This window comes from Methanomicrobium antiquum (assembly GCF_029633915.1).
Lineage (GTDB): Archaea > Halobacteriota > Methanomicrobia > Methanomicrobiales > Methanomicrobiaceae > Methanomicrobium > Methanomicrobium antiquum.
Genome location: NZ_CP091092.1, coordinates 1,209,101 through 1,266,771, shown reverse-complemented (window position 1 = coordinate 1,266,771; position 57,671 = coordinate 1,209,101). Strand labels below are relative to the sequence as shown.

The window sequence follows — 57,671 nt, the reverse complement described above, 5'->3', positions numbered from 1 at the left end:
ATGACTAATTATTCACTATCAAATGTCATTAATTGATGAGCATATAATTGAGGCTGCCGGAAAGACTCAGGTTGTAATAAGAAATGGAAAAGTGATATCGGTTGGAAAGCCGGTTATTACAAATTGTCCTCTTGCAAGACGATTTAATTATCCTGTAAATAATATGGAGCCTGAAGAAATTAAAAAAAACATAGAGGAGCGGATTTCATCATTTGGAATGTGCACAAAAGAGCGTGAGGTTCTCTCTGATGATGATTTTGTTTTATTTGGCGCATCTGAGCTTTTATCTTCGGCAATCTCCGGTGGAATTATTGATTGTGCAGTAATTGCCTGTGATGGTGCGGGAACGGTTATTGCACAAAATCCACGTCTTGTTCAGGGAATTGGTGGAAAAATGTCCGGTCTTGTACAAACGTGCCCTTACCCTGAGGTCATATGTAGAATAAATAATAATCTGGGATATACTGTTTTTCCAAACGATGCTTCAATAGATTCATACAAAGGATATTTAAAAGCAGTTGAGCTTGGATTTTTAAATATTGCAGTTACTGTAACCTCAGGAGAAGAGGCCCTCCGGCTTAGAAAAACAGATGAAAATGCATTTATTGTCGCTGTTCATACAACGAACGCTGATATACATGAATCAGAGCTTCTTGCTGAAAACTGTGATATAATATCTGCATGCGCTTCAAAGCATCTTCGTGAAATCGCCGGTAAAAGAGCACTCCTGCAGGGAGGAGTTTCAGTGCCTGTTTACGCAATGACAAAGAAGGGAAAAGAAGTAATTCTTGAAAAAATTAAAAATACAAAGAATCAGGTTTTAATTAAAGGTGGAAAACTGCCCTTTTCAGCAGGAAAAGATCCATCTCCTCTTGTCTGAAAAAAATTCATGAATTGCAAGACAAGAAAACTGATGAGATATGCCTTTTTGCGGCTTTAATCAATTTTTTATATCCTTATTTTATGTTATTTGCGCAAATCATAATAGTTTATAAAACAAATATACTAAATTATGGAAGCGTCCCGTGAGATTGAACTTGAAGGTCATATTATTGATTCAGGGATTATGACCCGTGTTTTTGACAAAGTTCTGGATATGGGCGGCAATTTTGAGATTACCACCTTCGATGTAGGAAAGAAAAAACAGGACACAAGTTATGCAAGGCTGATTATCACAGCAGTGGATGAAGAGGAACTTGACAATATCCTAAGTGAGCTTCATCGACTTGGTGCAAGGATGCCTGAAGTTGAAAATGCAAAACTAAAAGAGGCCTTTGGCGACAGAATTTTACCAAAAGGATTTTACTCAACAACAAATCACCCGACATTTGTAAAATATGATGACAAATGGATTCCTGTTGAAAATATTGAGATGGACTGCCACATCGTATTGGAAAAAGACACACTTTCTGCAACCTGTGTGCCGCTTGCAAAAATAAAAAAGGGAGACAATATTGTAATCGGTGAGAGAGGGGTAAGGGTTGTGCCACCTGAGAGGTCAAGAAAAGTTAATCAGTTTGAATTTATGCAAAACACTGTCTCTTCAGAAAGGCCGAGTGAAACAATTATTAAAAAAATAGCCTCTGAGATGAAAGAGATTAAGGAAAACGGAGGAAAAATTGGGATTGTTGGCGGCCCTGCAATCATTCATACCCGGGCTGCACCGGCACTGGCAGAGATAATCCGTGAAGGATATATTGATGTATTATTTGCCGGAAATGCCCTCGCAACCCATGATATTGAATACAACCTGTTTGGAACATCTCTTGGAATGAATCTTGATACAGGAACACTTGCAGTTGGCGGACATAAAAATCACATAACAGCAATAAGCGAGGTTATCCGTGCAGGTTCGATTAAACAAGCAGTTGAAGAAGGCATAATAAAGACGGGAATTATGTATGAATGCGTGAAGAACAATATTCCGTTTGTTCTTGCAGGCTCAATAAGAGATGACGGCCCGCTTCCTGATGTTATTACCGATGTTATGATTGCACAGGAGGAGATGAGGAAAAATTTGCGCGGTCTTGATATGGTAATAATGATTGGAACACTTCTTCATTCTGTAGCTGTTGGAAACTGCCTGCCGTCATATGTAAAGACTATATGCGTTGATATAAATCCTGCATCAGTTACCAAATTAAATGACAGGGGTTCATCACAGGCAATCGGGGTTGTAAGCGATGCAGGAGCATTTTTGCCTCTCCTTGCAAAGTATCTGAAAACCGATGCTATAAAATCTGAACAGTAAATATCTAAACTGTAATAATCCGGGCAATAAATATTTGAATAAAAAAATATTTTTATTCTGTCAGGGGCATGCAAAAGGGTTTTTCTTCTTTTAAGATAAATTCCCACTCATTTTTGCATTTACATCCTCTTTCAAAATAAACTCTTAAAAGTTCTTTATCTACATTGAGTGAAAATTCTCTTATCGCGTCAACAATTTCCATATCACATTTCCCACAGTTGTGAGGACCTCTTCTTTTCCCTCCGCCGACAGGATCGCACATTACATGAACATCTGCCTCAATTAAAACCTTCAGAGCACTCCAGAGATATGGTGGTCTGTAAGCCCTTTGTTTCCAGAGTCTTTCAACATCTGTTCTGTTTTGGACAGTGCAGAGATTCATAGAAATCATATCAGAGTACGGCGCACACTCTTTGAGAGATTTTTGCATATCCAAAAGTGCCTCTGATTCAGTCAGGAATGGCGGTTTCATCATGAGATATGTTTTAATGCCTGCGCCGGCCTTTCTTCCCTGACTTACAGCATTTTTGAAATCCTCAAATGTGTGGCCTTTGTCAATGCATTTTTCCCGGATATAGTCGTTTGTTGTCTCAAGGCCCATTGCAACATACAATGGATTTTTGTGTGAATTGTCATCAACAATCGCTAAAAAGTCCGAAATAATATCTTCCTTTACATATTCGGTCCTTGATTCTGCGATAACAATTTTGCCTTTGAATGCCTCTCCAATTGAATCCCTGGCACCGGGCGGGACTTCGTCAGTGTCAAAAAAACTTCCTGAAGTAAATATTTTTACCATCTGGTAGCTGTCAGGCTTAAATTCAGAAAGAACCCATGAAACCTGCTGTTTAATTCTGGTTGAGAGTTCCTCTGCAGGCATTTTGTGATACCTTTCATTCTTATATCCGCACATTGTGCACCTGTTCCATGAACAGCCGCCTGATTTAAAGATCACAGTGAGGCAGTCGAGAACTTCTCCTGAATATGTCTCTTTACTTTTCCAGCATGCCAGAGGTTTTTCAATTTTTTGAGATATCATTAATGCTATAGTAGTTGATCGTGTAAATATGAAAAAGATAGCATGCCTGATTATATTATTGGCGGCATTGGTCTCTTGTGCTAATGCATACATTATCAATTTTGATGTCCCGCCACAGGTAAACCTTGGTGACACAGTTGTAATCGAAGGAACAAGCACAATCAACCCCGGAGTTACAATGACAATTGTTCTCTACAACCAGAAGGTCTCGATTCAGGAGATTGAGAGAAAGTCTTTTGTTATCCAGTCTGACGGGTCATGGAAGGTTTCTTTTGAGACTGATTCTCTTTCAAAAGGAAACTACAAACTTGAAATTCCGGATAACAGCGAGGTAAGTCTTGGCGGAAGTTCGACAAGATACAGAACATTTGAACTTATTGACAGAACAGATCAGATAGTAATAGCCTCTTCAATAAATCAGGAATATAACGGTTTTTTGTCTGTTGAAGGAAGGAGCACCACACGCGGTAATCTTGGAATAGAAATAATGGTTGATGACGGAGAATATATTATATTCCCTGAAGAGTGGGTTTCAACTGATTCAAATGGACAGTTTAAAGTTGAAGTTCCAATCTCCGGCCCTGGTAACTATTATGTTTCGTTTTCAGATAATAAGGGGCTTATAAGACACCAGAAGTTTACATCTGTAAAAACAACTACATCTCCTACACAATCTTTGACACAATCTATAACGCCGGTTCCTACTTCCAATACAGGAAAGTCAATGTCTGCACAGTCATTTGCATCATTAAACAGTCCGACATATTTTTCAATAGAGACATTTCCGGGGATTTTGACAGTTGAAACATCAGAAGGGCATAACTGGGCTGTTGAATACTGTGATGAGAAAAAGACTGTAAAAACGGTGAATCGTTATTCCGGCTCCGAATCAGAATCTTTTGGAATCAATGTTGAAGGAGGAACTGTATATGTAAAAGTCTATCCTGTTGATTCATCTGACAGCGGGTATGTGACAGTGTTTACAACCGGCGCTTCTTCTATCACAGTAAGTGAAGATTCAGCATCTTTCTTTGAGAGTGCTCCTGCTGGTGAGGCGACCCAATCCGGCGGTCAATTTCCAATTGGGTTAATATCTGCCGTCATCGGACTGTTTGTTATTGTCATTTTAACACGAAGACAATAACACCATATTTTTAAGGAAAAAAGTAGACATATTAGAAGACGGGCCGAGATAGTCTAGTCCGGGAAGGCGGTGGCCTTGAAAGCCACTGGTGTCCGCACCTCAGGAGTTCAAATCTCCTTCTCGGCGTTATTATTTTTATTATAACCTGACTGGGCTTTTAGGTCCGGTTAATTTAAGGGGTTTTTAAACAATGTGTATTGCAATACCGGCAGAAGTGTTGGAAATAAAAGATGGCAATATCGCTGTTGTTGATTATGGAGATCTTCAGCAGGAGGTCCGAATAGACCTTGTGGATGTTGTTGTAGGCGAATTTGTTTTAGTCCATGTAGGTTTTGCTATTCAGAAATTATCACGTGAAGAGGCACTCCAGACGCGTCAGGTATTTGAGGAAGTCTACGCGGCTATGGAGGAGTAATGCACGAATACTCTATAGCATACGATATTTTTGCAACCTCCAAACGGGCGGCTGTTGAAAATTCCGCAACACACATAAAAAAAGTATGTATCAGTGTCGGCGAAATGACAATGGTAAACCCTGAGCAGGTTATTTTTCTTTTTGAAACTATGTGTGAGGACGAAGATGAACCTCTTTTCAAAGACTGTAGCATTGAAGCAAAGACTGTTCCTGTAAAGACAAAATGCTCATGCGGTTATGAAGGTTCTGAAAGGTTTGTTTGTCCGGATTGTGGTTCTCTTCCTGAAGTAATCGAAGGAAGGGAAATAGTAGTCACAAATATTGAAATTGAGGTAGAAGACGAATGAAAGTCAATCTTATGCATGGCGCCGGCGGGGCCGTTTTTTCAGATCTTCTTGGAAAGACACTCACAAAATACAAAAATAATAATGCCGGCGGTATTGGTCTTGAATCACTCGATGACGGCGCGGTAATACCGTTTGGTGACAAAAATATTGTATTTACAACAGATTCGCATGTTGTGCGCCCTCTCTTTTTCCCCGGCGGGGATATTGGAAGAATATCAGTATGCGGCACAGCAAATGATCTTTCCATGATGGGGGGAAAGCCTATTGCACTCTCCTGTGGTATGATAATTGAAGAGGGATTTGACATTGATATCCTTGAAAAAATTGTTGCATCAATGGATGAGGCACTTTTGGAATGTGGAGCATCTCTTGTAACCGGCGATACAAAAGTTCTTGAAAAGGGGGCAATTGACGGCATTGCCATTAACACCGCGGGAATTGGAATTGTTGAGAAACCTGTCCGTGACAACGGACTAAAGCCCGGCGACGTAATAATAGTTAGCGGCACAATTGGTGATCACGGCCTTTGTATCATGACAACCCGCGAAGGCTTTGATTTGGGTGAGCAGATTAGATCCGATGTTGCGCCAGTATGGGAGCTTGTAAAATCTGCAATGGATGCAGGGGAGATTCATGCAATGAAAGATCCTACACGTGGAGGATTTTCAAACGCCATTAATGAGATGGCCGAGAAATCAGGCGTCCAGGTCAGAATCAATGAGGAAACGCTTCCAATAAGAAATAGTGTAAGGAGTGCTTCAGAACTTTTAGGCATTAATCCTCTTGATGTCGCAAACGAAGGAAAGGTTGTTATGGGTGTCTCCGCTGATGATGCGGAAGCTATCTTAAAAGCGATTAAGAAGAACAAATATGGGAAAGATGCGGCAATAATCGGCAGAGTAACAGAAGGAAAATCTGTTATTATGGAGACTTCAATTGGCGGCGAACGGTTTATAGAGGCGCCTGTCGGAGATCCTGTTCCAAGGGTCTGCTGAAAAATTTTAAAATTATTGAAATTAAATTTATTTTATAATTCTATGATAATATATTCCATATTTTTTTAACACTATATTTTTTATTTTTTGATGATATATTTTATATTTTTTTACACTGTAATTTTTATTTTTTAATAATTATTTAATAATATATTTTTTCAGTTCGTTAAAATTTGATAAAACGGAAAATAATATGGTTAAAATAATCTTTTTTAAGGCAACCGGCACAATCCAGTTTACCTCAAAATATTATCCTTATAAAAAAGGAATAACCTAAAAAAGGAATAACCTAAAAAAGGAATAACCTAAAAAAACACCTGATAAAAAAATAACACCTGTTAAAAATTAACAATCCCATAAATAGTGTAATAAGATACATAACAATATACATAACAGGATTTTTTAAATGTCTCTTAAATGTAGTCTGGTTTTAAAAAATGTCTCACTGTCAAACGGCACTATAAAAGACATATCTGTAAAAGACGGGCGGGTTGTCCATTCAGGAATGGCAGTTGATTCAGAAATATCAATTGACTGCAAAGATTTAATCTGTATTCCGGCGGCAACCGATATGCATGTCCATATGCGGGGCGGTGACATCCAAAAGCATAAGGAAACCTGGGAGACCGGTTCTAAAAGCGCACTTGCAGGCGGAGTTGCAACAGTAATTGATCAGCCAAACACAATTCCTCCAGTTGTCGACAAGGAATCTTTCCTTTTGAGATTTAGTGAAGCAGAAAAAAATTCCTACTGTAATTTTGGCATTAATGGAAGTGTAATGCCCGGCTGGGATATAAATGCACTATATCGTTGTGGTGTCTGTGCATTTGGAGAGACTTTTTTTGCTGAATCAAGCTATGGTTCAGCAGTTGACAGCAATTTTTTAAAATCTGCCTTTGAAAAGATTCAAAAAAAAGATGCCCTGATAACCGTTCATGCAGAGGTTATTGATTCAGGGGAGGATGATTCACTCACTTCCCATGAGAAGCTTAGAAACTGCCAAAATGAGCTTTTGGCAGTAAAAACAATTATTGATATTTCAAAAACAGGTTTAAAACTTCATTTCTGTCATATTTCATCACCTGATTCGGTTGACCTCATTAAACAACGGAAAAATATTACATTTGAAGTAATGCCGCATCATCTCTTTTTATCATATGAAATGTTTGATAAAAATGATGGATTTGGAAAGGTCAACCCTCCATTAAGGTCTGAGTCTGTCAGAAAAAAGCTTCTTTTAAGGTGGAATGAAATTGATGTTGTTGCATCCGATCATGCCCCGCATACAATTACTGAAAAGACAAAAGAGATTTTTTCCGATATTCCTTCAGGAATTCCCGGAGTTGAAACAATGCTTCCGCTTCTGATAAATCAGGTGCTTGAAAAAAATATAACCCTCCAGTCTGTAATTGAAAAAACAGTAATTAATCCTTCAAAAATTATTGGGATTGAGCCACCCGGATTTACAAAAGGCTCTCCTGCTGACTTTGCATTATATCCAAAAGAGCCTGTTAAAATAACGGCTGATAGTCTTCAAAGCAAAGCCGGCTGGACACCTTATGAAGGAATGAATGCTGTATTTCCTGATATTACAATTATCAGCGGTAATATTGCCTATAAAAATGGTGAGTTTTACAAAGACTGTGCCAGACCTGTCAGAGGGAATGGATATATAGCCTTATGAAACGAATATATGTTTGCCGATAATTATTGCGCATCGTATATTAGGTCCCCGGGTGATCTATTGGCATAGGTCTGGAAGTGATCTTCGGGACAACCCGGATGCGCAACAGGCATTTTAAAGCCCGGCCATTTGGGTATAACAGGTGAAGACAGGCCAAAGCGCCTCTTATGATCCATGTTTGTTAATGCCGGGCTACATTAGTCTTAATCCGGTTATTTTTGACTTGAAATTTTTCAGGTTTTTCAGGTGTTTGCAATGAATATTGGAATGGCTCTTGCAGAAAATCAGTCGGGAGTTGTAATCACTCTGGATGTATCTGCGGGAAGCAAAAAAACTGTCTTTCCTTCAGGGTTTAATGAATGGCGAAAAGCCCTTCTTTGCAGAATCAATGCTCCTCCTGTCGAAGGAAAAGCAAATAAAGAGATAATATGTGCAATATCTGATTTTTTTTCTGTCCCACAGTCTGATGTTTCAATAATTAAAGGTGCTACATCATCACAAAAACGCGTTTTGGTAAAAAATATTTCTTTGAAGGATGCATCAGAACTTTTAACAAAAATCCTTTCTTAACTACTATTATATAATTATGAAATTAATTTAAATAATTTCAGTTACTATTAGTCAAATTGCCTTATGAAATTTAATAAGAGCATATTAATATATTTCACAAATTTATCACATTACAGGAGGAATTATCATTGTATTCACCGGAAACTACAAAATATCAGATCATTATTGAATTTGAAACTGAGGGGGTGGTCGAAAAGTCCGATGTTGTTGGAGCGGTTTTTGGCCAGACCGAAGGTCTTTTGGGAGAAGACCTTGATCTTAGAGATCTTCAAAGAACAGGAAGAATAGGGAGAATTGATGTAAAAACAGTCAGCAAAAAAGGCGATACCAAAGGAGAAATTCTGATATATTCATCAATCGACAGGGCAGAAACAGCTCTTCTTGCCGCATCTCTTGAGACAATTGAAAGAGTAGGTCCGTGCTCTTCGATATTTAAGGTTAAAAAGATAGAAGATATCAGAATCTCAAAACGAAAGCTGATAATTGAAAGAGCAAAAGAAATCCTGATGGATGCATTTGAGGAGAGCACAATTGATACAAATGACATAATAGATGAGGTTCGTGAATATTCAAGAATTGAAAAATTAATAGAGATTGGTCCTGAAAAGCTTCCTGCAGGCCCTAATGTTTGTGACTCAGATGCAATTATTGTCGTTGAAGGAAGAGCTGATGTTATAAATCTCTTAAAGTACGGGATAAAAAATGCCGTTGCAGTCGAAGGTACTAATGTTCCGGAAACTATAATTGAGCTGTGCAGGACAAAAACGGCGACAGCATTCCTTGACGGAGACCGGGGTGGTGATTTAATCCTAAGCGAACTTTTGCAGGTTGCAGACATTGATTTCATTGCTATTGGTCCACGTGGACGCAGTGTCGAGGATATGTCCAGAAAGGAGATCATCAAGCCCTTAAGAAATAAAGTGCCTGTTGAGGTAATTGCAGGGTATGACGGAGGTGTTGATATAAGCACCTATACATCAAATGTTTTTGAGGACTCAAAAGAATCTTTAAAGAATAATCCGGAAGATTCACGAAATGTCAGTCCTGCCTGCGATAAAGAACTTTCTAAGCAGATGAACGAGGTTAAGAGTTCAGATATTACCCGTTTTTTATCAAATGAGTATATAATTCTAAATGAATACCCTTCAGATGAGATGGAGGCGGCACTAAATAAGATATCCGGAGATGTTTCAGGTGTGATTACAAACAGGAGTGTTAACCAGAAAATTATAGATATGGCCGCCATGCACGGTCTTAATTTTATTGTTGCACCTGATTTCAAGGAAATTATTCGAAAACCTGTCTCAGTTAAGCTTTTGAAGATACCTTAAATTGGTTTGAGGATAAACATTTTAATCACATTTTGAATTATTCCGGGATGATATCTAATGCACAAAGAAGAACTAATAGCCCTCCATCAGTTTATGTATTCAATAAAGGAAAGCTTTGAGAACGAAAATTCAAATGTGGTTTTTTCTGAGTATGAAGCACTTAAGATAAAGCCAACTCAGGTTCATAAAAGTAAAATGGAACATAAACATGCAATTTTTGTCCTTGGACAGGAGATTGCACAGGCGATGAAGGATGTTGAACCTTCAGCCTCCAAGAGAATTGCAGACAGGATGCATGAACTTGCATTAAAAACAGAAAAAGAAATTGAAGAAGATCCTGATAATAAATATCTTTAATTTATCAGATTATCTTTAATTTTTAATTTATCAGATTTATTTCAGTTTTTTCTTTTAATTTTTAATTTATCAGATAATTATATGCTTTTTTCAGTTTCTATTAAATAATCTGCAAGAAGTTTTGGAACAGGTGCACTCATACAGTGCCAGTTTGGTGTTCCGTTAACTTCCAAAACAGTATATGAGTCATTTTTGAAAAGTAAGTCAACACCACAGTAGTCTATTCCAATAGCTTTTGCCGCCGCAGATGCAGTCTCTGCCATTTCAGGAGGAATTTTTGATAAAGCCCTTCCAAGCCCTCCCTGGTGGATGTTGTGTGCGAATGAATCAGAAACTCTTTCAATTGCACCAACAGCTTTTTTGTCTATAACAAAAACCCTGAAATCGCGATCATTTTTAACATATTCCTGGATGTAATAGGGAGGATTTTCTTTTAATTCGGAAATGTTTTCGAAAGGATATATTCCGTTACCGTCAAATCCGTAAACAGGTTTGTATACAACAGTTCCGTGCTTTTCTAAAAAGTCTGAAACAAGACGCTTTGATGCTGTAAATATAGTTTCAGGAGTTTTCACTCCGTTTTTTATCAGTTTTGCAGTAGTCTGCACCTTGCTTGCACAAATGGCTATTGCATCCGGTGAATTTACAACCTTGTTGTTTATGCTAAGGGAGTTTATTATTTCAAATTGAAGTTCGTCCTGCTTTATTCCGCAGATCCAGATGAGATTTCCCTCTAAATCTTTGGAGAAAGGGTTTATTGTTTCCAAATCAAGATATGAAAAATCCACATTTCGTCTTTTAAGTTCATCTGCAACCATTCCTGTTGAATTGTCTGAAGGAGTGTCGGTAGGCTTTTTTACAATATAAATCATAAAACACCAAAAAATAGGTAAATTTAGTCAAGCTCTTCTAGCGGGTCTTGTTTATCAATTGGTTTAGAATATTTCTTCCATACCTGTTCTCTAAAGACAGGACCTGAATTATATGTGCAGAAAGGAATCAGCCTTCCGTCCGGTGTTGCATAGTGAATACAACAGCGCTGGACTCTTTCAACATCATAATTATAGTTGTCCATGAAATGCATTGTTCCGATAAATAAAGCATTCCAGTGGAAATCTTTTAATGCCTCAAAATCCTGCTTGACAAGAGCCTGATACAGCATCTTCCAGAACAATCCTGATTTGCCGCTTTCGCTCTTTTTCAAAGAGGAATGCATCCCTTTAAGTCCTTCGACAAGAGTTATGTATTTATTGAGTGTTTTCTTGTCATTTAGCCTGCCAGCCATTTCTTCTATTACGTTGAAGAATTCATCGACATTGATCATTTTGTTGACAGGAACAAGACCGTCATCATTTACAAATGCGTAAGTCGCTGCACCACAATGTTGGTGTGTTGTAAATTCAATCTGTGGTTTTCCTGTGTATGCTTCTACAAGATGAGATATTGGGATAATACATGGAACCGGATAGAAGTAGTCTTTTTTAAGTATGCCGCCTGTTTGCTTTTCAATTCTGTCAGCAAGGTCTGGTATTGTAACACGTTCTTTTGTGACATCATCTTCTGATGCGGCGCCTGTGAATGCAACCGGCTGGAAATTGACACCCCTTACAACCTTGATATTATCAGCCGCGAATTTGATGATGTCTCCTACTTCATGATCATTTTTGCCGTTAATGACAGTTGGTACAAGGACTACTCCCTGACCGTATTCAGCGCAGTTTGTTATGACTTTTTTACTGATATTGATTAGTGGATTTGTCTGTTTTGTAACCCCGTCAAAGTGAAGATAAATTGTGCTGAGCCCTGCTTCTTTTAAATCCTTAACCAGTTGTTTATCTCTTGCAAGTTTAATCCCGTTTGATGCCATCTGTATCTGTTTGAAGCCAAGTTTTTTTGCAGTCTTAACAATCTCTACGAGATCATCTCTCATTGTTGGTTCTCCGCCGGCAAACTGCACTGCAGGCGCAGGAAATGGCTTTTCCTCCCTGAGCATTTTTAACATTGAAACTATTTCTTCAAAGGATGGTTCATAGATGTAACCGCACGCACGCGCATTGGCAAAGCAGAAATCACAGTTTAGATTACATCTGTTTGTTAAGTCAATGTTTGCAAGGAGTGTAGTAGATTTATGATTGTTACAGATACCGCAGGCAAACGGACATTCTTCTTTTAATGCAGATTTTTGAGGATTTTCTATTCCTGTTCCTTCGGAACTGTATTTGTCAAAACGCCTGTACATTTCCGAATCTGACCAGTACAGATTCTTAAAAAAACCATGTTTTGGGCATGTTCTGACAATCCATATCTGGCCATCTTCCTCAATGATTTCTGCAGGGAGGACTGCACCACATTCAGGACAAAGGCCTTTTGTTGTTTTAATTACCATATTTGCTCTCACACAATTGCTTGCTTAATTCTATTCTCAATTTAATAAAATAAAAGGATTGTTTTGGTACAGGTTTTAGTTTCTATTCAGTTGGTTTGTAACTTTGGTGAATTAAACTTTGATGAACTATATCTTTAATGTTTGATTTTGTTTTTAATATCATTTTTTCTTTTAAATATCAAAAATATTAAAAAAACATGTTTTCTATTGGAATCATGTTGTTATTTACATAATACAACTGGATGATACAACTGGATGATACATTTGTAGATGAAACATTTTTCTCATAAATGTTTTTTATGACAACTGTTGCATCAAAAACGTCCATGAAATTATATTTCATGAAGTTTTTTTGAAACATTATTTATTTCATTAAACCTTTATAATAGTCATATTGTCGGCGTTTGAGATTGATTTTATTGGAATACTATCTTCGCTTTTTGTAGCATTATGGATAATGCTTCCAGCATATGTCCCAAACTCAGCAGCAGCAGTATTCGGAGGCGGCTCTCCAATAGATTCTGGAAAAAAGTGGAGTGACGAAAGAAGAATATTCGGGGACGGAAAGACCTGGAGAGGGTTGTTCGGCGGAGTTTTTTCAGGAATTTTTGTTGGAATAATTCTGATTTTAATTGGGAATTATGCAGGAATTTACATCCATACCCTGCTATCCGTAGTGCTTTTGGCAACAGGAGCGCTTCTTGGAGATCTGGTAAAAAGCTTTTTTAAGCGAAGGCTTAATAAAAAACGTGGAGATGAGTGGCTGATTGCAGATCAATATGATCTTGTTGCAGGCTCTCTTCTTTGTGTGTTTATATTTGACAGCGGGTGGGTATTTGCAAATATAAACCTTGCTGTATTTTTATGGATTATCATAATTACACCTCTTTTACATAGAGGCGCAAATATTATAGGGTATATTATCGGAGTGAAAGAAGTTCCATGGTAAATGAAATTGCAGAATTACTAATTGAATATGGTGCAATAGAATTTGGTGATTTTACACTTGCATCGGGTGCTAAAAGCAGTTATTATATCGATTTAAAATCGGCTTGCACAAATCCCGGACTTCTTTTTGAGATTGGAAAAGAAATATCGGAGAAATTTGATTTTGATGTTGTTGCAGGAGTTGCAGTGGGTGCAGTACCGATAGCTGTTTCAGTTTCTTTATCGTCTGAAAAACCTTATTGTATTATCAGAAAGGAAGAGAAGGATCATGGAAAATCCGGAAATATAATCGGTAATGTCAAAGATAAAAACGTGCTTTTGGTAGAAGATGTAATTACATCCGGAGGTAGTGTTATTTTTGGCATAAACGCTCTTAAATCAGCAGGTGCAATAATTGACAAAGTTGTAACTGTAGTAGATCGTGAACAGGGAGCAGATGAAAAATTAAAAAGCACCGGTGTAAATCTCCATTCGCTTGTTCGTGTATCTGAAATTTTAAAAAAGCATTCATAAAAAAAAGCAAAAAAATTAGAAATGACTGATGAAGATTTCGATTTAAAATCTTCATAAGATGAATATTTAATTCAGAGATAAAATGAAAATCAGGTTCTGATTTTACATTGAAAGTTACTTTGTAACTTAAATGAAACTGTTGCATGGAATATAATTTCATGGACGTTTTTATAGCAAATCAGACTAAATTATTTGATGTATTGCGGTGATATAAATGGTCATGAAGGTTTTGGTTGTGGGTGGAGGCGGCAGAGAGCATGCAATAGCAAAAGCACTCTCCCGCAACGACGAATGTGAAATATATTCAGTAATGTCAAAGAAAAATCCGGGGATTGCAGAATTATGCAAAGATTTTCTTCTCTGCAAGGAAACAGATGCAGAAACAATTGCCGGATTTGCAGTTAAATCCGGTGTTAAATATGCTGTGATTGGTCCTGAAGCACCACTGGAAGCAGGTGTTGTGGACTATCTGGAAGATAAAGGGGTTGGATGCGTTGGCCCCCGCAGGATTGCCGCCCGCCTTGAAACCGACAAAGCTTTCTGCCGCGATATGATGAATAAGCATGGTGTTGCAGGATGTCCTCTCTATCGTGTTTTTCATGATGCAAAAGATGCGGCAAAGTTTATTTTATCATATGACGGTGATCTCGCAATAAAACCAATAGGTCTTACCGGCGGGAAAGGCGTCAAGATTATGGGCGAACATTTTGGACGGGAAGGAGCAATAAAATATATAGAGGAGATAGGCGGCGAAGTTGTCCTTGAAGAGAGGCTTATTGGAGAAGAGTTTACTTTAATGGCCTTTGTTGATGGAACACATCTTGTTCCGATGCCCCTGGTCCAGGATCACAAAAGGGCATATGAAGGTGATGTCGGTCCAAATACTGGAGGGATGGGATCATACACAATGCCTGATCACATGCTCCCGTTTGTCTCAAAAAGGGACTATGAAAAAGCACTCCTTATTATGAAGGATGTTATTGCATTCATGAACAGGGCGAAAACACCCTATAGAGGAATTCTATATGGCCAGTTTATGAACACTGCAGACGGCCCCAAAGTAATTGAATTTAATGCAAGATTTGGCGATCCGGAAGCAATGAATCTTTTAACACTCTTAAAATCTGATTTTTGCGAGATCATAAAAAGAATAGTTGAGGGAACTCTTTCAGAATCTCATGTTGTATTTGAAAACAAAGCAACAGTTTGTAAGTATATCGTTCCCAAAGGTTATCCTGAATCTCCTGAGTCCGGGGGTGTTATTGAAACCGGTGATTTATCAGGGGCTGAGCTCTATTATGCTAATGTAACTGAAAAAGATGGAAGTCTTTATACACAGACCTCAAGGACTCTTGCATTTGTCGGGATGGAAGACACTTTGGAGGGGGCAGAAAAGACTGCACAGTCAGCCGCGGCTTCAGTAAAAGGTGACGTTTTTTACAGAAAAGATATAGGAACTATTGAAGTTTTAAATAAACGCATCAGCCATATGAAGGAGATCAGATGAAAAAAGATATCATATCAATTCTGGATCTGTCAAAGAAAGAGTTTGAAGAGGTAGTATCTCTAGCGGCAGATCTTAAAAGAAAACGTGCTGATGGAGATATAGAAGAGTTACTTCACAAAAAGACTCTTGGAATGATCTTTGAGAAATCTTCAACCAGGACCAGAATTTCTTTTGAAGTTGGAATGTTTGAGCTTGGCGGACATGCAATATTCTTAAATCCACATGATATGCAGCTTGGAAGAGGAGAAGAGGTAAAAGATACTGCACGTGTTCTTTCACGTTATTTATCGGCAATTATGATTCGCTCTTTTCTGCACAGTACTGTTGAGGAGATAGCAAAGAATGCAGAGATTCCGGTTATCAACGGTCTTTCCGATAAGGAACATCCATGCCAGATTCTTGCTGATGTTTTGACAATGAAAGAAAAATTCGGTAATGACTTAAGCGGAATTAAAGTTGCATGGGTTGGAGACGGGAATAACGTTTGCAATTCTCTTCTTCTTTCAGCGGCATACACCGGATTTGAGGTAAATGTTTCAACACCAAAGGGATATGAACCCGATTCTGATATTATAATATCAGCTGAGAAGTCTGGTGCAAAAATAAAATTCTTTGAAAATCCGGCAGATTCTGTAAAAGATTCCAATGTCGTATATACTGATACGTGGATTTCTATGGGTTCAGAAGACGAGAAAGATGTTCGTTTGAAACATTTCAAAGGATTTTGTGTAAATGATGAATTGATGAAAGGCGCATCCAAAGATGCAATTGTGATGCACTGTCTGCCGGCACACAGGGGTGAGGAGATTACAGACGCTGTTATCGAAGGAAAACAGAGTGCTGTATGGGATCAGGCAGAAAACAGACTTCATGCACAAAAGGCTCTTTTGGTAAAGCTTCTTTTAAGCAGATAAATAGCGTTAAAAGATCATTAGAATACTAAAAAAAGCACAAAAAAAACCTTCATTTTTAGGATATAAATATCCCCTTAAAGATTATGAATAACAGATTAATTAATGATGAACTAAAATTTCTACAGTGAGATTAAATTATGGTGCGAGTATAATATGGGTTTGATTGTCAAATCTCCTCTGCATTTATGGAATATGATATAAAAAAATTATGTTGATGCAGGCCTGACTTTACCAATCAAAATTAAGTGCTCTGTTTGATTATATCTGGAAAATAAGGTATTTCAAATTTAGTTTAAATTCAGTTTAAATTTATTTTTAGCTTTATTTTTTGTCTGGTTTTTATTTGTTATGAAAGTCAAAATTCCGGATAAACTTATCAAGCTTTTTGTGTGATGAAAAAAGCTCATCATGTGCGTTTTACATGAAAGTTACTTCGTAACTTACATGAAACCGGTGCATGAAAAAAATTATCATGGACGTTTTTAATTAAAAATTGTAAAAGATTTTTTTATGTTAAAAGAACATTGAAATCAAGAATGTTTGGTGTAAGCTTATTTTTTGCTTTTTCAATGTAGTCTATCATTTCTTCAATTATTTCATTTTCACTTCTTGGTTTGTCACCTGCTAAAATATTGTCAAGAGCACGGTTTTGAAAAATTTTATGCTGTAGTCTTGATTCTTTATATCCAACAACGGCAACAAATGAATTGCATTTTGTATCAAAGGTAATTGAGAGGATGTTGTCCGCATTGACATAACTTCCTTCAAGTGATTTTATCCAGACCATTGAGTAAATTTTTAACTTTTGGACTTTTAATTCTTTTTAATAGCGGTAAAAGAATATGAAAAGGATTTCTTGAGTGTTTTTTTAATTTTGTTATCAAAAGATATTATAATGATTCAGTCAATATATATGTAATTCTGCTAATATATATGAAAAAAGCCAGTATATATAAAATATTGGTATTCCTATGAAATATATCCATATTAAATATTTTTACTTTGAATTTATAGAATTACAGGGGATTTCAGAAACCATATGAGCTTTATCAGATCTGAGAGAAAATGTATCGAGATACTCAGGATACTAAAAGAACACCAGGAACCTGTTGGTGCAAAGCGCCTATCTGAGTTAATGACCGAGCACGGTTTTGCACTTACTGACAGGGCAGTTCAGTATTATCTTAGCTATCTTGACAATATGGGTTTTACAAGAAAGATTGGAAATCAGGGCAGGATTTTAACTCCTCTTGGTGTATCTGAAACCGAGCGTGCTCTTGTAGATGAACGCATTGGTTTTATCATCTCCAAGCTTGAAAGACTTGCGTTCAAAAGCAATTTTAATCCTGAAACCGGTACTGGAAATGTTGCGTACAATCTTTCATATGTTCCTGAAAATCAGATAGAAAATTTATCTTCAGTTTTTGATGAAGTAATAAAAAATGGCATTAGTTTTTTTAAATCCTATAAAATAATTGACAGTGATCCTCGCATCCCCTCAGGTCATCTTGGTGTAATTACAGTGTGTAGTATTACAATGGATGGTGTTTTGCAAAATCATGGTATCCCTGTCAAAATGGCGTTTGGCGGACTTTTGAATGTTGAAAATAACACCCCATCAGGGTTTCAGGATTTAATTGGATATAAAGGAACAACAATTGATCCTTTGCTTTTGTTTATAAATGCAGGATTTACATCAATTGGTTCTGTTTTAAAAAACGGAACCGGAAAAGTGCTTGCCAATGTGCGGGAAGTCCCTGATACTGCTATAGATTCAGTTAATGATATTGCAAATATGATGAAAAGTTCAGGATTTTTATTTCCTGTAAAAGTGGGTACTGGAATTTTGAATATAAGGGCTGATCCTTACAGAACATCAATTGTTGCGTACAGCGGAATGAATCTTATAGGATATGCCATTGAGAAGGGAATAAATTTGAAAACCGAAATAGGAGCCGGAAATATTCCATATTCAAGTTTTGACATGTGAATTTGCTATAAAAGTCAAAATTCCTGATAGACTTATCATCACTTTTTTGTGTGATGAAAAAAGCTCATCATGTGAGTTTTAAATGAACGTTTTTTATTTAAAACTCATTGGCACCATGTGAGTTTAAAATGAAAATCGCGCCCGTGATTCAGATGAAATGTTGCATGTAACTTTCATATGAAACATCCGTTTGATGAACGTTTTTATTGAAACTAATCATCTTTTTTGTATTTTTATTTAGGTTTCATTTTAATTTTCATTGGATTATTTTCCAATTGTGTATTGAATTTTTTGTTTAATGGATGAATATTTAATGTAAAAACAATTTGAATGTATAAAAAATTTAATGTAAAAACAATTTGAATGTAAATATCTTCGATTTTGCGTTTGATTTTATATATTTTTTCATACCAGAAGATTTTTTCTCATCCACTGAGCATACTCTTCACGCATTTTTTCCTTTTCTTCAGGTGTTAAGTCTTTTCTTTTATTTTTGAGCAGATATTTTCCAAGTTCATTAACGATTGCTTCAGCTTCTTTATAGTCTTTTACCTCAAGATATACCGGCGCTCCCTTAACTTTAATTATTTCGCCACAAAATGGGCACAGGCGGTGCTGGCGAAAGGAATCTACATATGTAAAGGTAAAACATCCGGGACAGCGAAGTATGAAGTACACTAAATTTATCTGATATAATTATAAGATAATTAAACTTATCCTTGTGATGCACTATTTTGATGGTGTACCAAAAGCTCTATAAAATCTAAATAAATCAATATCTGATAACTATGTTTAGATATTATTTTTGGTTTATATTTAGGCGTAAAATTATTTTTGAAATCAGAATTAAAAAGTTAGGTTAAAAAATTTAGATTTAAAATTTTTTTGATTCTTTTCCGGTTTAATGGTCGCAGACATTTTGTCCGCTTACAAGACTTCCGTCAATGTATTTTTGTATTGCTTCTTCAATTGTTCCGCATACGCCTAAATACACAGTTATTCCCATTTCATTGAAGAGACTGATTGCTCCCTGACCCATTCCGCCTGCTAAAACAACATTAGCGCCATTTTCGCTTAAAAATTTAGGAATGACTCCCGGAGCATGTTCCGGCGCGTCAAGTAATTTTTCTTCTATAATCTGATTGTTTTCAACTGTAAAAAGGGCATACTGGTGACAATGACCAAAATGCTCTGCAACAATATTTTCATCTTTTGCAACTGCTATTTTCATAAAATTCCTTTCCATTTAAGTAATTATTAATTGTTAGAATGTTAGAATTTAAAAACTATGCTTACTGACAATTTTTAAAATTTAAATTGTTAAACTAAAAAAAATAAAAATCAATGAGATATGGTGATGTTTTTTTGCTAAAAACGTCCATGAAATTATATTTCATGCTTACTGTTTCATGTAAGTTACGAAGTAACTTTCATATAAAACGCACATGATGAGCTTTTTTCATCACACAAAAACTGATGAAAGTCTATCAGGGATTTTAGACTTTCATAACAAAATAAAAAAAAAGTTGACTTTTAAAAATTTCTATTTTAATTGATGATATATCAATTAATTATAATTAATCGCTTATTCCTGTTCTGAATGTATTTTATGTAATTAAAAGCGTCAAAATATTATATATATATTTTATTATTCTGGGTTTTATTTTTCTTTTGCTGAGTAAAAAACTCCCCGCTTACCCGATGATTCTGAGATCAGACCTTTTTCTACAAGAACGCCCAGATATTTATTTATTTCATTTATGTGAAGAGCGGTAATTTCTGAAATATCTTCAAGAGTGCAGGGACGTCTTTTTATTGTATTTAAGATAAGTTCTGAAACATCACCATAGAATGCTTCGCTTGAGAGTCTCTCTGCCGGTTTTTTTGCTATTTCAACGTTTTTATGAGTTATAAGTGAGGATATATGCTTTAAGGAATCATCGCTTGCAGGCTTAATCCATGAAACAACGCCGGGCCTGTCAAGAGTGTTTAGCTGAACTTTTTCAGGTTTTATTTTTTTAATAACTTCATTCATCTTCTCAATTTCAGAGATTGTATCATTAATTCCGGGGACTATAAATATTTCCAGCCATATTGTTCCTGAAAATTCCTGACTGAATTTTATAATTCCATTATTTACCTTATCAATTTTTAACTCTCTATGCGGACGATCTATTTTTTTAAACGTTTCATCCACTGAACTGTCAAGAGAAGGTATTACAAGATCAATTCCAAGACATTCTTTTCGGACATTTTCATCCCAAAACATACTTCCGTTTGTTAAAAGTGCAATTTTGTACTCCGGATATTTTTTTTTCAGAAATTTTGTAATCTCTTTTATACCTGTATGGAGTGTTGGTTCTCCTGAGCCGGAATATGTGATATAGTCGAGGTGTGGATGTTTTTCTAGTGCATCGTCTAACTCTTCTATTATATTATCAGTTGGAAAATATTCTTTTCTTGTTATCGTAAGATTGGTTGTTTTTCCGCATTCACAATAAATGCAGTTATATGAGCATGTTTTTGGAGGAACAAGGTCAATTCCAAGCGATATTCCAAGTCTTCTTGAAGGAACAGGTCCAAATAAATATTTGTATTCCATAAAATCAGTCTATTATTGTTACATTCATTAAATATTTAGCCTTGACAGTATTAGCAATAATAAACAATTAAAAAAGGTGATTTTTTTGAAAATATGTATTACTTCCACAGGAAACAACACAGAAAGTTTAGTTGAAAAAAATTTTGGCAGGGCACCATATCTTGCAGTTTATGATACCGTATCTGAGGAGTTTACTTTCTTAGAAAACAAAAATATGAATCTTCCCGGTGGAGTCGGCCCAAAAACCGCTCAGATGGTAATAGACAGTCAGGCTGAAGTTTTAATCACCGGAATGATTGGCGACAATGCAAAAAATGTAATTGACGCGGCAAAAATAAGAATTATAAAAACAGGAACTGATAAATCAGTAAAAGTAGCAGCATCTGAGTTTGAATCCGAAAATTCAGCCTGAAAACTGTGTGGGATTTTAAAATGAAAATAGCTGTTGCAAGCGGCAAGGGTGGAACAGGAAAAACCACTGTTGCGGCTAATCTGGCATTAGCAGTTTCTGAAAAATTTAACACAATTCTTATTGACTGTGATGTTGAAGAGCCAAATCTTCACATCTTTTTTTCAGGCAAAGAAAATTCAAAAGATGTTTTTTTAAAAAAGCCTGTTGTGGATGATGAAAAGTGTATTTTATGCGGTAAATGTGCAGAATTCTGTCGGTTTGGTGCAATTAATATAATCAAAGAAAAAGTTTTGATTTCAAATGATTTGTGTCATTCCTGTGGGGGCTGTAAGCTGGTGTGTCCTGAAGATGCCATATCTGAAGAGGATATTGTCATTGGAAATATTATTTCAATGAATATTTCTGAAAACCTTGTCTTAACACAGGGGAGACTTATTCCCGGACAGCCTACCGGAAATGAAATTATTAAGGCATCGAAAGAAGACTCTTACAAGTACGATGCAGTAATATTTGATTCACCTCCCGGTTCTGCATGTCCTTTTATTGAAACAATTTCTGATAGTGATTTTTGTCTTTTAGTAACTGAGTCAACGCCTTTTGGTCTTCATGACTTAAAAGCCGCGTATGAAACAGGAAAGACAGCAAAAGTTCCTATGGCAGTTGTAATAAACAGAAGTTATGGCAATGACACTGAAACAGAAAAATTCTGTTTAGAAAACGGTCTTGAAATTTTGATGAAAATTCCAAACGATTTAAAAATTGCTGTTATCCAAAACAGGGGCGGTCTTTTTTCAAAAGAAATACCTGAATGGAGTGAAAAATTTTTAAGTCTTTATGAAAAAATTCAGGAATCTGCAGGTGAGGTCTTATGAAAACACTTGCTGTTGTAAGCGGAAAAGGCGGAACCGGAAAAACTACTTTTACAGCAGGATTTGCATCTTTGATTACCAGGCCTTTCACTCTTGTTGATTGCGATGTTGACGCGGCCAATCTCTGTCTTTTGTTTGATACAAAAATTGAGATGGAGAAAGATTTCTTAGGATCTGATATTGCTGAGATTAATCCTGATTTATGTATTTTATGTGGAAATTGTGAAGAATACTGCAGATTTGATGCAATATCATACAATGAAGAATCCGAAGTTTTTGAGGTCAACAGAATTGCATGTGAAGGTTGTGCAGTCTGCACAATTGTATGTCCGGCTGACGCAATAACTGTAGAGAGGATTAAAACCGGTGATTTAAAAATTTCAAATGCCGGTTCTTTAAGAATAGTCCATGCAGACCTTCTTCCCGGTTGTGGTGCAAGCGGGCTTTTGGTAAAAGAAGTAAAGTGTGAAGCAGAAAAGATATCTTCCGATGCAGATTTAATCCTGATTGACGGTCCGCCCGGTATTGGATGTCCGTTTATTGCAACAGTCAGCGGTGTTGATTATGCTGTGATTGTTGCAGAACCTGGTCTTTCTTCTCTTCATGATCTAAAAAGGGCAAGGGTTGTTATTGAGAATTTCGGTGCAAAAATATTTGTTGTTATAAACCGGTTTGATATAAGCCCCGATATTACAAAAGAGATTGAGGATTACTGCTTAGAAAATCAGATTCCTGTTGCAGGTAAGATTCCATATGATGAAACAGTATATGACTCTGTTAGAAATTTAAAGCCGATAACAGATTATGACTGCCCGGCATCCAAAGCCATTGAGAAATGTTTTTCATTTATTGTAAAAGAAATTGAAGATTAATTGATGAGTTAATTGAAGATTAATTGATGGTTAATAGAAGAGTGAAAAGAGATAATTGAAAAAAAATGAGCTTTTAACGTAAAATTGAGTATGGATTATTAATCCAAACCTCAGATCTCTCTAAAATCTCAATTAAAACATCATCTTCAAAACTTAAAATTTAGGATATTAAAAAGCGTTCTTTTTCAGTATTTTTTTATTCTCTTTCTTTTTTTCCTCTTTTTTATTATCTTAAAAAGTAATTTTGGAATTGTTGTTCTGATTTCACCTCTGTTCTAACAATTCTTAAAAAAAAATTCTTCTAAAAAAGAAATAAAAAATATTTCTAAAACAGATATAAAAATATAAAAAAAGAGATGCTTTTAACATGCAAAATCCTATATTCTTTTTATGAGTATTGAAGTTCTTCCGGTTTCAGGTCTTCCTATCTTTCATGAAGGAGACAGTATTTCAAAAGAGATTTGTGATAAAATTGAGCTAAAAGACGGGGATATTTTATGCATTGCATCTTCTGTCTACTCCAAAACAAAAGGTTTCACAAGAGTTATAGACTCAATAACGCCGACAGAGAAGGCAAAAGAGATAGCCGGGCAATGTAAAGAAGATACGCGCTTTATTCAGGCAGTTCTGGATGAAACCGAAGATTTAATCTTAGAATATCCTTTTGTTCTTTCAAAATTAAAATGCGGACATGTAGGTGTGCGTGCCGGCGTTGACAACAGCAATATTGAAAGGGGATTTATCATACGTCTGCCACCTGAGCCTATGATATCTGCTGAAGAAATAAGATGCGAGATAAAAGAGATTACAGGAAAGGATGTAAGGGTAATTATTACCGACACCTGTGGAAGAGCCTTTAGACGGGGGCAGACCGGTGTTGCGCTTGGATGGGCCGGAATGCCTGCAATACGTGATTTCAGGGGAGACACTGATCTATTTGGGCGTGTGTTGGAAATTACAGAAGAAGCGGTCGTTGATGAGTTTGCCGCATTTTCCAATTTTATCATGGGAGAGAGCAATAATGGTGTCCCTGCAGTTGTATTTCGAAATGCACCCAAATGGGAGGGACATGACAGCCTGTTCTTCACATCCGATGAGGATATTACTATAAAAGCACTGAAGAAAAAATAAGCAATTTATTTTTTTCTTAGAATTCTAAATAAGAATAGAAAAATGTAATACAAGAATACTATTGGAAAAATACACTAAAAAGCAAAAAAAACAAAAAAACTGCAAAAAATTTTAGAAAATAAAACTGTCCGTTTATTCCGGACAAAAAAGTCTGTATTATGTCTTATTTTTAGAATAAATGATTCAATACAACAACAATTATTCCAACTACGCCTGCAAAAACCAGCACTGTTTTTGGTGAAATATGAACTGCACGCTTGTCTTCACTATCATAATATGTGACAAGACCTGCAGATGAAACCAGTCTTCCACTGTTCTTCTTACCTGCCATGCTTATTATATCTGCTTTTAGAATATATAAAATAAAGGCTGAGCCTATAAGAAAAGCTGAGAGGGAAAACTGTAACTATGCAGAATAAATCAGATATAACAGGAGATTATACAATATCGGGCAGGGCTTATGTCGGATGTGATTTTGAGGAATGCTGTGTTGAAATTGTTGTTGAAGAAGGAATTATTGCTGAAATCGAAGAGAAAAAAAAAGTTCCTGAAAGATGGATATTTCCAGGATTTTTTAATTCACATACACATCTTGCTGATACTGTGGCTATGGATGCAGAGGCAAAGGGCAGTTTATCTGAGCTTGTGGCGCCTCCGAACGGGTTAAAACACAAAATTCTAAGAGAAACTGACAAAGAAGTGCTAAAAGATGCTGTATCATCCAGTATGGACTATATGCTAAATTCTGCTATATTTGGATTCTGTGATTTTCGCGAAGGTGGAAAAGAAGGTGTTCTGACAATAAAAAAAGCGATGGACAAAAAAGAAATATTTGGCATAATACTTGGGCGCAACGGGGGAGAGGAAATATCTGACGGTATTGGAATTTCAAGTACTAAAGAAGGAACACATGTAATCACAGAGGCATCTGAAACAAAAAAGAAAGGAGGTTTTGTTGCCATCCATGCGGGTGAGAAGAACAACAGTGATGTTGATCAGGCAATAGACTTAAAGCCTGACATGCTTGTCCATATGACGCATGCAACAGACAAACAGCTAAAACGCTGTGTTGATGAAAATATACCTGTTGTGATTTGCCCAAGATCAAATCACATACTTGGCGTATCATCTTCATCCGCACATCCTCCTGTTGGAAAAATGCTTGAGATGGGATGCATGGTTTTACTGGGGACCGATAACGTGATGTTTGTCCAGCCGGATATGTTTTCTGAGATGTCATTTTTGTCATATCTGTATGGGACAGATCCTAAAGAAATCATGAAAATGTCGGTATCTGGTTCAGAAATCTTTAAAAATCCATTTTTTATAGAAAAAGGAAATGTTGCGGCCTTTTTTTCAGTAATACCTGGTGAATATAATCTGCGCTTCAGCCATTCTCCACTAAAAACAATCGTAAAAAGGATGAATTCCGGCTTAATAGAGAGAACCTATTTTAAGCACATAAAAAAATAATTTATAAATCACAATTTTGAGGTAGGTAATTTATGTTTAAAACCATCCTCGTAGCAGTGGACGGCTCAAAAGCCAGTGAGAAGGCGCTTGAGGCGGCCATCAACGAGTCAAAAATAAGAGATTCTGTCGTCAATGCAGTTTATGTAATTGAGACAGGTATGTTCAAAGACATTCCTACTGACAGCACAATGGAGCTTTTATACAGCAGATTTGAGGCTATCGGAACAGATGCATTTGAATTGGGGGAGAATATTGCCAAAAAGAGCAATGTCGAATTTGTCTCACATGTCAAAAAAGGGCATGCGGGGGAAGAAATACTCAAACTTGCTGATGAATTAAACGCTGATCTTATAGTCATGGGTTCAACCGGAAAAAGCAACGTTGACAAACTGTTTCTTGGCAGTGTCACGGAATATGTGATTAGAAACAGCAAAGTATCAACAATGGTGGTGAGATCATAGAAGAAAGACTCGTCCGGGATTGTATGGTTGATGATGTTGTTTCTGTTGAAACACCCGGAAACAGGGATGATGTTTTAAGAATTTTAAAAAGAACCGGTATAAGTGGTGTACCTGTTACAAATAAAGGTGAACTTGTAGGAATCATAACCCGAAAAGATCTCTTAAGAAAGGCTGATGAGACGCAGCTTAGTCTTTTAATGACATCAAACCCTGTAACAATCGGACCGGAGGCATCTATTATTGAAGCTGCCCGGATAATGGATAAGAATAAGTTCAGAAGGCTTCCTGTTGTTGAAAAAGGAAAACTACTTGGAATTATTAGTATTGCCGATTTAGTAGGCGCAATTGCGCAGATGAAGTTTAAATCAGAGATTAAAATGGGATATACAAAACCAACATTTGCGCTATGGGAAAATACTCCTTTGCCGCTTGTCGGAAGAATCATGGAAATCTCCGGATATGATGCAATACCTATTCTTAATAAGGACTCAATGCTTACAGGAATCATATCTGAGCGTGATTTAATAAAACATGCAATGATAGAGGACAGTGTTGAAGTAAGCGATCTCTCAAATGGTACAGATGACGATGACTGGACATGGGAGAGTATCAGAGATATGCACACAATCTCTTTTGGAATTTCAAAAGTCCAGCTTCCAGATAAACTTGTTAAGGATGCAATGGTAAAAGAGGTTGTTGCAGTACCGCAAAATGCAGAGATAAGTGAATGTGCACTCAAAATGAAGCGCTCAAGAGTAGATCAGCTTCCGGTAATCAATGGGGATAAGAAGATGGTTTCAATGCTCTTTGACCGTGAACTGATAAAAGTTCTTCTTGACAGCAAAATTTCAGCTTAAAATTGCTGAAATTATCAGAAATTATGACATTATTTGGATGATTCATTCATATGAATATGAAAAATTCATAATGGAATGATAAAAATCCAGACAATATAAATTTTTCCAGGTAAATAGAGAAATAAAGTATAATCAGACTTGTCAGATTCAATGATGGTCTGCTTTGGATATACAAAAACATTTAAGGCAGATAATAGCAACTGTATATCTGAAGCGTTTTTATACTCTTTAAAATTTTAAATTAAACTCTGGGAGTATTACTATTATGCAGCAGAGCTCCGATATATTAAAAGGAACAACTACGGTAGGGCTCGTTTTCGATGACGGTGTAGTTTTGGCAACCGAGAGAAGAGCTACGATGGGCAATATGATTGCCAGCAAAAAAGCCAAAAAAGTGTACCAGATAGCAGAAAGAATCGGCATGACAACAGCCGGAGGTGTAGGTGATGCACAACAGCTTGCACGTCTGATGCAGGTGGAATGCAGTCTTTATCATATAAGAAGAGGAAAGCCGATGACTGTAACAGCATCAGCTTCACTCCTGAGTAATGTACTAAATCAGCATCGAATGATGCCTTATTATGTACAACTTCTTGTCGGCGGCGTTGACAAAAACGGCCCGTCAATATTCTCTGTAGATGCAATGGGAGGTGCTTCACCTGAAGATGATATTGTTGCGACAGGTTCAGGCTCTCCTTTTGCATATGGAGTTTTGGAAGACCGTTATAAAAAAGGATTTAATGAGAAAGAAGCAGTCGATCTCGCCACAAGAGCTCTCACATCTGCGATGAGAAGAGATTCCGCATCAGGTGAAGATATTAGTATCGTTGTTATAACTAAAGACAAATATGAAGAGTCCAGTAAGAAAGGAATCACTAATTAGTCAATATTACCCTTTTTTTCTTTTTTAGGACGTTTTTTTATGTTGATTGAAGACAGGCTCAAAGAGCTTAAAGAGAAGATTAACGCTAAAGTACCGGCCGGTATTAATGTATCAGAAGTTGAATTCGAAGGCCCGGAACTTGTAATCTATACAGATGACCCGAAGAAATTTGCAGACGAAGCAGATTTAATAAAAGTCCTTGCAAGAGATCTTCGCAAAAGAATAGTAGTCAGACCTAATGTCCTGGAAGACCCTGAGATTGCGGCAACTAAAATAAAAGCAGTTGTTTCGGAAGGCGCAGGGATAACCGATATGTTTTTTGATCCTGATACAGGCGAGGTCTTAATAGAGGCAGAAAAACCAGGCGTTGTCATAGGAAAGAACGGAACAACCCTGCGTGATATAACAAAAGAGATTGGATGGACACCAAAGGTTGTAAGAACACCGCCAATAGAAAGTTCGACTGTAAAGCAGACACGTCAGTTTTTACGTGCTGTGAAAGATGAGAGAAAAGCATTTTTAAGGTCTATCGGGAGAAGAATTCACCGTGACCTGACAAGTAAAGATAAATGGGTTCGTGTAACAACACTTGGGTGTTGCAGGGAAGTTGGAAGAGCGGCATTTTTACTTTCAACTCCGGAAAGCAAAATATTAATCGACTGTGGCGATAAGCCCGGAAGTTCAGACGGATTTCCGTATCTTTATGTCCCTGAGATTTTCCCGCTGAAAAGTCTTGATGCGGTTGTTTTAACTCACGCACACCTTGATCACTGTGCACTTGTTCCTATGCTTTACAAATATGGATTTGAAGGTCCTGTTTACAGCACTCCGGCAACCAGGGATCTTGCTGTAATGCTTCAGCTGGATTATCTGGATGTTGTAGCAAATGAAGTCAACCAGGTACCGTACTCTTCAAAAGAAGTTCAGGAATATATCAAGCGTTCAATAACTCTTAATTATGGCAGTGTAACTGATATTGCGCCGGACATTAAACTTACTTATCATAATGCCGGACATATTCTGGGATCTGCTATTGCACATTTCCATATAGGAGACGGCCAGTATAATATTGCATTTACAGGTGACTTTAATTATGGTAAAACAAGGCTTTTTGGGCCTGCAACTTCGCAGTTTCCACGTCTTGAAGCAGTTTTCATGGAGAGTACATATGGAGGTTCTGAGGATAATCAGCCATCAAAGAATGATGCTGAGTCAAGACTTTATGAAATTGTTAATGAAACCATAAATCGTGGTGGAAAGATAATCATTCCTGCGTTTGCTGTTGGAAGATCGCAGGAGGTTATGCTTGCACTGGAAGAGGGTATGCGTCTTGAAAAGATTCCAAAGGTAAAAGTTTACCTTGACGGAATGATCAAAGAGGCGACTGCGATTCATACAACATATCCTGAATATTTAAACCCTGATTTAAGGAAACAGATTTTCCAGGAGGGAATGAATCCGTTCCTTTCTGAATGCTTCGTACAGGTTGATTCTCCAAAAATCAGAGAGGAAGTCATCGGAAGTGACCCCTGTATTATCATTACAACAAGCGGTATGCTAAACGGTGGTCCTGTAATGGAGTATTTATATGCACTTGCGCCATATGAGAAAAACACTCTTATATTTGTCGGATATCAGGCTGACGGCACAATAGGGCGCAGAATACAGAAGGGGTGGAAAGAAGTTCCAATGGGAAGACGTGAAACTATTGTTTTAAATCTTCAGATAGAAACCGTTGATGGATTTTCAGGTCATTCTGACAGACGTCAGCTTATGGCATATGTAAATCATTTAAATCCGAGACCTGAGAAAATTTTTACAATTCATGGAGATGAAAAGAACACTATTGATCTTGCAAGTTCGATATACAAGCGCTTTAGAATTGAGACACATTCTCCAAAGAATTTAGAAACCTATCGTATGTTGTAAGAAAAGGTTCAAGTTTGAATCTTTACTTTAAATATAATTAGTTATGAGAGTCAAAATTAGAGAAAGACTTTCATCAAATTTTATCAGAATTATTTAATGATAAATTCTGATTATTTTCCTACGATTATTTATGCGAAATAATTTCAGGACAAAAACAGATTTCACCTGAAATCTCCGGAAAAAATCAGATGAATTATTATTAGTTCTGAAACAAAAAAATACTGTTTAAAAAAAGTATTAAAAATGAGTAGCTGAGCAGAATATGAAGATGAAAATAACTGTATTTTTAGGCGTATTTGTAGTAATGGCGCTTTCTAATGCAGTTGTTCCTGTTCTCCCTTCTTTTGCAGATGAAATGCCTGCTATTCAGGGTGCTATTTTTTCTGCATACTTTTTTGGTGCTTTTTTAACTGTTCTTCCTGCAGGAATGCTTTCTGACAGAATCGGAAAAATGCCGCTGATAAGAACCGGGCTTTTCTTAACGATAATAACCGGAATTGCAATGGTTCTGCTTCAAAATCCTTTCCTTATAATTTCTGCAAGACTGGCTGAAGGAATTGCTGCAGGATTATTTGTTTCATGTGCGATGTCATGGGTAAATGAACAGTATAACCACAAAATTTTATCCGGATATTTTTTTGCATCTTTAAATCTCGGTTTGGTACTGGGTCTTTTAATGTCCGGATTTCTAAATCAGTTTCTGGGTGCCGGCGGAGGTCTTTTGTTATTCACAATTATCTCTTTTCTTCCTTTTTTATTTGGGATGAGGACTTCAGCACCTGATTTCACCTCCGGTCATGAAAAAACAGGAGATCCAAAAGCGGTTTTAATCGATTTTAAATGGCTCTTTTTATCGATTATAATCCTGACTGGTGCAACAGGAGTTGTAACTTCACTGTATCCTGAATTAACAGATGGCGAGCCTATGCTTCTCAGCATTCAGATTGGAGCTATGAATGTTGCAACAATTGCCGCTTCACTCCTTGCACCTAAGTTAAATTTAAAATCTGTTCCGGCTATTAAGACCGGCGCATTGTTAATGGCTTTTTTTGTATTTCTAAGCTATTCACTTATTTTATCTGAAGAGATTGTGAAATTGTTTATCTTTGCAGTCATTGGTGCAATTGCCGGTTTTATCATGGTAAGTCAGATGGATTTTCTTGCTGATTCTAATTACAGACAGGGAACAGTCATGGGTCTTTTTAACACATCAGGGTATGCAGGAATGACATTTCTGCCTTTTTTCGCAGGACTTATTGTTCAGTTTTCAGGTTATATGCCTGCTTTTTTATTTGTTTCCGCTCTTTGTGTAATAATCGCATTATTCATAGACCGGTGCACACATTGCAGGTTATAACACATTGCAGGTTATAGATGGATTACTGATGTTATAGGCTATTAGTAAACAAATACAGGTAATAAAAAATAAAACTACAATTAGAAAAAAGACAAGAAAAAAATTAGAAAAAGATGTGTGCCAAAGATGAACACAATAAAAAATAGAGATTTTCTGGCAGATATTTGTGAAACAATAAATTTTTCCTGATTTTTTGATTTTGTTACTTTTTTTAATTATTGTTTATTTTTTGATTATAATTTACATGAAAGTTACTTCGTAACTTACATGAAACAGTTAGCATGAAATATAATTTCATGGACGTATTTAAAACAAAAATAATCAGCTGATTTTGTTTAATCAGCCCGGATTATCTTAATCATGATTAACTTATTCCAAACATTGATTTTATAACAACTATTAAATCCTGATATGTGTCCTGAAGCTTTTTCAACTCTTGTGAAATTCCGGGTATCTCAAGGGATTGAGAAGCTTTCTGTGTTGGTTGTGCTGTCGGAGCAGTAGTTGTTGGTACAGGAGTTGGTGCAACAGTTGTTGGAACGGGTGTTGGTGTACTGGTTGGTTTTGGAGTCAGTTCAAAGATAGTATTTCTTGGAGTCCATGGATCATCAGGATCAAAAAATAAAGTGTTTGAAACTGTATCTCCGGAACCTGAACTGTCAACAATAGAAAGCTTAACTTTAATCATGTAATTCCCATCCAGAACTTCTTCTTCTGTAAAGATGTGGACAGGATTTTTTTCTGTTGAGCCCCACCAGTCATCATCGCCAAACTCCCAGCTCCAGCTTTTGGAATCAGAGGATTTGTCAAAGAAATGGACTTCGTAGATAGTTCCGTCATATGCGAGATATTCGTTTGTATCTTCCCAGTCTTCTGTATTGATAATATATATCTCCCATTCAAACGCAGGTTCTGCCGCGGCCGGAGATATAAAGAATACTGCTGTCAGGAGGAGAATTAAAGTAGATATGTTAAAAGTCTTTTTGGAAATTTTTAAATTTTTGTTATTTTCGTAATGGATAAATTTCATATAAATGCCACCTCGCCACTTATTATAAGATAATAAAAGACTGCAAACATTATTACTGCAGGTATGACAGCGGATACTGCCGCAAATTTAACTTCTATGTCATAGGCACTGCAAAGCCCTTTTATCTGCAGAAATATCATCCATAGTGGTGCTAGGAATATTCCAAACAGAGGAATAAGACCGATTGTTCCAATTGCAGTTACAGAATACAGGGTTGTTATGAACGATTCTGTGAAGAAAAGCTCCTGACCTGTAATTTTTGTAAGCAGAAATACAAGTATTCCGTATATCAAAACACAGAACACTCCAAATATAAGATATTCAAGAATAAGTCTTATCAGTTCGGGAATATCAGATAAAAGATTATTATATATTGTACTTTCAGGCGCAATTGCTGATGCAATAATTGCAGAGAATAAAACACTTACAACTGAAAACAAACAAAGCATAAGACCGGCATATAAAATTCCGGATTTTAAATCCTCAGATGATACTGATTCAAATGTTTCTGAAGGATATCTTAAAAATCCTGTGATTTTTTCAATTATTGTCAGATCACTCTGTGAATATTTGTATTCATCAAATGATTTTGTAAAACCCCCTCCATATGAGTCATATTTCTTTTCAGATTCATAGGATTGATGTCTGCCTCGGTCATATTCATCGTAACCTGCCTGAGATCTATCATATCCTGTGTAATTTTCAAAGTTTTCATAACCTGTCGGATAATCTCCTGACCTATATTCATCTACTGATTCATATCCGGAATTATATCCTGAAACATATGGTTTTTCAGTTTCATATGAGTCATAACCGTGTTTTTGTATGTTTTGATCTTCAAAATTATGATTATGTAGATTATTTTCTGTAAAGTGTCCTGTTTGTGATGTTTTATCTGAATAATCTTTTTGTTCCGGAGTTACCGGAGGTACGAATGCAGGGTTTGAAACCATCTGATTGAGTGAAGAGAAAGCTGAGTCTCTTTCTTCACTTGTCTCAAAAACAAGAGTCATGCCGGCGGTTTCCATGGTTTCATAGCTTATAGTTATCTCAAGGCATGGTTCAAAATATTCATTTGAGACCAAAGATATGCCGGATACTATGTTATATGGATAAACATATGGAGAGCTTTGAGGTCCTGAAACCTGTTTTAATGTCATGCTCTCTGTGTCCATGATGAGATAGTACAACTGACCCCCCACCCGCACTTTTGACTGGTTCAATCCCCTTCTTTCATAGTTGTTGTCATAAGGCTGCACAATATCACTCATTATTTGTTATACTGCATCTAAAATAAATCTGACATGAAAATGCATTTGCAGGTTCATTAAATAAATGATTTATTATTATAAAAGACTCTATAAAACTGTTATGAAAATGTTCCTGAGTAAATATTCTCTGCACTTTTTTAAGACAAAAACGTTTATGAACATTTTTTATGGATTTTTCAATATATGTCATTATAATCAGATTTGATTGCATGGCAAAAATGGCGAAAAAAGCAAAAAAAGCAAAAAAAATGAAATTTAAATTTTATTCTTCTTCCACTGTTCATTCAATTTTCTGTTCAAATTTTGACATGACAGATAAAACAGCAGGCATTACAACAATTGCTCCGATAAGTGAAAATCCAACAGTAATTACTGTAACTGTTCCAAAATTTTTGATTATATTGAATGTTGAAAGCAGGAGCGCCGAGAATCCAAATACTGTTGTTAGACCTGACACTGTGATTGCCGCACCAATCTTTTCAACACCTGTTCTGATTGCTTCATATTTATCCCTGCCACGCCTTCTTTCCTCATTGTAGCGCTCCATTATAAGAATTGTATACTCTGATGCAACACCAATGGTCATGGAGCCTAATACTGCAGTCATTGGTGTGTAGTCAATTCCGAGAATATACATAATAGCGCCGTTCCATCCAACAATCATGATGATTGGAATAAGAGGTGATATTGCTGAAAATCTTCGGTAGACAAAAATCAGCCAGATAAAAATCAGGCCAAAACCAAGCAGTGTCATTAGAAGTTTGCCGTTTGCAATCTCATCAACAAGGTTTATGCCCATTTCAGTACTTCCTGTCAGAGTGGCTGTAATTCCGGGTGGGGGGTAATTCCATTCAAGGTCACGGTTTACATTTTCAACAAGGGATTTTGTTGGATCAACCTCCAGTTCAAGCATTCCAAATTCAATAACACCGTTCATCTGACCATTCAAATACGAATTAAGGCCGGATGTAGGAATTTTTGTTAAAACTTCGTTTACTTTTCCTTTTGTATCAGGAATTATGCCGCCATTATACTGCTTTAGAAGTGTTGCAACACTTGTAACTGATGTTAATTCGTTTCTGTTTTCGGTTTCATATTCTCCAAATTCATCAATCCATTTTAAAACATCGGGAGTCAGAAGATTGTCGCCTTTTAAATAAACTGTCAGTGTCGAAGTTGAACCCATTGTCCTTGTTACTTTTTTCATGTCAACAAGGGCGGGCATATCCGGGGGAACAAAAGTTTCTTCATCGTAACTTATCGGCACTTTATCATCAAGCTGGACGCCGACAATTGCCACAAGTCCTAAAATAAGAAGAATAAAAACAGGTTTTTTTGCAATTTTATATGATATGTTTCCGATGAAGTTGTTATATTTCATCATCTTTTTGGAAATACCACTTTTAGATGTTTGTTTTGCTTTATAGTCAATAAGAATTCCAAATGTCGGGACAATTAATAAAGCGGCGATGTAACAGGATATTACGCCTATAATGCATGTAACTCCAAAGTCAAAGACCATGGGAATAGGAGTAATATACATAGCAACAAATCCGAGTGAGGTTGCAATCATTGCATATAAAACGGAAGGCCCTGAATTTTTTATTGTATTATATGCCGCTTTTACAGGATCTTTTGTTGAATTAACCTCGTCATCATAACGCGAATGAAGCTGGATTGCATAGTCTATTCCAATTCCTATTAATACAGGAAAAGCCGCTATGACAACCATACTTACTGGAATTCCAAAAAGCCCCATTACTCCGAAGGTGTTTATTAGACCTACAAACACAACACCGACAGGAAGAAAACGATAACTTACCTGTCCGAATAATATCCCGACAGCTATAATCATTAGAAGCATTGCCGCAAAAATTAAAATTCCTGTGGATTTTCCCATCTCCTCTCCCATCTGTTTCTGGAATGCCGGATTTCCGGAGAGAGTTACAGATGTTCCCGGAGGTGTGTCTGAAATTTCTATTATTGTTTCAAGGTTTGTTAAAAGTGCTTCCTGGTTTGAGGATGAAATCCCGGTTTCAAGAGAAATTATACCTATTGTAAGCATATTGGAAGGCAGGTACCTTTCAAGTACATCTGAATCTATTTTAGATTTTACTTCATTTATTTCGGCAACTGATTCGGGTATTTTTCCATTATTTGCAGATTTCATCAGATTTACTATGCCTGAAACACTACTAACTCCTCTTTCATTTGAAAAGTCAGTCATGATTCTGTTCATAAAATTAAGAAAATCAGGATTTGTTATTGAATCTGATTCAAATATGACCATTATTGAATCTGAACTGAAAAGTTCTTTATAATCATCTAGTAAAATGCCTCTTGGGGTTGTTTTGTCAATATATGTTTCATCTCCGGTTTTCATTGTGACCTGGGTCATTCCGTAAAGAGATATAAAAAACCAGATTAGAACAATTGCTGTAATTATTTTGGGATTTTTTGACACAAATCCGGCAATATGCTGATAAGGTGTTTTCAAAAAAATTATCCTCCCTAATTTATAGTAACAATTTATCTTTTTCGTAAAGAGTGATAAATTGATTGTTGCTTAAAAAACAACATGTTTTTTTATTTAATTATAGCCAACTTTTATTTTGGCAGTATTTTAGGAAGACTAACAAAATTCTAACAAAATTTAGATTTAGAACTTATTAGGCAATCTTTTATTTTATTAGTACCCTTTTCACTCATTTATATCATTTGTATTTTATGATTGTAATAATCCTTATAGAATCAGATTTGATAAATATCTGTAATTCCTAAATTAAACCAGGATATTTAAAGAGCTGGTTATTATAGACATATTTATCATTGTAGCGGCATTTTATATTGCCTTTAATTTAGTGTCATTTCTGGTGTTTGCGGCTGATAAGATTAAAGCAGTTAAAGGAAAGTGGAGAATTTCAGAAAATAATCTTTTAATTTTTGCATTTTTCGGTCCGTTCGGTGCACTTTTTGCAATGAAGGTAGCGCATCACAAAACACATAAGAAAAAATTCCTGCTTGTTTATCTCTTTTTGTTAATACATCTCGCAGTAATGTTCTTGTATTTGACCGGAAATTTTTGAATCAGATAAAAAAGCAATCATTTTTTAATTTTTCATTTTAACCATTCAAAAAATGATTTGGAAAAACTGATAAAAATGAAAACCTCTTTTTGGAGGAATCCTTGTTTTTAGTATTTCTGATCATTTAAAAATTAATATTTAGAAGTATTTTTTACACCTGACATCTACAGTTTTGTTTTTTAGGATTCATACTTAAACTATTATATATAGAATAAGGAGGGAAGGATATTTCCATCTATTGAAGTAAATAAATTATTAATCTGGCTATTTTTGAAAAATAAACAGAATTATCATTTATTATAAAAAAATAGATAGGTGATATAATGACTGGTTCAGATATTTTGATGAATCCAAATGATCTGGTGAAATTTATAAAAAAAAGTCCTGCTGATTTTACAAAAGAGGACATAATCAGGTTTTGTGAAGCAAAAGAGATTGAAATGATAAACTTCCGCTATGTTGCGGATGACGGAAAATTAAAAACCTTGAATTTTATTATTTCTTCTAAGGAATATCTTGATACAATCCTCTCTGACGGTGAAAGGGTTGACGGGAGCAATATTTTTTCATTTATTGAAGCAGGAAGCAGTGATCTGTATGTGATTCCGCGTTACAGAACAGCTTTTGTAAATCCCTTTGCAGAAGTGCCAACTCTTGAAATTCTCTGTTCTTATTATGACAACGAGGGAAAACCTCTTGAAAGCTCACCTGAATATGTCTTGAAAAAGGCAGACGCAGAATTTACAAAGGAGACCGGTGCAGTTTTCAAGACACTTGGAGAGCTTGAGTACTACGTAATCGGAGATGCAGAGGACTCATATCCAGCAATTGACCAGAAAGGCTACCATTCAGCCGAGCCTTTTGTTAAATACGAGGCTCTTCGCGTTGAGGCAATGACTCTTATTGCAAAGGCCGGCGGAAAGATAAAGTACGGACACTCAGAGGTCGGGTGCTTTACACAGGAGAATAAATATTATGAACAGCATGAGATTGAGTTTCTCCCTATGCCTGCCGAAGAGGCAGTAGAACAGCTTCTTGTTGCAAAGTGGATAGTAAGAATGCTTGGATACAGATATGGTGTTGAAGTAAGTTTCGCTCCAAAGATTGTAGTTGGAAAGGCTGGTTCAGGTCTTCATTTCCATATGATGGCAGAAAAGGACGGCAAAAACCTTCTTGTTGAAAATGACAAATTAAGTCCGATGGCACGCAAAATGATTGCCGGTGTTTTAGATCTCGGCGATGCTCTGACAGCGTTTGGAAACACAGTACCGACATCATACCTTCGTTTGGTTCCGCACCAGGAAGCACCTACAAATGTCTGCTGGGGCGACAGAAACAGATCTGTTGTAGTCCGTGTTCCTCTTGGATGGACCGGTGCCAATCACATGACACAGGATGCAAATCCAAACGACAAGTCATTAACAGCAGACAGGCCTTCAAAGCAGACTTATGAATACCGTGTCGGCGATGGTTCTGCAGATATTTATCTCCTTGTTGCAGGTCTTATTACTGCATCACTTCATGGAATTAACATGGAGGACGGACTTAAAAGAGCAGAGGAGCTTTACGTCAGCGGAAACATCTTCAGTCCGGAGTATAAAGAGCGCCTTTTACAGCTAAAACAGCTCCCGCTTTCATGCTTTGAATCTGCAGATGTGCTGGAAGAAAAGCGAAGCTACTTTGAGAAGAATGGAATATTTCCTTCCGGCATGATTGATTCAACAATCAGGAAGTTAAAGGGATTCAATGACAAAGGTCTAAGTGAGAAGCTCTACGGCAACAATGAAGCAATTGAAGAACTTGTTGCAGATTATATCCATGTAGCATAAAACCGGTTGTCAAAAAAAAGGTTATGAAAACGGATACAAAACCTGGTGTAAAACCAGGTAAAAACGATTAAAAATTTATTAAATAAATTTTTGATTCATTAGTTTTTAAAAAAAGGTTCATGAAACTTTTTTTTCATGATTTTTTTATACTTTTTTTTTATACAACTTTACAGAATATTGTCAAGAGTCTTTTCAAGGACATCTACTCCTCTTTTAACATCCTCAAGATTCTTACCGCCTGTAAGAATTGTCTTTCCTGATGAGAATATCAAACAGACAATTTTTGGATCAAATATGCGGTATACAAGACCCGGGAACTGTTCCGGTTCATACTCGACATTTTCGATATTCAAAGTTACAGCCATTTTGTTCAGGTTAATTTTTCTTTCAAGGTTATATGAACAGACCATATTGGTAACAGCAATGTCAGGTTTGTCGAGAGGTTTGATACCAGCGTCATTAAGAGCTTTCAAAACTTTTTCAATTCCTATTTCAAGGGATTTATTGTCTCTGACACCGGTAATCACAATCTTTCCAGATGAGAAAATCAGGCATGCGATTTTAGGATCTTCAATCCTAAAGACAGCTCCCGGGAAGCGCTTTTTGTTAAATTCGCAGTTTTCAACCTTTTCTGTAAATTCAAAAAGATCAATGGATTCAGCGATGACACCAGATGCAACCATGTTCTCAATTTTCAGCGACTCGTAATCTTTTTCAACCATCTACATTTTAATGAAATTCTTAAAACCATAAGACTAATGGACAAACTTTATAGTGTTCATATGGAAGTATCTGAAAGAGCGGTAAAATGCAATTTTTTATAGGGTCAGTACAGAAAAGCGCTGAAAAAAGATCTCATTCTCCCGGACTTATGACAGATATTTTAAAGGGGAGAAAAAGTTTATAGGGTGCAATTTAAAAAGAGTGTAGTTTTTAAAAGAGATAAGATCTAAGAAATATATATGAAAGGAATTTCCTGTCTGGTTGTTTTAATTTTAATGCTTGGCTTTTTTATGGGAGTTGCCGGATGTATGCAAAACGATTCGGAAAATACAGATTCGACGCCTCAGCTGACAGACAATTCTGCAACTGAATATACAACAAATGAGACTTTGGTAGCTTTTGTTGACAGCGCTGTATCTTATGCCCGTGAGAACGGAAAAGAAAAGGCTTTGGCAGAATTTTCTAATCCGAACGGTTCTTTTGTCAAAGGAGAGTTATACATCTATGCCTACGATTTTAACGGAACAACAATTGCACATCCGTTTAATCCTGAAAAAATTGGTGTAAACCGTTTAGATGAAACTGACGCGTCCGGTGGGCTTTTCATTAAAGATTTACGTGATATGGCATTGAATGAAAGCGGATTTGTAAGATTTTATTATATTAATCCTGCTCATGACCGTGTTGTTGAGTCAAAGCTCGGTTATGTCGCAAAAGTTGATGATGACTGGTGGTTAGGTTCAGGAATCTATATTTAATCATTTGCGACTGAGGATGATTTGGACAATAATAATTAAACGATAATTTGAGTGTTAAACAGAAGAAAAAATTATTTCTTCTTTTAATTTTTAGTTTCGTTTTAAACAGTGTGGTATTATATCCTATACAGAGGAATATAATTCACTGCTATGATAGAGAGCATTATTTCAAAGGTCAAGGGTTTTATTCTAAACCCTGTTGAAGCATTTCAACAGTCAAAAAAAGATGATGTAAATGAAGTATTCATTTATTTTGGCGTTTTATTGGTAGTTTATTCAGTCCTTGTTGCAATTATGTCCGTAATAGGGTTTGGAGGAGTTATGCCCGGCGGCCAGAGCATTGTCATGGTGTTGATAAGCAGTCTTTTAGGTACACTCATTCTGACACTTGTATTTGCAGTATGGCTTCATCTCTGGGTATACCTGCTTGGAGGGAAAAATGGCATAATGGCGACTATCAAATCTGTTATTTATGCAAGCACTCCTGAACTTCTTTTGGGATGGTTACCTGTAATTGGTCTGATTTTTTCATTATGGTCGATTGTTCTTGGTATTTTAGGATTAAGGGAGCTTCAGGACATAAGCACTTCAAAGGCTGTTATTGTCTATGTTATTGCTGTTTTGATTCCTGTGATTCTTTTGGTAATGGTTGCCGCATTTTTTATGATTTCTTTTATGAGCATTACAGAAACAATGGCATAATGGTGTATAATAGCATAATGAATTGTATAATAGCATAATAGCATAAAGATAAAAAATTCTTTATGCCTGTTTTTTTAAAATGAAAACTATGAAAACCCGGGTCTGATGAAAACCTTGTTTTGATTTTATTATAACGGTGCATGAAAAATTAGTTTTAAAGACTTTTTTAAAATTCAATTCAACAAATTTAACTATTGCAAATTTAAGAGAATTTTGCATTTAAAAATCAAAAAAGAGAAACAACTCAAATTTTAAAAATTAAATCAAAAAACCAGATTTAAAATCTAAATCTTTAAAATTAAATTTTAAAAAAACGTTCATGAAAAAAATTTTTCATGGACGTTTTCATGGTAAATTATTCCAAAACCAAGTTTAAATCAAAAAAAGCTAAAAAAAATAATAAAATTTCAAAAATGCGAGGGAAGGGATTCGAACCCTCGAACTCCTACAAGATTAGGCCCTGAACCTAACGCCTTTGACCTGGCTCGGCAACCCTCGCTCTAATAATTTTTTAAAATATGGCCCGGCGTGATTCGCCTGCCTTATTCAGTTAACCTTTTTAGAACATAAACTTTGGTTTTTATTACCGGATAAATACATGACTATAAATTCAGTAATTTAAGAGAATTTAATATTCCATTTTAATTTTTTTTCGATTTTAATTCAATTCTTCAATTTAATTCTTCATTTTAATTGAATATAAAAAAATTAACAAATATCTCTGATTTTTTTTATTAAATATGGTAATTATAAAAAAACCGGGGGGGGTTATTTGAATTTTTTATTTGGATTTTCTCTCAGTCTTTTTTGCATTTTTTTCTGTTTTTTCTTTAGAATCAAGTGACATATTTTCAACATGCTTTTTTATCTCTGCATCACGAAGCACATTTCGTCTGATTTTTCCGGAAATTGTCTTTGGCAGGTCTTCAACAAACTCAATAATTCGCGGATATTTATATGGTGCAGTTGTTGTCTGAACATGTTTTTGAATCTGTCTTACAAGAATTTCTGAAGGTTCATATCCGTCTTTTAGGATGACAAATGCCTTTACAACCATTCCGCGTATTGGATCAGGTGATCCGACAACAGCTACCTCTTTTACTGAAGGATGCTCCATAATTGCAGATTCCACTTCAAACGGACCTATCCTGTAGCCGGAACTTTTAATTACGTCATCAGATCTTCCAACAAACCAGAAATAACCGTCGTTATCCATATAGGCCTTATCGCCGGTATAGTAGAAATCACCGGAAAACGCCTCTTCATTGGCTTCAGGATTATTGAAGTATTCAACAAACATTCCAACAGGCCTTGGGTTTACAGAGACAGCCAGCCTTCCAACCTCACAGGCTTTTACCGGCTTTCCGTCATCATCGTGAAGCTCTATCTTCCACCCGGGAGATGGCTTTCCCATAGAACCGGGCTTTGCCTGCATACACGGAAATGTTCCTATGCATAATACAAGTTCAGTTTGCCCGTATCCTTCGTATATTGTAAGTCCTGTACCTTCTTTCCAGACTTTGATGACCTCAGGGTTTAGTGGTTCGCCTGCACTGACACAATGACGAAGTGATGACAGATCAAATTTATCCAGATCTGCCATTATAAGCATTCTGTATATTGTCGGCGGACAGCAAAAGGTTGTGACTTCATATTTTTCAAGTATGGGCAGAATTTCTGTTGCATTAAATTTACCTCTGAAATCATATACAATACTGCATGCTCCCTGAATCCACGGGCCAAAAAATTTGCCCCAGGATGATTTTGCCCAGCCTGTATCCGAAAGTGTCAGATGAACATCGTTTGCTTTAACATCAAGCCAGTATGCACCGGTTGTGATATGGCCAAGAGGAAGTGCATGGTTATGGACAGCCATTTTTGCCTCTCCGGTTGTTCCGGATGTGAAATAAATAACCATTGGATCTGAAGAGCGTGTCCTCTCAAGTCCGCTTGTCACCAGTTTGCCTGAGACTGGTGCAGGATAATCAAGTTCAACGATGTAGCTTATCCAGCCCTCTTTTACACCATCAACAACAAGACGCCCTCTTAGTGTAGGACATTCCGGACATATCTCCTCTACTTTTGGTGCATTTTCCATGTCGGTTATTATCATTTTAAATCCGGCAACGTGCGTCCTGTATAAAAGATCTTTAGAAGTTAGCATTGTCGGGCATGGGACAAATACTGCACCAAGCTTGATGCATGCAATGGCAAAAAACCACCATTCCGGAATTTTTGGAAGCATTAATGCAACCCTGTCGCCTTTTTTAATGCCGTATTTTAAAAGCATATTGGCGGCCTGATTGGATTTTGTCATGAGCTGTCTGAAGGAATATGTTTTCTCATAACCACTTTGATTAATCCAGATCATTGCCCTTTTGTTCCTGTCAATCTTAGCCCAGGTGTCAATTACATCAAATCCAAAATTGAAATATTCGGGAACGTCAATTTTAAAATTCTTGTAAAGGGTTTCATAATCTGTCATATTTGGCTGGTTTTTTGGAATCCTTGCACTTAAGTTCAAAAGATCCTCAACACACTGGCCGCCGCCGGGAAGAACTGCACCTGATATGCCTGATTCGCAGATCTCATTTATCCATTCTGATCTGGATTTCCCCAAAGAAGAGGTGGTTCTGTCGATTTTATCGACAAGTTCATCATCCATTGTGACTGAAAATCGCACCATGTAATACTAACTTTGTGGTGCAAAGAATATAAATCTCATCTTTGTTATGAACCATATCAAATTTGTAAATTATATGGATGAGGCAAATTCATATGAACCGGATGCCAGTTACAGAATTTAATCAGAAAATGAGGATAATAAAAAGTAGAAGAAAAAATATTGATTCATTATCACATTTTGGGTATAAATTTATTATTTTTTTAGTGTAATGATGAAAAAGAATTTATAGTCCAGATGTACTTAATCTCTGTAAAGCAATATTAAAACAATAAAAAAGGTCTAATTGGCAGGATATTTCATGAAGCATTCATTGACAACCAGTGATTTATCATATAATAAAAAGATAATAATTACTTTAATTCTTTCAACAGCAGTAATTTTTGTCCATTCATATTCTCTTTTTACAAATGCGGCTGTAATTCCTGCAATGCAGTTGTATTTATTACCGATTATTTTTGCAGTGTTTTATTTCCAAAAAAAAGGTCTTTTAATATCGGGTATTCTTTTACTCATAGCATTACTATTTACTGTTCTTTTAAATAGACAAAATCCTGATTGGGGAATTACTCTTTTGATGGTTTTTGTAATGGGAATTATTGCACTGATTCTATCTGTTAAAGAAAAGGAGTTGATGACAAACAGATTCAAATTTAAAACTCTTTTTGATTATAATACAAGACCTCTTGTCGCTTTTGATAATGATGGAATTATCACTGATGTAAATTATATGTTTGAAAAAAAATCCGGATGCAAAAAAGAATTAATTATAGGAAAAAACATCGGAAAAGTTGGGATTTATTCTGATGAATCAAAAGAAAAAATTCAGGACATCATTAATAGTAAAAGTACTGAAAAATTTAATAAGCCTTTTTTAGTGGAATTAAAAAATCCTGAAAAAAAAGAAGAAAAAATTCATTATCTTCTTACCTTTTTAACTAGCAGTGGCTGTATAGATAATTCTTCATCAGATGCTAAAATTTCAAATATTACAATTGCGGCATTTGCTGATGCAACCAAGTATGTTAAAGCCTATGAGGGGATAAAAGAGAGAGAGAAAAAATATTATGATCTTTCAAACTTCCTTCCATTAACTGTAATTGAAACAGACAGTGATTATAAGATAACATTCATCAATAAAAAAGGGCTTCAAAGCTTTGGCCTGACAAAAGAAGATATGAAAAATGAAATTTATGCTAAAGATTTCATCTGCACTGATAATTTTAAAGAATGTCAGAAAATTTTTGAAAAATTAATGAAGGGCGAAATTGATGAACATTCATTTGAAGATTGTTTTGCTCAAAAGAAAGATGGATCAAAATTTCCAATAATTCTCTACACAAACCCAATAAAAGACAAGGATGTACCTGTCGGAATCAGATTTGCAGTCGTTGATCTGACAAAGATAAAAGAAGCTGAAAAAGCCCTTGATGCAACTGAAAAAAAACTATCCCGGTTGATGCAGAATTTTTCCGGAATGGCTTACAGGTGTAGAATTGATGAACATTTATCTGCTGAATACCTAAGCGATGGCTTTTATGAGTTGTCCGGATATTCGCAGTCAGATATAATTAAAGGAAAGCCAATAAACCTAAAATCAATAATTCATCCTGATGATTTTGAAATATTTAAAGAAAATGTTTTGAAATCACTTGGAAAAGACAATATTTTTGAGGCACGCTACAGGATACTGACAGCAAAAGGCGAGGAGAAATGGGTATGGAATCAGGGATGGGGAATAAAGGATGATAATGGTCTGATAATTGCAGTGGAGGGTGTAATTTCAAACATAACAGAGCTTGTTAAAACTGAAAATGAATTGAAGGAATTTGAAAAGCAAAAACAGCTGGAGACATTTGAAGCATTAAAAGAAAAAGAGATTCTTTTAAAAGAGATTCACCACAGAGTTAAAAATAATCTGCAGATTATTGCAAGCATTCTGAAGCTAAAAGATCTCCAGTCTGATGATGAAGGGATACATGATATATTGCTGGACTGCAGAAGCAGGGTTTTTTCAATGGCGATGATACATGAAAAATTATACCGATCAGAAAATCTTGCGAGAATAAATCTTAAAGATTATATTACAACACTTTACATGCACCTTTCAGATGAATATGGTGCGGATGATGAAAAAATTATTATTGTCTGTGATTGTGATGAGGATATTACACTGGATATTGATACAGCAATACCTTGTGGTCTTATCATCAATGAAATCCTTACAAATTCACTAAAATATGCTTTTGACGAATCGGGCGGAGAAATAAAAATTGATTTCCATAGAAAAGAAGATGACAGGTATGTCTTAAGAGTCAAAGATTCCGGGAAGGGATTTTCAGAGTATTATGATTATGAAAACTCAGAATCACTTGGGATGCAGTTGATTTACAATCTTACAGCCCAGCTTGAAGGAGAAATTGAAGTAAGAAACAATCCCGGTGCGGAATATATAATTACTATTCCTGCAGGAATACAAAAATCAGTAAAATTTTAAAAAATAATCAAAATTATCAGGTTGATTAAATGAAAGGTAGTAGTATACTGATTGTTGAAGATGAGATGATAATTGCAATGGAAATCCGGGCAACATTGAAAAAACTTGGATATAATATTGCAGGCACTGTTATCAGCGGTTTTGACGCGATACAGGTATGTGGAGAGAAACATCCTGATCTTGTTCTGATGGATATTCGCCTGAAAGGTGATATGGATGGTATAGAAGCCGCAAAAAAAATTATGGATCTTTATGACATTCCAGTTATATTTCTTACAGGCAATTCTGATAAAACAACAGTTGAAAGGGCTGTTTCTATAAAACCTGCCGGATTTTTAATAAAACCTTTCAAAGAGCGTGAGCTTTTTGGAAATATTGAGATGGCGATTCACAAAACCCGTGTCAAAAGCAAAATAGACTCTTTGGAGACTAACAAGGCAAAAGAAAATCTTTCAAAGAAAATTTCATCACTTAAAAAGCCTCTTATTGCGACTGACAAAAACGGAGTAATTACTCATGCAAATACTTCTTTTATTGAGTTAGTGGGTGAGGATAACAAAATTGTCGGCAGAAAACTCCATGACATATTCTCAACACCTGCAAAGCCCGAAAAGATTAACGGCTATAAGGACATGATTTATTTTTGGCCGGATTCTATAGAGATTGAAAATCCTGATTCAACCAGTCTTGTATATCTAAGAGCAGGATTCATACTTGATGAATCAAGAGATATTCAGAATTTTATTTTTTCTGTTGATAATGATATTAAAAAAGAACCCGGAAAAGATATTCCTTTTGATGAATTTACCGGTTTAATTGACTCTTTTAGTGAGGTTATATTTATAACTGATATTTCCATGAAATTTGTATACTACAACAACAGTTTTCTTGAATTCTCAAAGAGACTTGGGGTGAGTTCATTTCAGCTTACAAAGACTATTTATGAGCTAAAAGAGTTCTCCATCTTTGTTTCGGGAAGTGAATATGTTGAAGTATTCCGCACAAATCATTCAATTGTAAAGACCAAGAAATTAAAATCGAAAGGAAGAGAGATAAACTATTTTAGAGTTTCTCTTATCCCTAGCTCAAAAAACAACCAGGTGACTCATGTTACAACAATAATTGAGGATATAACCTCGCTTGTTAATCAAAAAGAGCATGATGAGTATATCTCCCAGAATCTTGAAGATATAAAAAACAGTCTCTCTAATGCACATTCTGTTGTTTTTGAGATAAATAAGCCGTTAATGAATATAATAAAGGTAATCGGGAATAAAAGCTCTCCTGAATATGAAAAAATTGTGGAATCTGCCCATGAAATTGAACAAATTCTTGAAAGATTCAATATCTACAAAATAAAGTATGAGGAAGGAATAGATCACATTGTGTATATGAGTAAGACTGCTGATAACTGGTAATACTGTCAAATTTGTAAAAGGATTTAAAACAAGTTCATGAAATTTTATTGAATGCAAAAGTTTCATGTAAGTTATGAAGTAATTTTGATTTAAAAACGTTCATGAAATTTTATTTCATACAACATCTTCATGTAAGTTACGAAGTAAAATTGATTTAAAAATCAAAAAGAAATTTATTCTTTTTAGAAATTATTCTCCTCTGTATTTTTTTAATTCCTGTTCGCGAAGCAGGTTTCTTTTTATTTTTCCTGATATTGTTTTTGGAAGCTCTTCTACAAATTCAATTGAACGCGGGTATTTATATGGTGCGGTGTTGTTCTTGACAAATCTCTGAATCTCGTTTATTAGTGATTCGCTTGGTTCAAAGCCTTCATTTAAGACTATAAATGCCTTTACAACCATTCCTCTTATTCTGTCAGGTGAGCCTACAACTGCGGACTCTTTCACAGCAGGATGTTCGAGAAGTGCTGATTCAACTTCAAAAGGACCAATCCTGTATCCGGAACTTTTTATAACATCATCATTTCTGCCTACAAACCAGAAATAGCCGTCATCGTCACGGTATGCTTTATCTCCTGTATAATAAAAACCGTTTACAAACGACTCTGTGTTTGCTTCAGGGTTTTCTACATATTCAACAATAAGTCCGATTGGGCGGGGATTTAGTGAGATTGCAATTCTTCCTTCCTCAAAGTTGCCCACAGGATTTCCGTCATCATCGTGAAGCTCAATATTCCAGCCCGGTGCAGGTTTTCCCATTGAACCTGGTTTGTTTTTTATACAGGTATAAGATGCAATTGCACAGCATGTTTCAGTCTGACCGTATCCTTCATGGATTGTAAGACCTGTTCCTTCCTCCCAGATTCTGATAACTTCAGGATTCAGGGGTTCTCCGGCACTTGTGCAGTGACGAAGTTCTGACAAGTCAAATTTGCTTAAATCCGCAAGAATCAGCATTCTGTATATTGTTGGCGGACAGCAAAAACTCGTTACCTCGTATTTTTCAATAAATGGAAGTAGCTGTGTTGCCTCAAATCTGCCTCTGAAATCTATAACAAGAAGGCATGCGCCGGCGATCCACTGGCCAAAGATTTTCCCCCATCCGCATTTTGCCCAGCCTGTGTCAGAAGATGTGAAGTGGACATCATTTGGAGTTAAATCATGCCAGAGTTCTGCTGTCACTTTATGTCCAAGAGGATGAGCATGATTGTGAAGAACCATTTTTGCTTCGCCTGTGGTTCCTGATGTGAAGTAGATAAGCATTGGATCTTTGGAGCGTGTTTTAAATTCAGCCGGCATGCTTACAGATCTGTGAGATACAGGAGCCGGGTATAAAAGTTCAAAAGGATAACTTGCCCAGCCTTCCATTTCACCGTCAACTATCATTCTTGCTCTTAAAGTAGGGCAGAAGTTGCAGATTTCATTTATTTTTGGAGCGTTTTCAAGATCTGTGATAACCATCTTGAATTTTCCGGCGTTAATTCTGTATTTAAGATCTTTTGGTGTTAATAATACGGGGCATGGGCATACAACCGCACCAAGTTTTATCAGACCGATTACAAATATCCACCATTCCGGAATACGTGGAAGCATGATTAAAACCCTGTCGCCTTTGTTTATATTGTACTTTAAAAGGATATTTGCGACCTGATTAGATAGATTTTTTAAATCTCTGAAGGAGTATTTTTTTTCAAGACCCTTTTGGTTAACCCAGATCATTGCAAGTTTGTTTCTGTCTGTTTCTGACCACTTGTCAATTATATCATATCCAAAATTGAAGTATTCCGGAACTTCTATTTTATATTTTTTGTATGTTGAATCATAATCTTTCATATTATGAGATTTTTCAACAGGAATACTGCATTCCTTATCAAATGAAGATTTGTCACTTCCTTTGGATCTTTCTATCTCGCTATGGGGAATTCTCCAGAGTCTTCCTACTTTTACACCCTTTATCTGACCTTCCCTTAGCCATGAGTGAATTGTTCTTGCCTCTACTTTAAGTTCGTCAGCTACCTCCTGTGGTGTGTAGTATTTTTCTTCATCAGAATTCATAACTACATTTTTTACACACAATGTATTTTAATGTATTTAAAATTGTCATTGCCGATAGTCAGTTAATGACATTAAAACATTATTTCTGACAATTGATGTATGTTTATGTATGTTGTGACGGACTTTGTAAATATTTTAAAATGTAAATCAAAAAAAATCCAAAATACAAACTGATGATGAGGCTAAAAAGTGTAAAAAAGGTTGTAATCCATCATAGATTGATATTTATTCAAAAAACATTCATGAAACTAATTTTTCAACTAATTTTTCATGCAGTGTTTCATGTAAAATCCCCATGATGAGCTTTTTTCATCACACAAAAACTGATGAAAGTCTATCAGGGATTTTGACTTTCATACCAAATCAGATTTGGTTTTAGATGGTAAATGATATTACTAAAAAAAAGAATTCACCTGATGGTATCAACTGTGATATGATTCCTGATTCGCGATTATTAATCTCTGGCACTGTCTGGCAGGGGACAATCAGATAGTTAATATTATGCTCAAATGGCTGGAAATTATAATACAATGGATGGGAAAAAATACGAATCCTTAAAAATTGAGAATATTGTAGCTTCTGGTCAGATTGCAGATTCAATAAATTTAGAAGAAGTATCTCGTCAGATTCCAAATTGTGAATTAAATAAAAAACGTTTCCCGGGAGCTGTCTTCAGAGTTGAAGACCCTAAAGTTGCATCTCTTATATTTTCGTCAGGAAAAATAGTGCTTACCGGCATCCGAAGAAAAGAAGACTTAAAAACCGGTCTTGATATTATAATAAATTCGCTTAAAAAAATCAATGTAAAAACATTTGAGAAAAATGATGTTTCGATAACAAACATAGTTTGCTCGTATGATATGAAAAAACCGGTTAATTTAAACAGGATTGTCGTAACTTTGGATCTTGAAAATATCGAGTACGAACCGGAACAGTTTCCGGGACTTGTTTACAGAATAGATGATCCAAAAATTGTGGCACTGATTTTTTCATCAGGAAAAATAATTCTTACAGGAGGAAAAAATCTTGATGATGTCAAAGGCGGACTTGATGTCCTGGAACAAAAGCTTGAATCAATAATGTAATAAGAGAATATTATTATGAAAGCATAATCTGATAAAAAATGTTTAATTAAAGAGTATAAGAGATTGAATGCTCTAAGAGACCACAATTTATAATATTATAAATCCTTTTCAACTTTTTTTTTACTGCCAGAAGCGGTGCGTTTTGATATAATTTCTCTCGGCTTTTAAAATTTCTCTGTAAAAATCATCACCTTTTGCAAATGTTGCAATAATTCTTGATGCAGTGTCCGGCCCGACTCCTCTCGCGGCAAAGGCAGTTACTGCCGGCTTTTTGCTTGAAAGAACAATGTTTGCATTTCTAAGATAACGAACCTCCAGTGCTCTTTCCTCAGCGTTTTTTTCTTTTTTTGACAAAAGTCTTATATTTTCTTCCTCATATGGCTTAAGTGCCGCAATAAGTCTTGCACCGCACTTTGGACAGACGATGTCATCAGGGACTCTGCTGACTGTGGTTTTGCTCTTCCATTTCCGACAGTTCATACAGAAGAGAATTATATTATCGTTTTCAAGGCGTTTTTTTAGAGCTGTAATGACAGCCTGGGAAACAGATTCCGGAGGTATCACATCACGTGACGAAGAAAGACCTTCTTTTCCAATCGCACTTAAGGGACCAATTGATATTTCTGTATGATTCGACTGAATTTCTTTAATTATTTTCTCCGCAGATGACACATCCATATTCAGTGAGAAAAGCTCCCGGTATGCTTCTTTTTGAATGATAGTTCCATCAAAGAGTTCTGTAAGGCGGTTAATGCTTATTCGTTCGTAATCTGCATCTGCATCAATAGCACCAAACTTTTTTGCAATCTGAACCAGTTTCCATTTGTATATTGCAGTCCTTTTGAGTGCGAGCTGTAAAATTCCGCGAAGAAGGGCCGGATCAACTGATTTTAGAACTTCCATTACCTCGTATGCTTTAATCTCACGGGAAAGCCTGAATAAAATTCTGTATGCACCAACTTCTATTCCAACTGATGTTCCGAATCTTGCCGCCAGAAGTACTGATACAACCCTTCCCAAAGCTTCGTTTGCTTTATGGCCGCCGCAGACATTCATAATAACACCTTCATCATAGTGTTCGATAGTTATCAGTTTGTCTGACGGGACCGGCGATTTGGAATTATCCATCCCGGAAAGGAATTCTTTTGCAAATTTAACTGATTGTGAATCTGTTTTATAACCCTTAAAATTTCTCGTACGGCGAAGTCTTCCTGCTTCTCTTGCAACCTCAAAAGGTACAGGTATCTGCTCGCCCTCCCATGATGGAAGTTCGCCACTTGCTCTGTGTGCAGGTTCGACTTTTATCATTTTGTCTTCGATTGCAATTACCTGCCAGAGCTGACCTTTTGTTATAAAAACAGCGCCTGTAAATATAAATCCGACAACGAACGATTCATCTAGTGTTCCGACATATCGCCTTGTAATTATGTCAAATACTTTCACTTTTTTTTCGTCATGAATCATTGAGAGATTCGAGTACAGGTAATTTCTGCTTCTTCCTGTCCGGATTATCATGTCTGATTCTATTCTGATAAGCCGGTGCTCTGCCATCTGGCGACAAACCTCCGGTAATAGTTCATCACAGTCTGAAAAGCATGCTGATCTCTTTATAATTGATTTTAACCTTTCAGTGCTGATTTCTCCATATTCAACAGCAATGGCAGAGATTTGGTTTGCAAGAACATCTGCGGCATTTATTATCAGTTCGAGATTTTCACATTCATTTGAAAGCCCTTTTCTGACAATTACAAGGGATTCCAGTAGATCATCAAATCCGGTTGCAAGGATTCTTCCCCTTGATACTGTATCTAAACGGTGTCCGGCCCTTCCGATTCTTTGCAAAAGTCTTGAGACTTCACGGGGTGAGCCAAACTGAATAACCTGCCCTATATGGCCAATATCAAGTCCAAGCTCCATTGAGGATGTACAGATAAGTGCTTTTAAATCTCCGCGTTTGAATTTTTCTTCTGCATCGATTCTGACCTCTCTTGAAAGTGAACCGTGATGAACATCGACATCACCTCTCTCGTAAAGCTGATGACCAAGTGCCTCTGCAGTAACTCTTGTGTTTACAAAAACAAGAGTTGAGTCTTTTGTGTTGATCTCTTTTTCTACCCCCTTTGTCTGTTCAGGAAAAGATTCGCCGGCATATTTTACATCTACCAAAAGAAGAGGTGCAACAGGAATGTTTACAATTTCATATGGTCTTTCTCCGCAGAGATAGCGTGCAACATCATCCGGGTTTCCAACTGTTGCAGAAAGAGCAATTCTTTGAAATTCTCCTGAGTATTCTCTAATTCTTTCAAGTGCAACAGAAAGCTGAGCTCCGCGTTTGTTTCCTGCAAGTTCGTGGATTTCATCAATTATTACATATCTGACATTTTTGAGATGCTCTCTTAATTTTTTTCCTGTAAACATCGCCTGTAGAGTCTCAGGAGTTGTAATTAAAAGATCGGGGGGCTTTAAAGTTTGTTTTCGTCTCTCATACTGGGTTGTATCTCCGTGGCGGACGCCGACTGTCAGAGAAAGTTCATTTGCCCACCATTCAAGCCTTCCTAGTATATCGCGGTTTAAAGATCGAAGAGGTGTTACATAAAGAGCTTTAAATCCGCTCCCTTCGATATTCAAAAGATTGTGAAATACGGGAAGCATGGCGCTTTCAGTTTTTCCTGTGCCGGTCGGTGCAATACATAATGTGTGACTGCCACGCATTATAGGAGGAATTGTCTCTTCCTGAGTGTCGGAGAGTTCTATGAAATTTCTTCTTTTTAGAAGGTTTCGTATTTGTTTATCTAAAAGTTCTATTGCACTCATCATTCATCAGACTGGAAAGGCTGTTTATGTATGTTCCGTCACTTAAGAAAACCTCGGCCTGGTCTTCATCTATTCCTTTTGAAAGCGGCCCCATGCCGCTTTTTTTAAGCTCTCTTACATCAATTCCGCCGGCAAGTTCAAAAAATGCCGGTACAAACAAAACACGTGTACCGGAAACATCTGATGAATTTTTCATTTTAAAGGAGTCTTTATCAATTTTTGTTAATACATAGGCAGGCTGGGATTTAAGTGAACATCCGACATCATCATAAAGACATATTACCGGGTGGACATGTCCTGTTACAATCAGTCTTCCAAGAAGCTCTTTTGCCGGATAAGTATGGCCGTGAAGGTATCCTGTTCCGTCAATAACACAGCCATCCTTTGGCAGGAGTTCATCTTCTTTCAAAAATCTGTCAATTCCTGCGTCATGATTTCCGGGAAGAATCTGAAATGGAATTTTTTTTCGGATTTCTTTAAAGATCTTTGGCATCTCAAAATATTCCTGCTTTGATGTCAGGGGAATTGAATGCTTAACATCACCAAGAAGCAATAGCTGGTCGCATCCGGATTTATCAATACACATAAGAAGTCTTTTTAATCTATCTTCGCTACTGCTTTTTATATGAAGGCCGTTTTTTGCAAGCTGTGTTTCAGCGCCGAAATGAGTGTCTGCCGCTATTAATATGCGTGATTTATTTTCGATAACAAGTGCAGGACCCTCAGGCAGAAATTCAGGTATCATTTTTTAGTTATTTCAGATAATTTAGAGTTTTTTAGATTAATTTTAAACCTTTTTAGAGTATTTTTATGTAACCGCCGGGTGGCAGGTAAAGCTCTCCTTCTTTTATAAGTTTTTCAGCCGATGATTTAACATCATCAGGATTTAAGCCGGCAGAATCGGCAAAGCTGTAGAAATCTTTTAGAAGAAGACCTTTTTTTGTACTGTTCTTTTTAATAATTTCAAGAATTATATGTTCAATATCAGGGCAGGATGTTTTGTCCTGTGAGTCTGTTTTTTTGGTGTTACTTATATCATCCTTTTTATTTTCAAATGACTCTTCAGATGCATTTGAATAAATATTAGAGATTGCTGTTTCAATTATCCTGATTAATTCTTTAGAATCATTTGATATTTCGAAAATATTGGTAATTTCTGAATTATCAGTCATTTCAGGATTTTTGTTTTCGAAGGATTCAACTGATTTTTTAAGTCTTTCAAGTGCAAAGTCTGCAGCAGACAATATCCACCTGTCTCTTTCTTCTTTTGTAATTTCTCTGACTGCCTGTGGATTTATGAAAAACCGAGTTTTTTCAGATTTGAAAATTCTTTTAGATGTTTTTACCTCTCCAAATACGCTGACAAATGATGGAATCCCAACTTTTAAAAATTCTGAAGAGCAGTATGAGCGATTCTTCCGGCAGTAAAGTACAAAAACACCTGTGGGGTCTGCAATTCTTACTGATGAGACATATCCCCCGGGTCCTTTTTTTACTTCAGTTAAAGCACCGCATAAATAAAGATTATTTACAGTTTTACCATCCGGTAGCAAAAGTAAATCTCCATTATTCTGATTTAGTCTATCCAGAAGCTCAAGTTCACCTGCAAAGAGTCTGTATGTGGAGTCGTCCATATCTAAAAATTAATCCGGTTAATCTACGGTTGATCAATATTCGGTTTAATCAGTAATCGTTCTCTTTTAAAATATATTGATTTAAAATATGTTTGTCTTTTGCAGACAAAATAGTGATCAATATAACACCTGAAAATAAAAGAATAACAAATCATATAGTCTGCTTCATAAGAAGATCTGATAAGTATGTAATAGACCTGATGAGTTATTAAAAGAGAATAAAAGAAAGAAAAATAGAGAGAAAAAAAGAAAAAAGAGATTTAAAAAAATTAAAAGTAACCATAAATGATAATTCAACAATAAAATTCAATGCAGGGCTGATAAAATGGACGGAAACAATACAATATGGATAGAAAAGTACAGGCCGAGGACGCTTGACGATGTTGTCGGTCAAACAGGCATTGTAGAACGCCTTAAAAATTATGTGGCCGCAAAAAGTCTGCCGCATCTTCTTTTTACCGGAACTGCAGGAATTGGAAAGACGACCTCTGCGGTTGCGCTTGCAAGGGAATTTTTTGGAGATGACTGGCAGGTTAATTTCAGGGAATTAAATGCATCTGATGAAAGAGGAATTGATGTTGTCAGAAACCAGATAAAGCAGTTTGCGCGCACTGCACCAATGGGAGATGCAACGTTTAAGATTCTCTTTTTGGATGAGGCTGATGCTTTAACAAACGATGCACAATCAGCTCTTAGGCGCACAATGGAAAACTACGCACAGACATGCAGATTCATTTTATCCTGCAACTACTCATCAAAAATAATTGATCCTATTCAGAGCAGATGTGCAATATACAGGTTTAAGCCTCTGGATCGTGAGGCAATAACAGAAGAAATAAGCCGAATCTGTAAAAATGAAGGCCTTACAATATCAGATGATGCAATGAGTGCTATAATATATATTGCCCAGGGTGATATGAGAAAGGCAATAAACGCACTTCAGGGTGCGGCAATCATAAAAAGTGAGATATCAGAGGATATGATCTATGAGATTACATCCACTGCAAGACCTGATGAAATACTTGAGCTTTTACAGATAATTCTTGACTGCGATTTTGAAGCTTCTGAAAATCGGCTTTCGGAATTGACAATAAAGCGGGGAATTGCCCCAAATGAACTTATAAATCAGCTTTACAGAACGCTTGTCTATGATAAAACAATTAATAGAAAGCTAAAAGTTGAACTCATAAATAATCTTGGAGAAACTGACTTTAGAATCAGCGAAGGTGCAAACCAGAATATTCAGATGGAGGCACTTTTGGCCCGCTGTATTATGAGCGCTGAAAAATACAAAAATACGGTATAATATATATGGATGAAATTCCGCAATTTCCAGAAAATTCCGAACCTGAGGCAACCGTTACTGATAAGGCTGCCGACTGGAGCAAATTCTTAAAAAAGCACTACAAAGCTGAACTGGGGGAGATTGCAAGAGAGTTTCCATACAACAGATCACTGGTTATTGATTACCAGAAACTTGAGAAATGGGGCAAAAGAGGTCTTTTGCTCGCAGATGAGCTTTTGAAAAATCCCGGCAAAGTTTTATCTGACGTAAAGGATGCAATAAAGCAGAATAATCTCATTTTTACAAAGGATGAGGAAGAAAAGGCAGATGATGTAAATGTCCGCTTTATAAGGCTTCCAAAAAAAATTGACGTTCGTGACATAAGAGCGCATCACATAAACACTTTCCTCTCAGTCGAAGGAATTATCAGAAAGACGACTGAGGTTCGTCCGCGTCTTACCTATGCAATTTTCAGATGTTTAAACTGCGGCACTTTAACACCTCCTTATTCTCAGGGTTTTGGCAAATTTCAGGAGCCTTACAGAAACTGTGCACAGTGTGAGCGTCAGACCAAAATGGAGCTTGTTCCACAGCTTTCAAAGTTCGTTGACGTTCAAAAACTAAGGATTCAGGAGTCTCCGGAAGGTCTAAGGGGCGGCGAACAGCCTGAAACACTGGATGTTGATTTGCAAGACGATCTTGTGGCAACAGCATCGCCTGGTGACCGCGTTGTAATAAATGGAATTTTACGTTCAATTCAAAGGGTTTCCCAGGGCAGCAAAAGCTCTCTTTTTGATATTTATCTTGAGGCCAACTCATTAGAGGTTGGTGAAAAAGAGTTTGAGGAGGTTGCAATCTCAGATGAGGATGAGCAGAGTATTGTTGAGCTAAGTCGTGATCCTGAACTTTACAGGAAGTTCTCACACTCAATCGCACCTTCTATCTATGGAAACGATGAGGTAAAAGAAGCAATCTCCTTAATTTTGTTTGGAGGAATTGTAAAGTCCCTGCCTGACGGAAGTCATCTAAGAGGCGATATTCATATGCTCCTTGTCGGAGACCCCGGTATTGCAAAGTCGCAGATGCTAAGGTATGTCATAAAACTCTCTCCAAGAGGAATTTACACAAGCGGCAAGTCATCAACATCTGCCGGTCTTACAGCAACGGCTGTAAAAGATGAATTTGGTGACGGACGCTGGACACTTGAGGCAGGTGCTCTTGTTCTTGCAGACATGGGTATTGCGGCTGTTGATGAGATGGACAAGATGACAAGGGATGACCGGAGTTCACTGCATGAGGCAATGGAACAGCAGACAATTTCCATTGCAAAGGCAGGAATTACCGCCACTCTTAGGTCGCGCTGTGCACTTTTGGGAGCGGCAAACCCTAAAATGGGAAGGTTTGATGAGTATGCCCCTATAGCTGAACAGATTAATATGCCGCCTTCTCTTCTGTCGCGTTTTGATCTTATCTTTGTTATGAGAGATAAACCAAACAGCGTTCTTGACAGGGCAATTGGTGAACATATTTTAAAGGCTCATGAAGTGGGAGAAATTATTGAGCA

General features: G+C 36.4%; 51 protein-coding genes and 2 tRNA genes (1 of these 53 cut by a window edge). 35 read left to right on the top strand and 18 right to left on the bottom strand.

Translation table 11 applies throughout. The features are described from left to right. Positions 1–22 precede the first annotated feature (22 nt). Both L1994_RS06305 and L1994_RS06300 read left to right on the top strand, forming a co-directional pair. A complete protein-coding gene (locus tag L1994_RS06305) occupies positions 23–880 on the top strand; it encodes a methanogenesis marker 8 protein (protein WP_278098614.1) in 858 nt (285 codons plus the stop codon). Positions 881–1,012: 132 nt separating this feature from the next. Beyond that, positions 1,013–2,251, top strand: coding sequence for an ornithine cyclodeaminase, nickel-pincer nucleotide-dependent (locus L1994_RS06300; protein WP_278098613.1), 1,239 nt, complete (start codon positions 1,013–1,015; stop codon positions 2,249–2,251). 52 nt (positions 2,252–2,303) lie between these two features. On the opposite strand, the gene L1994_RS06295 is transcribed toward L1994_RS06300, so the two are convergent. Further along, positions 2,304–3,290 (bottom strand): archaeosine biosynthesis radical SAM protein RaSEA, encoded by a 987-nt coding sequence (locus L1994_RS06295; protein WP_278098612.1) that lies wholly within the window; start codon positions 3,288–3,290, stop codon positions 2,304–2,306. Between the two features lie 28 nt (positions 3,291–3,318). Here L1994_RS06295 and L1994_RS06290 point away from each other — a divergent pair, with 28 nt between their 5' ends. From L1994_RS06290 to L1994_RS06250, 9 genes are all read left to right on the top strand, one after another. Further along, positions 3,319–4,434 carry a hypothetical protein gene (locus L1994_RS06290; RefSeq protein ID WP_278098611.1) on the top strand — a complete coding sequence of 372 codons (1,116 nt, stop codon included), beginning with the start codon at positions 3,319–3,321 and terminating at the stop codon, positions 4,432–4,434. A gap of 42 nt (positions 4,435–4,476) precedes the next feature. Next, positions 4,477–4,560 (top strand) — tRNA-Ser (locus L1994_RS06285). 64 nt (positions 4,561–4,624) lie between these two features. Further along, positions 4,625–4,849, top strand: a complete 225-nt coding sequence (locus tag L1994_RS06280) for a HypC/HybG/HupF family hydrogenase formation chaperone (protein WP_278098610.1) — start codon at positions 4,625–4,627, stop codon at positions 4,847–4,849. Next, positions 4,849–5,196, top strand: a complete 348-nt coding sequence (locus L1994_RS06275; protein WP_278098609.1) for a hydrogenase maturation nickel metallochaperone HypA/HybF — start codon at positions 4,849–4,851, stop codon at positions 5,194–5,196. Before L1994_RS06280 ends, L1994_RS06275 begins: the two co-directional genes overlap by 1 nt. Beyond that, positions 5,193–6,191 carry a hydrogenase expression/formation protein HypE gene (gene hypE / locus L1994_RS06270; protein ID WP_278098608.1) on the top strand — a complete coding sequence of 333 codons (999 nt, stop codon included), beginning with the start codon at positions 5,193–5,195 and terminating at the stop codon, positions 6,189–6,191. The genes L1994_RS06275 and hypE overlap by 4 nt, the downstream gene beginning before the upstream one ends. A gap of 406 nt (positions 6,192–6,597) precedes the next feature. Beyond that, complete coding sequence (pyrC, locus tag L1994_RS06265) at positions 6,598–7,875, top strand: dihydroorotase (protein ID WP_278098607.1); 1,278 nt, start codon at positions 6,598–6,600, stop codon at positions 7,873–7,875. Positions 7,876–8,130: 255 nt separating this feature from the next. Then, a complete protein-coding gene (locus tag L1994_RS06260) occupies positions 8,131–8,445 on the top strand; it encodes a DUF167 domain-containing protein (protein WP_278098606.1) in 315 nt (104 codons plus the stop codon). Positions 8,446–8,573: 128 nt separating this feature from the next. Next, complete coding sequence (gene dnaG / locus L1994_RS06255; RefSeq protein ID WP_278098605.1) at positions 8,574–9,776, top strand: DNA primase DnaG; 1,203 nt, start codon at positions 8,574–8,576, stop codon at positions 9,774–9,776. A 57-nt stretch (positions 9,777–9,833) separates the two neighbouring features. Then, the gene (locus L1994_RS06250) at positions 9,834–10,133 is read left to right on the top strand and encodes a UPF0058 family protein (RefSeq protein ID WP_278098604.1); all 300 of its coding nucleotides are present in this window, start codon (positions 9,834–9,836) and stop codon (positions 10,131–10,133) included. Positions 10,134–10,210: 77 nt separating this feature from the next. On the opposite strand, the gene L1994_RS06245 is transcribed toward L1994_RS06250, so the two are convergent. Both L1994_RS06245 and tes read right to left on the bottom strand, forming a co-directional pair. Beyond that, the gene (locus L1994_RS06245) at positions 10,211–11,005 is read right to left on the bottom strand and encodes an ATP-grasp domain-containing protein (protein WP_278098603.1); all 795 of its coding nucleotides are present in this window, start codon (positions 11,003–11,005) and stop codon (positions 10,211–10,213) included. Positions 11,006–11,028: 23 nt separating this feature from the next. After that, complete coding sequence (tes, locus tag L1994_RS06240; RefSeq protein ID WP_278098602.1) at positions 11,029–12,519, bottom strand: tetraether lipid synthase Tes; 1,491 nt, start codon at positions 12,517–12,519, stop codon at positions 11,029–11,031. Between the two features lie 457 nt (positions 12,520–12,976). Here tes and L1994_RS06235 point away from each other — a divergent pair, with 457 nt between their 5' ends. The 4 genes from L1994_RS06235 to argF all read left to right on the top strand — a co-directional run bounded on the left by L1994_RS06235 (position 12,977) and on the right by argF (position 16,401). After that, positions 12,977–13,468, top strand: a complete 492-nt coding sequence (locus L1994_RS06235; protein WP_278100814.1) for a CDP-2,3-bis-(O-geranylgeranyl)-sn-glycerol synthase — start codon at positions 12,977–12,979, stop codon at positions 13,466–13,468. Next, a complete protein-coding gene (pyrE, locus tag L1994_RS06230) occupies positions 13,462–13,980 on the top strand; it encodes an orotate phosphoribosyltransferase (protein WP_278098601.1) in 519 nt (172 codons plus the stop codon). The genes L1994_RS06235 and pyrE overlap by 7 nt, the downstream gene beginning before the upstream one ends. Before the next feature lie 214 nt (positions 13,981–14,194). Further along, positions 14,195–15,487 (top strand): phosphoribosylamine--glycine ligase, encoded by a 1,293-nt coding sequence (purD, locus tag L1994_RS06225; RefSeq protein WP_278098600.1) that lies wholly within the window; start codon positions 14,195–14,197, stop codon positions 15,485–15,487. Next, entirely contained in the window at positions 15,484–16,401 is a 918-nt protein-coding gene (gene argF, locus L1994_RS06220; protein WP_278098599.1) for an ornithine carbamoyltransferase, read from the top strand. The genes purD and argF overlap by 4 nt, the downstream gene beginning before the upstream one ends. A 508-nt stretch (positions 16,402–16,909) precedes the next feature. Here the strand turns inward: argF and L1994_RS06215 are convergent. After that, positions 16,910–17,188, bottom strand: a complete 279-nt coding sequence (locus tag L1994_RS06215; protein ID WP_278098598.1) for a hypothetical protein — start codon at positions 17,186–17,188, stop codon at positions 16,910–16,912. A 252-nt stretch (positions 17,189–17,440) separates the two neighbouring features. Between L1994_RS06215 and L1994_RS06210 the strand changes: the two genes are divergently transcribed. Beyond that, a complete protein-coding gene (locus tag L1994_RS06210; RefSeq protein ID WP_278098597.1) occupies positions 17,441–18,391 on the top strand; it encodes a DUF128 domain-containing protein in 951 nt (316 codons plus the stop codon). Positions 18,392–18,796: 405 nt separating this feature from the next. On the opposite strand, the gene L1994_RS06205 is transcribed toward L1994_RS06210, so the two are convergent. From L1994_RS06205 to L1994_RS06195, 3 genes are all read right to left on the bottom strand, one after another. Beyond that, positions 18,797–19,069, bottom strand: a complete 273-nt coding sequence (locus L1994_RS06205) for a DUF1922 domain-containing protein (protein ID WP_278098596.1) — start codon at positions 19,067–19,069, stop codon at positions 18,797–18,799. A gap of 223 nt (positions 19,070–19,292) precedes the next feature. After that, positions 19,293–19,622, bottom strand: a complete 330-nt coding sequence (locus tag L1994_RS06200; protein ID WP_278098595.1) for a NifB/NifX family molybdenum-iron cluster-binding protein — start codon at positions 19,620–19,622, stop codon at positions 19,293–19,295. Between the two features lie 429 nt (positions 19,623–20,051). Further along, on the bottom strand, positions 20,052–20,993 hold the full coding sequence (locus L1994_RS06195) for a radical SAM protein (protein ID WP_278098594.1): 942 nt from the start codon (positions 20,991–20,993) through the stop codon (positions 20,052–20,054). 85 nt (positions 20,994–21,078) lie between these two features. On the opposite strand from L1994_RS06195, the gene L1994_RS06190 reads away from it, so the two are divergent. From L1994_RS06190 to L1994_RS06175, 4 genes are all read left to right on the top strand, one after another. Next, entirely contained in the window at positions 21,079–21,405 is a 327-nt protein-coding gene (locus L1994_RS06190) for a NifB/NifX family molybdenum-iron cluster-binding protein (RefSeq protein WP_278098593.1), read from the top strand. A 20-nt stretch (positions 21,406–21,425) separates the two neighbouring features. Continuing rightward, the gene (locus L1994_RS06185) at positions 21,426–22,277 is read left to right on the top strand and encodes an ATP-binding protein (RefSeq protein WP_278098592.1); all 852 of its coding nucleotides are present in this window, start codon (positions 21,426–21,428) and stop codon (positions 22,275–22,277) included. Beyond that, entirely contained in the window at positions 22,274–23,146 is an 873-nt protein-coding gene (locus tag L1994_RS06180; RefSeq protein WP_278098591.1) for an ATP-binding protein, read from the top strand. Before L1994_RS06185 ends, L1994_RS06180 begins: the two co-directional genes overlap by 4 nt. 390 nt (positions 23,147–23,536) lie before the next feature. Continuing rightward, positions 23,537–24,277 carry a coenzyme F420-0:L-glutamate ligase gene (locus L1994_RS06175; protein WP_278098590.1) on the top strand — a complete coding sequence of 247 codons (741 nt, stop codon included), beginning with the start codon at positions 23,537–23,539 and terminating at the stop codon, positions 24,275–24,277. A gap of 169 nt (positions 24,278–24,446) precedes the next feature. On the opposite strand, the gene L1994_RS06170 is transcribed toward L1994_RS06175, so the two are convergent. Next, entirely contained in the window at positions 24,447–24,608 is a 162-nt protein-coding gene (locus L1994_RS06170) for a preprotein translocase subunit Sec61beta (RefSeq protein ID WP_278098589.1), read from the bottom strand. A gap of 77 nt (positions 24,609–24,685) precedes the next feature. Here L1994_RS06170 and L1994_RS06165 point away from each other — a divergent pair, with 77 nt between their 5' ends. The 6 genes from L1994_RS06165 (at position 24,686) to L1994_RS06140 (ending at position 31,237) form a co-directional block, all read left to right on the top strand. Then, positions 24,686–25,750 carry an amidohydrolase family protein gene (locus L1994_RS06165; protein ID WP_278098588.1) on the top strand — a complete coding sequence of 355 codons (1,065 nt, stop codon included), beginning with the start codon at positions 24,686–24,688 and terminating at the stop codon, positions 25,748–25,750. Between the two features lie 32 nt (positions 25,751–25,782). Then, entirely contained in the window at positions 25,783–26,211 is a 429-nt protein-coding gene (locus L1994_RS06160; RefSeq protein WP_278098587.1) for a universal stress protein, read from the top strand. Between the two features lie 23 nt (positions 26,212–26,234). After that, a complete protein-coding gene (locus tag L1994_RS06155) occupies positions 26,235–27,068 on the top strand; it encodes a CBS domain-containing protein (protein WP_278098586.1) in 834 nt (277 codons plus the stop codon). A gap of 265 nt (positions 27,069–27,333) precedes the next feature. Next, positions 27,334–27,951 (top strand): archaeal proteasome endopeptidase complex subunit beta, encoded by a 618-nt coding sequence (gene psmB / locus L1994_RS06150; protein ID WP_422656643.1) that lies wholly within the window; start codon positions 27,334–27,336, stop codon positions 27,949–27,951. A gap of 39 nt (positions 27,952–27,990) precedes the next feature. Then, the gene (locus tag L1994_RS06145) at positions 27,991–29,880 is read left to right on the top strand and encodes a beta-CASP ribonuclease aCPSF1 (protein ID WP_278098585.1); all 1,890 of its coding nucleotides are present in this window, start codon (positions 27,991–27,993) and stop codon (positions 29,878–29,880) included. 262 nt (positions 29,881–30,142) lie between these two features. After that, on the top strand, positions 30,143–31,237 hold the full coding sequence (locus L1994_RS06140) for an MFS transporter (protein ID WP_278098584.1): 1,095 nt from the start codon (positions 30,143–30,145) through the stop codon (positions 31,235–31,237). 364 nt (positions 31,238–31,601) lie between these two features. Here L1994_RS06140 and L1994_RS06135 read toward each other — a convergent pair whose 3' ends face one another. The 3 genes from L1994_RS06135 to L1994_RS06125 form a co-directional block, all read right to left on the bottom strand. Continuing rightward, positions 31,602–32,267 (bottom strand): PKD domain-containing protein, encoded by a 666-nt coding sequence (locus L1994_RS06135; RefSeq protein ID WP_278098583.1) that lies wholly within the window; start codon positions 32,265–32,267, stop codon positions 31,602–31,604. Continuing rightward, positions 32,264–33,538 carry a YIP1 family protein gene (locus L1994_RS06130; protein WP_278098582.1) on the bottom strand — a complete coding sequence of 425 codons (1,275 nt, stop codon included), beginning with the start codon at positions 33,536–33,538 and terminating at the stop codon, positions 32,264–32,266. Before L1994_RS06130 ends, L1994_RS06135 begins: the two co-directional genes overlap by 4 nt. Positions 33,539–33,818: 280 nt before the next feature. After that, on the bottom strand, positions 33,819–36,035 hold the full coding sequence (locus L1994_RS06125; RefSeq protein WP_278098581.1) for an efflux RND transporter permease subunit: 2,217 nt from the start codon (positions 36,033–36,035) through the stop codon (positions 33,819–33,821). Positions 36,036–36,399: 364 nt separating this feature from the next. Between L1994_RS06125 and L1994_RS06120 the strand changes: the two genes are divergently transcribed. Both L1994_RS06120 and L1994_RS06115 read left to right on the top strand, forming a co-directional pair. Continuing rightward, a complete protein-coding gene (locus L1994_RS06120) occupies positions 36,400–36,624 on the top strand; it encodes a DUF1294 domain-containing protein (RefSeq protein ID WP_278098580.1) in 225 nt (74 codons plus the stop codon). Between the two features lie 323 nt (positions 36,625–36,947). Next, positions 36,948–38,453 carry a glutamine synthetase family protein gene (locus tag L1994_RS06115; protein WP_278098579.1) on the top strand — a complete coding sequence of 502 codons (1,506 nt, stop codon included), beginning with the start codon at positions 36,948–36,950 and terminating at the stop codon, positions 38,451–38,453. 167 nt (positions 38,454–38,620) lie between these two features. On the opposite strand, the gene L1994_RS06110 is transcribed toward L1994_RS06115, so the two are convergent. After that, positions 38,621–39,175, bottom strand: coding sequence for a TATA-box-binding protein (locus L1994_RS06110; RefSeq protein WP_278098578.1), 555 nt, complete (start codon positions 39,173–39,175; stop codon positions 38,621–38,623). A gap of 240 nt (positions 39,176–39,415) precedes the next feature. Here L1994_RS06110 and L1994_RS06105 point away from each other — a divergent pair, with 240 nt between their 5' ends. Further along, on the top strand, positions 39,416–39,934 hold the full coding sequence (locus tag L1994_RS06105) for a cache domain-containing protein (protein ID WP_278098577.1): 519 nt from the start codon (positions 39,416–39,418) through the stop codon (positions 39,932–39,934). A gap of 150 nt (positions 39,935–40,084) precedes the next feature. Then, positions 40,085–40,636: a Yip1 family protein gene (locus L1994_RS06100; protein ID WP_278098576.1), complete on the top strand. Its 552-nt coding sequence runs from the start codon at positions 40,085–40,087 to the stop codon at positions 40,634–40,636. Between the two features lie 414 nt (positions 40,637–41,050). Here L1994_RS06100 and L1994_RS06095 read toward each other — a convergent pair. Next, positions 41,051–41,135 (bottom strand) — tRNA-Leu (locus L1994_RS06095). A 282-nt stretch (positions 41,136–41,417) separates the two neighbouring features. Continuing rightward, a complete protein-coding gene (locus L1994_RS06090; protein ID WP_278098575.1) occupies positions 41,418–43,322 on the bottom strand; it encodes an AMP-binding protein in 1,905 nt (634 codons plus the stop codon). Between the two features lie 298 nt (positions 43,323–43,620). On the opposite strand from L1994_RS06090, the gene L1994_RS06085 reads away from it, so the two are divergent. Continuing rightward, complete coding sequence (locus tag L1994_RS06085; protein ID WP_278098574.1) at positions 43,621–45,816, top strand: PAS domain-containing sensor histidine kinase; 2,196 nt, start codon at positions 43,621–43,623, stop codon at positions 45,814–45,816. 29 nt (positions 45,817–45,845) lie between these two features. Then, positions 45,846–47,234, top strand: a complete 1,389-nt coding sequence (locus L1994_RS06080) for a response regulator (protein WP_278098573.1) — start codon at positions 45,846–45,848, stop codon at positions 47,232–47,234. Between the two features lie 189 nt (positions 47,235–47,423). On the opposite strand, the gene L1994_RS06075 is transcribed toward L1994_RS06080, so the two are convergent. Beyond that, positions 47,424–49,289: an AMP-binding protein gene (locus L1994_RS06075; RefSeq protein WP_278100783.1), complete on the bottom strand. Its 1,866-nt coding sequence runs from the start codon at positions 49,287–49,289 to the stop codon at positions 47,424–47,426. 530 nt (positions 49,290–49,819) lie between these two features. Here L1994_RS06075 and L1994_RS06070 point away from each other — a divergent pair. After that, the gene (locus tag L1994_RS06070; protein ID WP_278100812.1) at positions 49,820–50,374 is read left to right on the top strand and encodes a TATA-box-binding protein; all 555 of its coding nucleotides are present in this window, start codon (positions 49,820–49,822) and stop codon (positions 50,372–50,374) included. Positions 50,375–50,494: 120 nt separating this feature from the next. On the opposite strand, the gene L1994_RS06065 is transcribed toward L1994_RS06070, so the two are convergent. Genes L1994_RS06065 through L1994_RS06055 form a run of 3 tightly spaced genes read right to left on the bottom strand, consistent with a single transcriptional unit; the run spans position 50,495 to position 54,822 of the window. Next, positions 50,495–53,191 carry a DEAD/DEAH box helicase gene (locus tag L1994_RS06065; protein ID WP_278100782.1) on the bottom strand — a complete coding sequence of 899 codons (2,697 nt, stop codon included), beginning with the start codon at positions 53,189–53,191 and terminating at the stop codon, positions 50,495–50,497. Continuing rightward, entirely contained in the window at positions 53,163–53,933 is a 771-nt protein-coding gene (locus L1994_RS06060; RefSeq protein ID WP_278100781.1) for a metallophosphoesterase, read from the bottom strand. The genes L1994_RS06065 and L1994_RS06060 overlap by 29 nt, the downstream gene beginning before the upstream one ends. Before the next feature lie 52 nt (positions 53,934–53,985). Then, complete coding sequence (locus L1994_RS06055) at positions 53,986–54,822, bottom strand: hypothetical protein (protein WP_278100780.1); 837 nt, start codon at positions 54,820–54,822, stop codon at positions 53,986–53,988. Positions 54,823–55,147: 325 nt separating this feature from the next. Here L1994_RS06055 and L1994_RS06050 point away from each other — a divergent pair, with 325 nt between their 5' ends. Further along, a complete protein-coding gene (locus tag L1994_RS06050; protein WP_278100779.1) occupies positions 55,148–56,128 on the top strand; it encodes a replication factor C small subunit in 981 nt (326 codons plus the stop codon). Positions 56,129–56,133: 5 nt separating this feature from the next. After that, positions 56,134–57,671 carry the 5' portion of a minichromosome maintenance protein MCM gene (locus tag L1994_RS06045; RefSeq protein WP_278100778.1) on the top strand. It continues 610 nt past the right edge of the window, so 1,538 of the gene's 2,148 nt are visible here — the first part of the coding sequence; its start codon is at positions 56,134–56,136; its stop codon lies off the right edge, out of view.

Bases quoted from the DNA above. Each gene is read 5' to 3' on its own strand.
- L1994_RS06245 (WP_278098603.1), bottom strand. From the start codon at position 11,005: ATGATTTATATTGTAAAAAAGCCTACCGACACTCCTTCAGACAATTCA.
- L1994_RS06075 (WP_278100783.1), bottom strand. From the start codon at position 49,289: ATGAATTCTGATGAAGAAAAATACTACACACCACAGGAGGTAGCTGAC.
- L1994_RS06170 (WP_278098589.1), bottom strand. From the start codon at position 24,608: ATGGCAGGTAAGAAGAACAGTGGAAGACTGGTTTCATCTGCAGGTCTT.
- L1994_RS06065 (WP_278100782.1), bottom strand. From the start codon at position 53,191: ATGATGAGTGCAATAGAACTTTTAGATAAACAAATACGAAACCTTCTA.
- pyrC (WP_278098607.1), top strand. From the start codon at position 6,598: ATGTCTCTTAAATGTAGTCTGGTTTTAAAAAATGTCTCACTGTCAAAC.
- L1994_RS06280 (WP_278098610.1), top strand. From the start codon at position 4,625: ATGTGTATTGCAATACCGGCAGAAGTGTTGGAAATAAAAGATGGCAAT.
- L1994_RS06135 (WP_278098583.1), bottom strand. From the start codon at position 32,267: ATGAAATTTATCCATTACGAAAATAACAAAAATTTAAAAATTTCCAAA.
- tes (WP_278098602.1), bottom strand. From the start codon at position 12,519: ATGGTAATTAAAACAACAAAAGGCCTTTGTCCTGAATGTGGTGCAGTC.
- L1994_RS06105 (WP_278098577.1), top strand. From the start codon at position 39,416: ATGAAAGGAATTTCCTGTCTGGTTGTTTTAATTTTAATGCTTGGCTTT.
- L1994_RS06210 (WP_278098597.1), top strand. From the start codon at position 17,441: ATGAGCTTTATCAGATCTGAGAGAAAATGTATCGAGATACTCAGGATA.
- psmB (WP_422656643.1), top strand. From the start codon at position 27,334: ATGCAGCAGAGCTCCGATATATTAAAAGGAACAACTACGGTAGGGCTC.
- L1994_RS06235 (WP_278100814.1), top strand. From the start codon at position 12,977: ATGCTTCCAGCATATGTCCCAAACTCAGCAGCAGCAGTATTCGGAGGC.
- L1994_RS06145 (WP_278098585.1), top strand. From the start codon at position 27,991: ATGTTGATTGAAGACAGGCTCAAAGAGCTTAAAGAGAAGATTAACGCT.
- L1994_RS06165 (WP_278098588.1), top strand. From the start codon at position 24,686: ATGCAGAATAAATCAGATATAACAGGAGATTATACAATATCGGGCAGG.
- L1994_RS06295 (WP_278098612.1), bottom strand. From the start codon at position 3,290: ATGATATCTCAAAAAATTGAAAAACCTCTGGCATGCTGGAAAAGTAAA.
- L1994_RS06085 (WP_278098574.1), top strand. From the start codon at position 43,621: ATGAAGCATTCATTGACAACCAGTGATTTATCATATAATAAAAAGATA.
- L1994_RS06185 (WP_278098592.1), top strand. From the start codon at position 21,426: ATGAAAATAGCTGTTGCAAGCGGCAAGGGTGGAACAGGAAAAACCACT.
- L1994_RS06160 (WP_278098587.1), top strand. From the start codon at position 25,783: ATGTTTAAAACCATCCTCGTAGCAGTGGACGGCTCAAAAGCCAGTGAG.
- L1994_RS06100 (WP_278098576.1), top strand. From the start codon at position 40,085: ATGATAGAGAGCATTATTTCAAAGGTCAAGGGTTTTATTCTAAACCCT.
- L1994_RS06140 (WP_278098584.1), top strand. From the start codon at position 30,143: ATGAAGATGAAAATAACTGTATTTTTAGGCGTATTTGTAGTAATGGCG.
- L1994_RS06290 (WP_278098611.1), top strand. From the start codon at position 3,319: ATGAAAAAGATAGCATGCCTGATTATATTATTGGCGGCATTGGTCTCT.
- L1994_RS06180 (WP_278098591.1), top strand. From the start codon at position 22,274: ATGAAAACACTTGCTGTTGTAAGCGGAAAAGGCGGAACCGGAAAAACT.
- L1994_RS06305 (WP_278098614.1), top strand. From the start codon at position 23: ATGTCATTAATTGATGAGCATATAATTGAGGCTGCCGGAAAGACTCAG.
- L1994_RS06200 (WP_278098595.1), bottom strand. From the start codon at position 19,622: ATGAAAATAGCAGTTGCAAAAGATGAAAATATTGTTGCAGAGCATTTT.
- L1994_RS06275 (WP_278098609.1), top strand. From the start codon at position 4,849: ATGCACGAATACTCTATAGCATACGATATTTTTGCAACCTCCAAACGG.
- L1994_RS06055 (WP_278100780.1), bottom strand. From the start codon at position 54,822: ATGGACGACTCCACATACAGACTCTTTGCAGGTGAACTTGAGCTTCTG.
- L1994_RS06130 (WP_278098582.1), bottom strand. From the start codon at position 33,538: ATGAGTGATATTGTGCAGCCTTATGACAACAACTATGAAAGAAGGGGA.
- argF (WP_278098599.1), top strand. From the start codon at position 15,484: ATGAAAAAAGATATCATATCAATTCTGGATCTGTCAAAGAAAGAGTTT.
- L1994_RS06060 (WP_278100781.1), bottom strand. From the start codon at position 53,933: ATGATACCTGAATTTCTGCCTGAGGGTCCTGCACTTGTTATCGAAAAT.
- L1994_RS06070 (WP_278100812.1), top strand. From the start codon at position 49,820: ATGGATGGGAAAAAATACGAATCCTTAAAAATTGAGAATATTGTAGCT.
- L1994_RS06080 (WP_278098573.1), top strand. From the start codon at position 45,846: ATGAAAGGTAGTAGTATACTGATTGTTGAAGATGAGATGATAATTGCA.
- L1994_RS06115 (WP_278098579.1), top strand. From the start codon at position 36,948: ATGACTGGTTCAGATATTTTGATGAATCCAAATGATCTGGTGAAATTT.
- L1994_RS06300 (WP_278098613.1), top strand. From the start codon at position 1,013: ATGGAAGCGTCCCGTGAGATTGAACTTGAAGGTCATATTATTGATTCA.
- purD (WP_278098600.1), top strand. From the start codon at position 14,195: ATGGTCATGAAGGTTTTGGTTGTGGGTGGAGGCGGCAGAGAGCATGCA.
- hypE (WP_278098608.1), top strand. From the start codon at position 5,193: ATGAAAGTCAATCTTATGCATGGCGCCGGCGGGGCCGTTTTTTCAGAT.
- L1994_RS06260 (WP_278098606.1), top strand. From the start codon at position 8,131: ATGAATATTGGAATGGCTCTTGCAGAAAATCAGTCGGGAGTTGTAATC.
- L1994_RS06050 (WP_278100779.1), top strand. From the start codon at position 55,148: ATGGACGGAAACAATACAATATGGATAGAAAAGTACAGGCCGAGGACG.
- L1994_RS06110 (WP_278098578.1), bottom strand. From the start codon at position 39,175: ATGGTTGAAAAAGATTACGAGTCGCTGAAAATTGAGAACATGGTTGCA.
- L1994_RS06250 (WP_278098604.1), top strand. From the start codon at position 9,834: ATGCACAAAGAAGAACTAATAGCCCTCCATCAGTTTATGTATTCAATA.
- L1994_RS06155 (WP_278098586.1), top strand. From the start codon at position 26,235: ATGGTTGATGATGTTGTTTCTGTTGAAACACCCGGAAACAGGGATGAT.
- L1994_RS06175 (WP_278098590.1), top strand. From the start codon at position 23,537: ATGAGTATTGAAGTTCTTCCGGTTTCAGGTCTTCCTATCTTTCATGAA.
- L1994_RS06090 (WP_278098575.1), bottom strand. From the start codon at position 43,322: ATGGTGCGATTTTCAGTCACAATGGATGATGAACTTGTCGATAAAATC.
- L1994_RS06195 (WP_278098594.1), bottom strand. From the start codon at position 20,993: ATGGAATACAAATATTTATTTGGACCTGTTCCTTCAAGAAGACTTGGA.
- L1994_RS06215 (WP_278098598.1), bottom strand. From the start codon at position 17,188: ATGGTCTGGATAAAATCACTTGAAGGAAGTTATGTCAATGCGGACAAC.
- pyrE (WP_278098601.1), top strand. From the start codon at position 13,462: ATGGTAAATGAAATTGCAGAATTACTAATTGAATATGGTGCAATAGAA.